The following is a 57,671-nucleotide window of genomic DNA, read 5'->3' as shown; positions in this document are numbered from 1 at the left end:
ACACGATGTCCACCCAGTCGAGCTGCTCGGCGGACAGCCGCACGTCCGCGTCGGGCGCGAGGCCCGCGGAGTCGGTTTCGATGCCCGGCCACGCGGCGAACACCGCTTCGGCCGTCGGGCTGCGCAGCCGGTTGCGGCTCCAGATGAACAGAGCACGTGTCATGTCGCTTCGCGGCCGCCCGGGGGCCGGCTTAACCCTGCGGAATCGTGCCCGGCCGCACGTACGCGAGCATGTGCGGCACGTAATCGGCCTTGCCGAGTTCGACGCCGTGATGGCGCAGGATCGCGTACGCGGCGATCGCGTGAAAGTAGAACTGCGGCAGCGCCCAGTCGCGCGCGTACTGTTCGCCCGTCATGTCGAACGCGATCCCGTTCGGCATCTCGAGCGAGATCGGCAGCGCAGCGCCGCCATCGAGCGCATCCGGTGCGAGTTCCCCGAGAAAGGCGAGCGTGCCGGCGATGATCGCCTGCGCATCGGCCGGCGAGCCGGGTTGCGCATCGGCGTTCCAGCCCGCCTCGCGCAGTGCGAGCAATGCCGCCGGCAGCGGTTCGCCGCGCAGCCGGTGCACCGGCTCCATCGCCTGGAAACACGAGAAGCGCACCTGCGCGGCGAGCGGATACATGTCGGGCGCGAGCCTCAGCGTCATCGCCGCGTCGGGTTCGTCGCCGGCGGCCTGCCGGTGGGCGACGGCCTTGTCGAGCCACGCGGACTGGGCGCGCAGCATCTGGGTGTAGGTCGGAACGAGAAGTTGGGTCGGTGACACGCGTGCGCTCCTGTGCTGGGGTTCGGGCCACACGATAGCAGCGTCGGCGCGAACCTGCATCCTGACCGGGCGCAGACGCGTGACGTCACGGCTTGCCGTGCCGCGCGAGGAACCGGTCGAGCTGCGACGCGAACGTCTTGCCGTCGCGCGCGCTGAACGGCGCCGGCCCGCCCGTGTCGATGCCCGCGCTGCGCAACTGGTCCATCATCGCGCGCGTCGACAGGCGTTCCTCGATGTTCTCGCGGCTGAACCAGTTGCCGCGCGGGTCGAGCGCATGCGCGCCCTTGTCGAGCACGGCGGCGGCCAGCGGGATGTCGGCGGTGATCACGAGGTCGCCGGGTTCCGCCAGCTCGACGATGCGCGCGTCGGCCACGTCGAAGCCGGCCGGCACCTGCACGGCCTTGATGAACGGCGACGGCGGCGTACGCAGAAACTGGTTCGCGACCAGCGTCACGCGGATTTCGGCACGACGCGCGGCGCGAAACAGCATGTCCTTGATGACGGCCGGACACGCGTCGGCATCGACCAGTACTTGCATGGCGGGAGGTTCCAGTGGGCGGAAGCAGAAGCGGCGATCATAGCGCACCGCCGGCCGGCCATCAGCCGGCGAGATCCGTGCGAAGCGCGTCGGCCGTCACCCACTGCGCGCCCCACGCCGCGGCGAGCCGCGCACCCTGCCCGATTCGCACGGCCGCATCGTCGAAGTCGACGAACACGACGTGATCGGCCGCCGCGGGTTTGGCCGGCATCTCGCGCGTGCGCCCGTCGGACAGCACCCACAGCCAGCGCGTTTTGCCGGGCTCGCGCCGCGCGTCGCGGGCGAGCAGCTGCGCGGCGGTCGCGATGCCGTCCGCGAGCGGCGTGCCGCCGCCGCCGTCGACCGGTTCGAGCCAGCGCGCGTTCCACCAGCGCGGCACGGCCGGGCCGAAGCGCCGCGCGGCGCCGTTGCCGCCGAAGCAGACCAGCGCGGTTTCGACACGTGCGCGCGCAGCCTGATCGAAATACGCGACGATCAGCCCCTTCGCGAGCGCGAGCCGCTCGTGCGACAACATCGACGCCGAACAGTCGAGCACGAAGCAATGCAGCGCGTGCGGCGTGCCCGCGCGCTTCCCGTAGCGCAGATGCTCGCGATGCAGCGGGCCGCCGCGTTTCGCGGCAAGCGTCGCCGGCCACGCGACGGCCGTGCCGGCGCGCACCGTGCCCGGCACGCGCGCGGCGGCGCCTGACTGCCATCGAGGACCGCGAATCGCGTTCGCGGCGGCGCCGGCTCGATGGCTCAGCGTTTTTTTAGCGGCAGCGGCACCACGCTTTTCACGTCGCGCAACCCGACCGGCTCGGGCGGCAGGTAGCCCCAGTCGCCCTGCGATGCGGACGCGTCGGCCTCCGTGTCGTCGGTGTCGCCCTGTTGTTTGTCAGGCTGCCGCGGGTTATCCGACCGCAAACGATCGTCGCGCTCATCACCTTGCCGCGACGATTGCTGCGACGGCGGCGGCCCCGCATGGCGCCGATGCCGCAGCACGGCGTCGGCCACGCGCGCCACATGCGACACCGTCACCGCGTCGGCCTGCTCCAGCGCGGCCAGCGCACGCGCGGCGCGCAGCATCACGAGATCGGCGCGCAATCCGTCGACGGCCGCGTCGATGCACAGCATGCTGACGCGCGCATGGACCGCATCGTCGAAATCCAACGCCGGCAGCCGTGCACGCGCCGCATGAATCCGGTCCGAAAGTTCGCGTTGGGCCGCCGCGTGACGCGCGCGAAACGCGTCCGGATCGAGATCGAACGCAAGGCGCGCCTTCACGATCCGCTCGCGCTGCGCGGCGTCGAAGCAGTTCTCCAGCTCGACCATCAGCCCGAAGCGGTCGAGCAGTTGCGGGCGCAACTCGCCCTCCTCGGGATTCATCGTGCCGACCAGCACGAAGCGCGCGTCGTGCGCGTGCGACACGCCATCGCGCTCGACGATATTCACGCCGCTCGCGGCGACGTCGAGCAGCGTATCGACGAGTCCGTCGGCGAGCAGGTTCACTTCGTCGACATACAGCACGCCGAGATGCGCGCGAGCCAGCAGGCCGGGCCGGAAGCGCACGCCGTTTTCGGCGAGCGCGTGCGCGAGATCGAGCGTGCCCGTCACCTGCTCGTCGCTCGCCGACAGCGGCAGCGTGACGAACTGCCCTTGCGGCAACAGCTCCGCGAGGCCGCGCGCGGCCGTCGATTTCGCGGTGCCGCGCGGCCCGCTGACGAGCACGCCGCCGAGCGACGGGTCGATCGCGGCAAGCAGCAGCGCCTGCTGCAACGCGTCCTGCGCGACGAGCGCCGCAAACGGAAAAACCGCGCGGGCGCGGTGTGTCGTCGGATCGGTCATCGCCGTCCTCCTTCCTGGCGTTGTTCGCTGGCGAGCCAGATCGCCTCGATCCGCTCGCGATAGGGGCCCGGCTGCTGCCACAGCCCGCGCTGCATCGCTTCGACGAAGCGCTCGCAGATGCCGTGCAGCGCCTTCGGGTTGTGCCGTTCGACGAACGCGCGGGTGGCGTCGTCGAACAGGTACGCGTCGGCGACGAGCGCGTACTGGTGATCGGACAGCACGCGTGCGGTCGCGTCATAGCCGTACAGGTAATCGACGGTCGCGGCGAGTTCGGCCGCGCCCTTGTAGCCGTGACGCTTCACGCCGTCGAGCCATTTCGGGTTGACGACGCGCGAGCGGATCACGCGCGCGATTTCCTCGCGCAGCGTGCGCATCTTCGGCGCGACCGGGTTCGCATGATCGCCGTGATAGACGCTCGGCTGCTGCCCGGACAGGTGCCGCACCGCCGCCGTCATTCCGCCCTGGAACTGGTAGTAATCGTTCGAATCGAGGATGTCGTGCTCTCGGCTGTCCTGGTTCTGCACGACGACGTCGATCGTCGCGAGCCGCGCGCCGAACACGTCGGGCGCCGCGTCGCCCGCGCTGTTCTGCGCGTATGCATGGCCGCCCCATTGGCGGTAGGCATCCGCGAGATCGGCGTCGGTCTGCCAGCGGCGCTGGTCGATCAGGTCCTGCAGGCCCGCGCCGTAGCTGCCCGGCCGCGCACCGAACACGCGCCAGCCGGCGCGGCGCCGTGCTTCGTCGGGCGCCACGCCCTGCGCGATCCATTTCGCACGTTCGCGCTCGATGCGCGCGCGGATCGGGTTCAGTTCCTCGGGCTCGTCGAGCGCGGCAACCGCCTGCACGGCCGCGTCGAACAGGTGCATCAGGTTCGGGAACGCATCGCGGAAGAAACCCGACACGCGCAGCGTCACGTCGATGCGCGGCCGGTCGAAGATCTCGATCGGCAAAATCTCGAAGTCGGTCACGCGATGGCTGCCGTGCGCCCATTTCGGCCGCACGCCGATCAGCGCGAACGCCTGCGCGATGTCGTCGCCGCCGGTGCGCATCGTGGCCGTCCCCCAGACCGACAGCCCGATCGCGCGCGGATAGTCGCCGTGATCCTGCAGATGGCGTTCGATCAGTTGCTGCGCGGATTTCAATCCGAGCGACCACGCGGCCTGCGTCGGCACCGCGCGCGTATCGACCGAGTAGAAATTGCGGCCCGTGGGCAGTACGTCGGGACGGCCGCGCGACGGCGAACCGCTCGGCCCCGGCGGCACGAAGCGGCCGTCGAGCCCGCGCAGCAACTGCCGCATTTCCTCGCTGCCGCACGCGTCGAGCGCGGGCAACAGCGTCGAACGCACGCGTTCGAGCACCGCGAGCGTATGCGGCCATTCGCCGGCCGGCGGAATGTCGAGGCCGGGATCCTCCGAAGCGGCTCCGCACACGACGTCGAGCCAATGCTGCGCCAGCCGTTCGAGCCGCTCGCGCGTATCGCCGGCATGACGCCACGGCGACGCGTCGAGCGTTTGCAGCACGGCCGGACGCGGCCCGGTCCACGGTGCGGCCCAGTCGGCCGAAAGCGGGTCGAAATCGTCGCCAAGCGCGAGATCGCGCGCGAGCGCGCCGATCAGGCCGGCCCGTTCGCCCTTGCCGTCTCCAATCGGGAAGCGTGCGAGCGCGAGCAGCGTGTCGCGCCGCTGGCGCTCGACCGGCGACGCGCCGAACACGTGCAGCCCGTCGCGAATCTGCGCTTCCTTCAACTCGCACAGCCACGCATCGACGCGCGTGAGCAGCGCATCCTCGTCTCCCGCATCGCGCGGCGGCGACACGCTCAGCTCGTCGTGCAGGCGATGCTCGGCGATCGTCGCGAGGATCGTCCTGCGCAGCAGCTTCGCGCGTCGCGCGTCGACCATCAGCGCCTCGTAGTATTCGTCGACCTGCCGTTCGAGATCCTGCAGCGGACCGTAGTTTTCCGCGCGCGTGAGCGGCGGCATCAGGTGATCGACGATCACCGCCTGCGCGCGCCGCTTCGCCTGGCTGCCCTCGCCCGGATCGTTGACGATGAACGGATACAGGTGCGGCAGCGGCCCGAGCGTCAGGTCGGGCCAGCACGCGTCGGACAGCGCGACGCTCTTGCCCGGCAGCCATTCGAGGTTGCCGTGCTTGCCAAGATGGATGACCGCGTCGACGCGATACGCATCGCGCAGCCAGAAATAGAACGCGAGATACGCGTGCGGCGGCACGAGGTCGGCATCGTGGTAGCTCGCGTAGTCGTTCTCGTCGCGCGAGCGCGACGGCTGGATGCCGACGAACACGTTGCCCGCGCGCCAGCCGGCGATCGTGAAGCGCTGTTGCCGCAGCGTCGGGTCCGCTTCGGGCGGCCCCCAGCGTTCGTTCAGCGCGTCGCGCACGGCCGCCGGCAGCCGCGCGAAACGCGCGACGTAATCGGCCAGCGCGTAACTCTGAAACGCGGGCCGCAGCGTGCGCACGGCGGGATCGTTGGTCACGCCTTCGGTGAGTTGCGCGATCAGTGCGTCGCCGTCGGGCGGCAGGTCGGCTACCGTATAGCCCGCATCGCGCAGCGCCGCAAGCACGCGCAGCGCGGATGCGGGCGTGTCGAGCCCGACGCCGTTGCCGATCCGCCCTTCGCTTTGCGGATAGTTCGCGAGAATCAGCGCGATGCGCTTGTCGGCGTTATCCAGCGTGCGCAGCCGGCACCAGCCGCGCGCGAGCGCCGCGACGAACGCGATCCGCTCCGCATCCGGCTGGTAGCGCACGACGTCGACTTCGGTGTGCGCGCAACGATACGCGAGCCCCTTGAAGCTCACCGCGCGCGTGACGATGCGCCCGTCGACTTCGGGCAGCGCGACATGCATCGCGATGTCGCGGGCGTGCAGCCCCTGGTTGTCGGCCACCCACGCGTCGCGATTGCCGCCGGACAGGATCACCTGCAGCACCGGCGCGTCGCCGGCCAGCACGTCGGGCTCGGGGCTGTCGATCGCGCCGGCCGCGAACGCGGTGGTGTTCAGCACGAGCGCGACACCATGCGCATCGCACAGTTGCGTGATGACCTCGCGGCTCACCGCGTCCTTCAACGACGTCACCGCGATCGGCAGCGGATTCAGCCCTTCGTCTGTCAATGCATCGGCCAGCGCATCGAACACGGCCGTGTTCGCGGCCTGCCAGTGCGCGCGATAGAACAGGATCGCGACGACCGGCGCGCCGGGCGTCCAGCGCGGCCGCCAGTCGTCGACGCTCGCACGGTCGCGCGCCGGGTGATACAGCGCGGCGGCCGGCAGCGGGCGCGGCGGTTCGGGCGCTTCACCGAATCCGAGGGTGTGAAACGCGATGCTGCGCAGCAGCGCGTCGGCGTTGTGCACACCGCCTTCGCGCAGGTAGCGCCACCACAGCCGGCACAGCTCGGCCTCGACCGTGCTCTTCGCGACGAGATTCGGGTCCTCCTGCAGGTCGCCCGAAAACATCGCGAGCTGCTGCCCGCGCTTCGACGCGAGCGACACGGCCTGTTCGATCCCGTACGGCCAGTACGCTTCGCCGCCGAGATGATCGATCACGACCGTCTTCGCGTGGCGCAGCACGTCGTCGACGTAGAAATCGACCGACGCCGGCTGCCGCAGGAACGTGACGTTCGCGAGCCGCACGCTCGGGAATCCTTCGGGCAAGTGCGGCACGACGCTCGCGAGCAGCGACAGCGTCGTGTCGGCCGAACTCAGGATCACGATGTCGGCCGGCTGCTGGTCGATCCGGACGACGCCCTGCGTATCGTCGACGAAGCCGCCCGGCGTGGTGCGCAACAGATGCATCGTGCGTTACGCCTGTTGCGGCTCGGCCGCGCACGCGGCGTCGAACGCACGTTGCAGCACGGCCGCGTCGAGATCCTCGCCGATCAGCACGAAGCGGCTCGCGCGCGTTTCGCCGTCCTGCCAGCGGCGGTCGAAATAGCTGTCGAAACGGCGGCCGACGCCCTGGATCACGAGCCGCATCGGCGCGCCGGGCAGCGCGGCGAAGCCTTTCGCGCGGTAGATCGTGTGCGTTTCGACCACCCGCTGCAACGCGGCGATCGTCGCTTCGCGCGTGCCGGCGTCGCCGGACACGACCACCGAGTCGAAGTCGTCGTGATGGTGATCGTGATCGCCGTCGTCGGCCGAGCCGTGATGATCGTGGCGCAGGTGGATCGTTTCCTCCGATGCCGATTCGAGGCCGAGCAGCATCGCGAGATCGAGCTCACCGCGCGTCGCGCGCACGATCTTCACCTGCGGCGGGATTTCTTCGCGGATCGCGGTTTCGATCTGCGCGAACTCGGCGTCGTCGACGAGGTCGGCCTTGTTCACGATCACGAGATCGGCGGACGACAGTTGATCAGCAAACAGTTCGTGCAGCGGCGATTCGTGGTCGAGGTTCGGATCGGCGCGACGCTGCGCGTCGACGGCCTGCGGGTTTTCCGCGAACTGGCCGCTCGCGGCGGCCGGCCCGTCGACGACGGTCACGACCGCGTCGACCGTGAAGCTGTTGCGGATCGTCGGCCAGTTGAACGCCTGCACGAGCGGCTTGGGCAGCGCAAGACCCGACGTCTCGATCAGCACGTGGTCGATATCCGCGCGGCGCTCGACGAGCGCCTCCATCACCGGATAGAACTCTTCCTGCACGGTGCAGCACAGGCAGCCGTTCGCGAGTTCGTACAGCTGGCCCGATGCTTCGCCCTGCGCGCCGTCGGCATCGTCGCAGCCGATGCCGCAGCCCTTGAGGATTTCGCCGTCGATGCCGAGCTCGCCGAATTCGTTGACGATCACCGCGATGCGGCGGCCTTCGGCGTGCTGCAGGATGTGGCGCATCAGCGTCGTCTTGCCGCTGCCGAGAAAGCCCGTGACGATCGTGACGGGCAGCTTGCGTAGGGTCATGGTAGGTCCGGTGTCGAAGAGGGAATCAGGACGGGATCGTCGCGTCGGTGGCGGCGTGGTAATTCATCGGGCGACGCGCAGGAAGATCGCCGCGTGATCCGCGCGGACAGCCGCGCGACAGGCGGAACAACGAATCGGGCATGGTGCTTCCTTGCGAACGGTCGACATCGTGAATGCCAACACGGCTGCCGCCGGCCTCGCCCGCGCCGCCTGCCGTTCGCCGCGCCGGCCGCGCACGTGCGGCGGCAGATGGGCGGAGCAAGCGTCGAACACCGGGCGTCGGGCCGGCTGCGGCCGTGGACGATGCGCCGCCTCCCCGCGGCGCTGAACCCCAACGTTTAGGCCGGTATCCGGGCTGACGAACACGCCGCTTCGCCTTCCCGGATGCGTCGCATCCAGTGGCGGTCGTCCGCATGCGCATGGCATGCGGCGAAGCGGCGCTGCGTGGCGCTTGCGCGCGACGCGTTCGCTTACCGTTGCGGGGGCAGCACAGGTTGGCTCGACTGCGGTGCAGGCAGGCTCCCTGTTTCCCGTTTAACTGCGCGTGCCGGAGCGGCGCGCGCGAGCACCAAAACGCGTGCGAGTGTAGGCGGCGGGGCCGGGAGCGTCAAGGCAAAACGGGCCGCCGCCGGGCGTTCGCCGCGGCCGCGCGCCCACGCGGGAGGCCGCATCCTGCCCCCCGCAGCGGGTTCGCGCGGGTCGGTCGCTGTGCTATCGTATGCGCCGCGTTCGGTGCTCGCATGCGCGTTCCGCGCCTGCAGTTAAACGGGAAACAGGAGGCGGACATCCGCCCGGCCTGTGCTGTCCCCGCAACGGTACGCCGCCCGCGCAACGCGCTTTCCCGCGCGTGCGCCCAGGCCGCCCGCGATGCCACTGCCCTTCGATCGGGCGGGAAGGCTGCGGCCTGGCAAGCGGCCAGCCCGGATACCGGCCGACGCAAGGGGCGAGCGCGATGCTCGCCGAACGCCCGATCCGCGGGGAACGGATGGGGTGCGCATTCCACCGCGTTCGCGCGGGTTTCGCCCGATCCGACATGCAATGCCTGCCCGCCGGCCGCCGATGTGCCGCCCGCCTTCCCTGTTCCACTGTTTCGACACGGTGTGCGCCGTGCCGCGCGCGATGAGCCGCGCGTGGCTGATCGGCGCCGGCCCCGGCGACGCCGACCTGCTGACGCTCAGGGCCGTGCGCGCGATCGGCGCGGCCGACGTGCTGCTCGTCGACGATCTCGTGAACCCCGACGTGCTGCGTCACGCGCGCGCCGATGCGCTGATCGAGCACGTCGGCAAGCGTGGCGGCCATGCGTCGACGCCGCAGGAGGCGATCGTCGCCACGATGCTTGCGCACCTGCGCGCGGGCCGCAGCGTCGCCCGGCTCAAGGGCGGCGATCCGTTCGTGTTCGGCCGCGGCGGCGAGGAGCTGATCGCACTCGGTGCGGCAGGTTTTCCGGCGGAAGTCGTCAACGGCATTACCGCGGGCATCGCCGCGCCGGCCGCGCTCGGCATCCCGGTCACGCACCGCGGCGACGCGCAAGGCGTGATCTTCGTCACGGGCCACGGCGCGGGGGCCGACGAGCCCGACTGGCGCGCACTCGCGGCCACCCGCATGACGATCGTGATCTACATGGGCGTCCGCCGGCTCGACGCGATTGCCGCGGCGCTGCGCGACGGCGGCCTGCCCGGCGACACGCCGTGCGCGGCGATCGAGAACGCGACGCGCCCCGAACAGCGCCACGTGCTCGCGACGCTCGATACGCTCGTCGATCGCATCTCGGAAACCGGTATCGGTTCGCCGGCGATCGTCGTGATCGGCCGCGTCGCGGCGCTCGCCGACGATCCGGCGGTGCGTGCGGCGCTCGGCGGCCGCGCATGATGCGCATCGCGCTCGGTGTCGGTTTTCGCGCGGGCGTCACGGCCGCGCAACTCGATGCCGCGATCCGCGCCGCGCTCGCGCGCTATCCGGCCGCCGAACCGGCGCTCGTCGCGACGCTCGCCGACAAGGCGCGCGCCCGTGCGCTGCGCACGCTGTGCGCGCGCCGTGGCTGGCCGCTCGTCGCGTTCGACGCGGCGCAACTCGCGAGCCATCCGGAACTGGCCGCGAGCGGCCCGTCGGACGCCGCGCTGGCCCGCTTCGGCATCGCGGGCGTGGCCGAGCCGTGCGCGCAGCTCGCCGCGCCGCACGGCCGGCTGCTCGGCCCCAAATCCATTCTGGGCGGCGTGACGGTCGCGCTCGCCGGCCCGCTCTGAACTCATTGTTTCGCTTTCGAGAGGACGATTTCCGATGAAGACCGATTCCGAATCCCATCAGCGGATGGCCGAACGCCGCCGCGCCGGCCACGAGAAAAAGCAGGCCGCCGCCACGCATGAGAAAGGCCTGCTGATCGTCCACACCGGCAACGGCAAGGGCAAGAGCACGGCCGCGTTCGGGATGGCCGTACGCGTGCTCGGCCACGGGATGCGGCTCGGCGTCGTGCAGTTCATCAAGGGCGCGCTGCATACATCCGAGCGCGACTTCCTCGGCGCGGTCGCGGAGTGCGATTTCGTGACGATGGGCGACGGCTATACGTGGAACACGCAGAACCGCGACGCCGATATCGCGACTGCGCGCAAGGGCTGGGACGAAGCGCGCCGGATGATCGAAAGCGGCGACTACCGGATGGTGATCCTCGACGAGCTGAACACCGTGCTGAAGTACGAATACCTGCCGCTCGACGAAGTACTCGCGACGCTCACGGCCCGACCGGAGTCGGTGCACGTCGTCGTCACCGGGCGGCACGCGCCCGATGCGCTGATCGATGCGGCCGATCTCGTCACCGAAATGCGGCTCGTCAAGCATCCGTACAAGGAACAAGGCGTGAAGGCGCAGCGCGGCGTGGAGTTCTGAGCATGCCGGCCTGCCCCGCGCTGTTCGTCAGCGCGCCCGCGTCCGGACAGGGCAAGACGTCGGTGACGGCCGGCCTCGCGCGGCTGCACCGCCGGCTCGGCCGCCGCGTGCGCGTGTTCAAGACCGGGCCCGATTTTCTCGATCCGATGCTGCTCGAACGCGCGAGCGGCGCACCCGTGCATGCGCTCGACCTCGGGATGGTCGGCGAGGCCGGTTGCCGCGCGCTGCTCGCCGACGCCGCACGCGACGCCGATCTGATCCTGATCGAAGGCGTGATGGGACTGTTCGACGGCACGCCGAGCAGCGCCGATCTCGCGGTCGCGTTCGGCGTGCCGGTCGTCGCGGTGATTTCGGCGAAGGCGATGGCGCAGACGTTCGCGGCGGTCGCCTTCGGGCTCGCGCGGTTCCGGCCCGAAGTGCCGTTTCACGGCGTGCTGGCGAACCGCGTCGGGTCGGCACGGCACGCGGAGTTGCTGCAACAGGCATTGCCCGACGACCTGCGCTGGCTCGGGCACGTGCCGGCCGATGCGGGCATCGCGCTGCCGGAGCGGCATCTCGGGCTGCACCAGCCGGCCGATATCGACGATCTCGATGCGCGGCTCGATCGCGCGGCCGACGTGCTCGCGCAAACCGCCGTCGCCAAGTTGCCGCCTGCCGTCTCGTTCGCCGAACCGGACGTTGCCGCGCCGCTGCCGCACGCGCTGGCCGGCAAGCGGATCGCGGTGGCGCGCGATGCGGCGTTTTCGTTCATCTACCCGGCCAATCTCGCGTTGCTGGATACGCTCGGTGCCGAGCTGCGGTTCTTCTCGCCGCTCGCCGACGAACCCGTGCCCGACGATTGCGACGCGCTGTTTTTGCCGGGCGGCTATCCGGAACTGCATGCGGCGACGCTTGCCGGAAATGCCGTGACGGCTCGGACGATTCGCGCGCATGCGGCAGCCGGCCGGCCGATCGTCGCGGAATGCGGCGGGATGGTGTATTTGTGCGAGTCGCTGACCGACGTGGATGGCTCGACGGCGCCGATGCTCGGCCTGCTGCCGGGGCATGCGACGATGCAGCGCCGGTTCGCGGCACTGGGCATGCAGGAGCTCGATACGCGCACCGGGCCGATGCGTGGCCATACGTTTCATTATTCGCGGCTGGATACGCCGTTGACGCCGGTCGCGGCCGCGGCCCGGCCCGATGGCGAGGCCGGCAGCGGCGAAGCCGTTTATCGCGCGGGCGCGATCGTCGCGACGTACATGCACATGTACTGGCCGTCGAATCCGGATGCGGTCGTGGCGCTGTTCGGTGGGGAAGTGTTCTGAACGGTCGATCTCATGCCTGCATGAGGTGGCACAAAGCCTGTCGGAATTGAGTGCTGCCGTGTAGCAACTACAGCATTCGACGTGCGCGGCTACAGATTTCGTTCGATGTCATCCGCTGATACAGGACACGGATGACGTCGATGGTTTCATCCGTTTCGCGGTAAAACACAACGTGAGCGCCGGCGGGGTAGATAGTCGGCCCAGTGCCGCATGTCTCGCATCCTCCATCACACCAGAAACGCCTCGGCCAACTTCACCCAGTACGACGCACCGGTCGGCAGCACGGCATCGTTGAAGTCATAGCCGGGGTTGTGCACCATGCAGCCACCTTCTCCGTCGCCGTTGCCGACGATCAGGTAGCACCCCGGCCGCTTCTCGAGCAGGAACGCGAAATCCTCGCTACCGGTAAGCGGCACCATCCCGTCGATCAGATTGGCTTCGCCGACCCATTCGCGTGCGACGCCGCGCGCGAACGCCGTCATCTCCGCATCGTTCACGAGCACCGGATAGCGGCGCTGGTAATCGATCGTCGCCGTCGCGCCGAACACGGCCGCCTGCGCATGCACGACCTCGTTGATGCGCGTTTCGAGCAGGTCGCGTACGTCGGGCTTCAGCGCACGCACCGACAGACGCATCTGCGCGCGATCGGGAATCACGTTCGGCGCATCGCCCGCGTGGATCGCGCCGACCGTGATGATCGCCATGTCGAGCGGCGACACGTTGCGCGATACGATCGTCTGCAACGCCAGCACGATCTGCGCGCACACGACGACGGGATCGATCGCCCGGTGCGGCACCGCACCGTGGCCGCCGCGGCCCTGCACGTCGATGACGACGGTATCCGACGACGCCATGAACGGCCCGGGCAGGAAGCCGAACTTGCCGGTCGGGAAGCCCGGCATGTTGTGCATCGCGAAGATCGCGTCACACGGAAATTGGTCGAACAGCCCTTCGTCGAGCATTTTCTTCGCGCCGCCGAGCCCTTCCTCGGCCGGCTGGAAAATCAGGTTCAGCGTGCCTGAGAAGCGGCGCGCGCGCGCGAGATGCTTCGCGGCCGCGAGCAGCATCGCCGTGTGGCCGTCGTGGCCGCACGCGTGCATCTTGCCGAGGATCGTGCTCTGGTACGGCAGGCCCGTCGCTTCGTGGATCGGCAGCGCGTCCATGTCGGCGCGCAGGCCGAGGCGCTGCTTGCCCTCGCCCACTGTCAGCTGCGCGACGACGCCGGTGCCGCCGAGCCCGCGATGCACGGTGTAGCCCCACGACTGCAACTGCTCGGCGACGAGGTCGCTCGTCGCGAATTCCTCGAAACCGAGTTCGGGATGGGCATGGATGCGGTGCCGGATCTCGATCATTTCGTCGGCGAGGCCTGCGGGGATCACGCTGTGCGTCACGGTGTCGTCTCCTGAAGTGCGGTGGAAAATATGCAGGCAACGATAGTTGATTCGACGGCAACCGGGCAGATGGATAGTCGTGGCGGTAGCAACCAGAAGTTGCCATATGTGACGTGACTCGCGACAACGAGGGCCGGCCATCTGGACGATTGCCGCGAACGCCATGGACACGCAAACCTGCGTATTCCACGTCGATTTTTCGCGCGCGAGGAAAGCGAACGTTGCCCTTTCGCGTAAAATACTTTTTATATCAATGACTTGGCCGAGCATGTTCACTTTTTAGCGCGTGTACATTTTTTGTATACGCAGATAAAAAAGCGAACAAGCAATCCTCGTTGATGCTCAAGTACGCCACTCTCCGATGTCGGGGCTGTACATGCTCAATGAAGCTGGTGCTCAGACTAGCCAGTCTTCCAGCGACAACCCCGCGACACGATCGAATTCACGCCCATTGTTCGTCACGAGCACCGCGCCGGCCGCGATCGCATGTCCGGCGATCGACGCATCGTTCGCGCCGATCGGCGTGCCGCGCACGGCAAGATCCGCGCGAATCGCGGCGGTGGCGTCGACCGCCGCCGAATCCCACGACAGCACGCCGTCGAGTCGCGAAACAAAGGCCGCGACGAGCTCCGCATGCTTCGGCGACGCTTTCCTGCCCACCGCGCCAAAGCGCATCTCGGCGTAGGTAATGGCCGACACGACGATCCGGTGCTGTGCGTTGACGCACGACTGCAACCGCGACAGCACCACGGGCGGCCGCTCGCGCATGATGAACGAACAGATGTTCGTATCGAGCATGTAGAGCGTAGTCACCGGTTGGACCCCGCCGGTGCATCGGCATCGCCGGACAGGTCGAAGCGACCGGACTCGATGACGGCCGGGCGTTCGGCCAGGAAATCGGCATCGGCCAGCGGTTCGTTCGCAAACGACAGCCACGTGGGACGTACCGGTCGCAACAGCAGCGTGTCGCCCTCGCGGCGGATCTCGAGTTCGGTGACACCCTCGAACTCCATGTCCTTCGGGATGCGGATTGCCTGGTTACGGGCGTTCTTGAAAATGGAAACGGTGCGCATGAGCCACTCCACGGGAGTACGATGCGCCCATTCTAGACATATGCTGGCATATGTCAATTTGGCGGGGGGCGAATTCGCCGTTGCGTCCCACGTTGTCGAGGATGTCTGATTCATGCTGCCGGCCTGTCGTCGATGAGAGAGGTACCCATTCTTCATGACGCAGGCCGCACGGTCCATATGCCGGACGGCCGATGCGTACGCATCGCAAGACCGCGCACGCCGTCGCACCGACGCCGCGCGCCCGCCCCGTCACGGCAACCGGAAAGTGTCAAAGAACGTATCGCGCTCGATCACCGTGAGCGCCGCGCGCTTGTGCGGGAAATCGAATTCCTTCAGCGTGTAGAACCCGAGCCGATGCATGTACGCGATATGCCGCACGTGATCGACGCGCGGCTCGCCGACGAGCCGCCGGGTACGCGGTTCGTCGACGAACATGTAGTGCAGCACCCCGCTCCACCACGCATGCAGCTTGCCGGCGCTCTGGAATCGCGAGTCGCCGATCAGCAGGTGCAGCCCGCGATCATAGTCGTGCGCGTCGTAGAACGGCGCGAGGCGGTCCTCCTTCGCCCAGTAGAACTCGAAATAGCCGAACGGCGTGTCGTCGAAATAGCCGATCATCGGGTGCATGTGCGGATCGGCCAGCCGTTCGGCGAGATACGCCGCATGCTCGTCGCGCGTGCCGCGCTGGTCCCAGAAATGTGCGACGCGGTCGAGGTTCATCCAGTGGCTGAACAGGTCCGCGTGTGCGTCGATATCGACGGTGCGCAGGCTGAACGTCATCCCGACCTGCGGCATGGTGCGTGAATAGATCTCGCCGGCCGGCGACGGCGGCCGCACCGGATGCCGGTGGCCGTTCGTGATCGCGTAGCGCAGCGGCATCCCGCCCGACGCGGGCGCCTTCAGCCACGGCCGCGGATTCTGCCAGAACGTCGTGCGCGACACGGTGAGCCGCAACGTGTCGCCCGCGACCTGCGCGCCGTCGATCACGCCTTCGCGCACCGCACGCGCGACGTACGAAGCCACGGCCGCCGCATCGGCGCCGCCGAGCGGCACCGAGACCGTCGCCGCATCGTGCCGCGTGTCGGTGTTGAACAGCGCCACCAGCGTCGGGAGCAGCGCGTCGGGTGCGTCGTCGGGCCGCCATGCGTCGAGCGCATGCTCGACGACGGCTGCCGCCTGCCCGTGCGCGGCGCCGTCGAGCGCCGCGGCCACTTCACCTTCGACGGCGTCGGCGGCGCCGGCCGGTTTCGTCAGCGTGTCTTGCATCACAATGCTCCCGCGTCGTGGCGATCGGCGAGCACATGCAGCCCGCGCTCGAGCGCCGGAAACAGGCTGCGCTGGAAGTTGTTCCAGCGCAGTTCGAGAATCGTGTCGTCCGGCGCGATCGGCGTGTCCAGCACGTCGCAGATCACCTCGCCGGAATCGATGCCGTTGTCGACGTAGTGGAACGACGCACCCGTCATCGTCACGGGTTCGATGGACGACGTCGCGCCGGTGGCCCAGTCGACCCGTTCGCCGCGCGCGCCGTGCAGCGCGTCGAGCGTCGCCCACGCGCCGCGCCGCTGGTACGGCGAATCGTCGGCGGTGATGCCCGGGTGGATGTTCGCGATGCGCCGGTGAAAGCGCGCGCCCGGCCGCACGAGTTCGTCGAGGATCACGAGCAGCCCGTCGAGGACGACGATATCGGCATCGAGTTCAAGCAGGCGCTCGAGCAGGCGGCGCTCGAACGCCTGTTTGCCGGCCACGCGCTCACGCGCGTCGCGCGGCAGCCGCCGGTACGTCGACGGGATCGAACAGAACAGCTCGTCGACCGGCCGGCCGTGCACCGTCAGGCCTTCCGGCAGGATCCACGGGCGGCCCGGCGTGCGCGCGAAACCGTAATCGGCCACTTTCGCGCGGTCGGCCGGCGAGCCTTCGTCATCGTCGACGATCACGCCCTGGAGCGTGTAGCGCTCTCCGAGCGGCGAATCGTTCAGGCGCTCGACGAGGAATTCGAGGGGCGCCTTCATGTAGCGCGTGCTGCCCCGATAAGCGACCGGCTGGCCGGCGCGATCGGCCGCGCCGTTGCGCAGCGACTGGATGTAGACGAGATTTTTCTTCGGCATGGATGCGTCGTGGAAAAAAGCGGACGAAGGCGCCGCGACCGGGCCGCGCCGGCCCTGAAGGCCAGGCCGGCCGGCGAGCCGCGGCGCGCGACGTCACCAGTTGTATTTCGCGGTGGCGATCACCGTGCGGTCGGTCCCGAAAATGCAGACGTTCATCGACTGGCAACCGCTGATGTAATGGCGGTTGAACAGGTTCGTCCCGTTTACCGCGAAGCGCCAGTTGCGCGTGTCGTAATGCAGGCCCGCGTCGAACAGCGTGACGCTCGATACCGTCAGCGAGTTGTCGGCCGCACCGGCCGCCGCGCTCTGGTAGCGAATGCCGCCGCCGAGGCCGAAGCCGGCGAGCGGCCCGGTGTACCAGGTCCAGTCGGTCCACAGCGACGCCATCTGGCGCGGACGCGGAATGTCGACCGGCCAGTTGTTCAGCGAGACGTCGTTGGCCTGCACGTTCTTCACGTCCTGATAGACGTACGACGCGATCACCGACAGGTTTCGCGTGACCTTGCCGGTCGCGCTCAACTCGATCCCGCGCGAACGCACTTCGCCCGTCTGCACCGACTTCGTGCCGGTCGGGTCCTGGCTCGGCAGCGCCGACGTGAGCACGTTGGTCTGGTTGATCTGGTAGATCGCCGCGTTCAGCATCAGGTTCTTGCCGGGCGGCTGCCAGCGCAGGCCGGCTTCGATCTGCTTGCCGCGCGTCGGCTGCGGCAGTCCGCCGCCGACCAGGTTCACGCCGATCAGCGGATTGAACGACGTCGCGTAGCTGACGTACGGCGACAGCCCGTAGTCGCCCTGGTACGTGAGGCCGACGCGGCCGGTGAATGCCGTCACGTCGGCCTTCGTCGACGTGCCGGCCGCGCGGTCGTCCTGCCGCATGTCGACCCAGTCCTCGCGGCCGCCGAGCGTCAGCGTCCAGCGGTTCCACTTGATCTGGTCCTGCGCGTACAGGCCGAACGTGTTCAGCGTCGTGTACGTATTGGTGCGGAACGTCGCGTCGGGCGTGAACACCGCCGTCGTGACCGGCTGGTACACCGGGTTGTAGATGTTCAGCTGCGGCGCGGCGGCGAGCCATTCGCTGTCGGTCGCGGTCTGCCGGTTGTACTGGAAGCCGAGCAGCAGCGTGTGCTGCAGCGGGCCCGTCGCAAAGCGGCCCTCGAGGTTGTTGTCGATGTCGAAGCGGCTGTAGTTCATCTGGAACACGCCGGCCCAGCGGTTGATGTCGGTCAGGCTGCCATCCGCGAAACCCGCGCCGAACACCGAACCGTTGTCGAGCGACAGGTGCATCAGCCGCGTGTTCTGGCGGAACGTCCAGGCTGGCGTCAGGTTGCGCTCGAACTGGTAGCCGACCGACCATTGCTTCTTGCGGTAGTAGTTGAAATTCGGGTCGCCGCCGTAGACGTCCTTGCTCAGCTGGCCGTTCGGGTTCGGCAGCACCGTGCCCTGCGCGGGCAGGAAGTTCGACGAGATGTCGCCCCAGTCCTGCAGGTAGGTCGCGGACAGCGTCAGCGACGTATCCGCGTCCGGGCGCCAGCGGAACGACGGCGCGAGCGCGACGCGCTGGTCGTTGTTCGGGCCCGTCAGCGCGTTGCCGTCGCGCGCGACGCCGACGAACCGGTACGCATACTTGCCGTCCGGATCGAGCTTGTCGCCGACGTCAATCATGAACTGCTTGCGCGCATAGTTGCCGATCTGCACGCCGGCTTCGCGCACGCGCTCGCCGTCGGCCAGCTTGGTGTGCACGTCGATGATCGCACCGGGGTCGCCTGCGCCGTACAGCACCGAGGTCGGCCCGCGCAGCACGCTGATGCTGTCGATCATGTACGGATCGACGCGCCAGCTCGCGAGGTTGATCGTGTTCGGCACCTGCAGCCCGTTCACGTAGGCGGTCGGCGTGAAGCCGCGCAGCGCGGCGTACCAGTCGGAGCGGTTGTCCGACCCGTACGACGAGAAGCCCGGCACGTAGCGCAGCGCCGCGTTCACGTCGGTGGCGCCGGTCATCTCGATCTGCTGCGCGGTGACGACGTTGATCGTCTGCGGGATCTCGTTGAGCGGCGTGTCGGTCTTGGTGCCGGTCGTGCTGCGCTTCGCGACGAGTCCGACCGTGCCGTCGCCGGCCGCGGCCGCGTTGACGGTGATCGCCGGCAGCGTGCCGTTTTGCGCGCCGGTCGACGTACGCGTCGTCGCGCCGGTTTGCGCACTGCTGGCCGACGCCGCGGCGCCTGCGTTCACGGCCGGCGCCGTCTGCGCGTAGGCGTGCCCTGCCGCCGCCGTGCCGAACGCCACGCTTGCCGCGGCTGCGATCGCACGCAAACGCGTGCCTGTTGCCCACTCCATCTTCTTCTGCTCCACTTTTTTCATGCGGTCTCCGACCGCGCCTTTGTCAAAGAGCGAAAGCCATCCGGCCCGCGCTCACCCCGTTGTTCGGTCGTTTTTCGTGCGTGTCCCGGGCCGCGCCTTCGTCGTGCGCGGGCGCGATCCCGTCTTCGAGCGACGCGCAGATCTCGTCGGCGCGGCGCGCCAGCACCGACAGCAGCGTGTCGGACAGGCCGTGGCTGTCTTCGCAGCAGCCTTGCAGATAGATGCGCGGCGCGAAGTGCTCGGGCGTCGCGAGCAGGTAGTCGCGCGTGACGTCGCCGCGCGTGAGCGCATCGCCCAGGTGCGGCGCGAGCCCTTCGAGCAGCGCCGAATGCGTGTCGCGGCGGTAGCCGGTCGCGAGCACGAGCGCGTCGAAGCGCTCGACGCGCGTGGCGCCGCTCATCCGGTCGCGCAGCGTCAGCTCGATGCGGCCGTCGGCGGCGCGCACCGCGGCCTCGATCGCGCTGTTCGCGAGCAGCGCATGACGCGGCGTGCCGTCGATGCGCTGCAGATACAGCATTTCGTAGATCTGCTCGATCAGCGGCCGGTCGACCACCGCGTAGTTCGTGTCGCGATAGCGCTCGAGCAGCGCGCGGCGCGCGTCGTGCGGCTGCGCATAGACGACGTCGGTGAATTCGGGGCTGAAGATTTCATTGACGAACGGGCTGTCGTCGGCCGGTTTCAGCGCGCCTGCGCGCATCACGAGGCTCGCGTCGACGTGCGGGAAGCGGCGCGCGAGGTCGATGAACACCTCCGCCGCGCTCTGCCCCGCACCGATCACCGCGACGCGGCGGCGCTCGCCGTCGGGCGACGCGACGAGCCGGTCGATATCGGCCAGATACGTCGACGAATGGATGACGCGGTCGCGGCCGAGCGCGGCGAACGCATCGGGAATCGCCGGCGTGCCGCCGACGCCCACCGACAGCGCGCGCGTGACGCGCTGGCGCTCGTGACCGGCCGCGTCGCGCGACAGCACGCGCAGCGCGTCGATCTTCGCGCCGTCGCCGCGCACGGGCTCGATCCCCAGCACGGTCTCGCTGTAATGGACGCGATCGTCGAACGCGTCGGCCACCCAGCTCAGGTAGTCATGGAATTCGACGCGGGTCGGATAGAAGTTCTTCAGGTTGATGAATTCGTTCAGCCGGCCGCGTTCGAACAGGTAGTTGATGAACGTGTAGCGGCTTTTCGGATCGCGCATCGTCACGAGATCCTTCAGAAACGAAATCTGCATCCGGCAGTCGTCGAGCAGCATCCCGCGATGCCAGCCGAACTCCGGCTGGCGCTCGATGAAGCAATGGGCGAACGTGTGCGCACCGCCGCGCTCCGCGAGGCGCACGGCCAGCGCCAGATTCGACGGCCCGAAGCCGACGCCGATCAGGTCGAATACGGTTTCTCTCTGCATGTCTCAGCTCCCTTGTCGATGAATCCGGCCCGTCAGACGTGACGGCCGGAGAAGAACGTCTCGCGCAGCGTGCGCATCCACAACGGCTGCGCGTCGGCCAGCGCGAGGCGGCGCTGCCGCGCGAAGCCATGCCGCGCGAGATGGTCGGCAACCCGCGCGTGGCCGGCCGGCACGGCACAGCCGACCGCTTCGGTACGCAGGTCGTCGAGAAACAGGTAATGCACGACGGACGGCAGCCAGCCGGCCACGCGGTGCGAGCCGCGCCAGCGCGGCTCGCCGACCAGCATCCGCAGCCCGCGGTCGTAGTCGCGCGCCGCGACGTGCGGCGCGAGTGCGTCCTCTTTCAGCCAGAACGCCTCGAAATACGCGAATGGCTCGCCGTCGAAACAGCCGACGAGCGGCGTCACGTGCGGATCGGTTTCCTGCGGGCCGTCCGTGCCGCGTTGCGCGGGCTGTGCGCCCGGCCAGCCGTCGCGCACGCGCGGCTCGTCGAACCAGCGCGCGAGCCGCTCGGTATCCTCCGCCGGCCGCCAGCCGCGCAGCGTGAAGCGCACGCCGAGCGCCGGCAGGTCGCGCGCATAGACTTCGCCGCGCGGTGCGGGCGGCCGGCGCGGATGACGCCGGCCGTCGGTGATCGTCGGCAGCGTCGCGCACGGCAGAAGCGGGCCGACGCGCCACAGATCGGCCTGTTGCGCCCAGCCGTCGCGCATGCAGCGGCCGCCGTCGGCCAGCACGCCGCTCGCGCGCAACGCGTCGAGCGCGACCGCCGGCCAGGCGGCCGGGTCGAGCCGGATCGCCGCGTGGCGCGCGCTGTCCGAAAACGCCGCGGCCAGTGCGGCCAGCAGCGCCCGCCGCTGATCGGCCGGCGCCGCGCGATGGTTGTAGGCGACGAGGCGCAGCGCACCGTCGTCGCCGAGCTGCGCGCGCAGCAATTGCGCGCCGATCCCGTCGCCCTGCGCGACGCGGATCTCCGCGCCGTCGCGCGCGGCGAACAGACCGTCCGCGAACGCGAGCCGGTAGGTATCGAGCATCGTGAATCCGTCCGGGCGCACTTCAGCCAGCATGGCGCGCCTCCTGCCCCGTTTCCGCGCGCGCATCGAGCCGCGCGCCGAGCGCCGCGAGCGTCGGCGCCGCGAACACGTCGGCGACCGTCAGCGCATGGCCGGCACGGCCGGCCGCGTCGACGAAGCGCACGACGTCGAACGACGTCGCGCCGGCCTCGAACAAGTCCGCATCGGGCTCGGGAGCGGCCGTCGCGAACGTGTCCGACCACAGTGCGGCGAGCGCGGCGGCCGCCTGCGACGGCATGGCGTGGGGCCGTGCTGCGGCGCTGGCGCGTGCGCCGGACGCGGCGTGCGTGGCTGCGCGCGCATCGGCGGCGCCGAGCGCCGCCTCCGATGCACCGGCGAAACACGCGACTTCGTCGTGGTACAGGTCAACGAGCGTCTCGACGAAATCGCGCGCGAGCAGTTCGTCCGCATACGAGAACGCGGCGCTCACGCGGCCGTCCGGATGCTCGACGACGTCCAGCTCGAGCGTGAACACGACGCGATGGCGTATGTCGTCGAATCCGGCCAGCGACAGGCCGGCCCAGTCGCGCGCGGCGGCGCCGGTCGGGCGCAGGTAGTTGAACATCACCTGGAACAGCGGATTGGCCTGCGCGGCGCGCGGCGCACGCAGCGCGGCCACGACGTCGGCGAACGGCACGTCGGCATGCGCATACGCGGCGAGCGCGGTGTCGCGCACTTGCGCCAGCACGTCCGCGCGGCGCGCGGCCGGATCGATCCGCGTGCGCACGACGACCGAGTTGATGAACAGGCCCAGCGCGGCGCGGGCCGCGTCGCCCGTGAGCTCGCGCGTCGACGCGAGCACGCCGACCGGCTGGTCGGCCACGCCCGTCGCGCGGAACAGCGCGGTGTTGAGCGCCGCGTGCAACAGCATCGGCAGCGTCGCGTGCGAAGCCGATGCGGCGTCGCGCGCGGCGCGAATCAGTTGCGCATCGAACTCGAACGCGATGCGGGCCGCGCGCCATTGCGGCACGGCCGGCGCGTCGGCGCGCAGCGGCAATACGCGCGACGGCAGATCGGCGAGCGCATCGCGCCAGTACGCGACGCGCGCCGGATGGCACGGTGCGGGCAGCACGAGCGGTTGGGCGGCCGGTTCGACGGCTGCGTCGGCCGACACTGCGCTGCGTTGCACGCGGGAAACATAGCGGGCACGCACCGCGTCGAGCCACAGCTCGATCGATTCGCCATCGGACACGATGTGGTGAATCGTCACCGACAGCACGTGGTCGTCCGCACCGAGCCGCAACACGCGGGCGCGCCACAGCGGCGCGTCGGCCGCGAGGTCGAACGGTGCGAGCGCATCCGCGTCGGTTAGCGCGGCCGCGCGGGCCAGTGCATCGGCTTGCGCCGACAAGTCGATCACCGGCAGGTCGACGGCAACGTCGGCGTCGATCCGCTGGCCCGGCAGCGCGCCGTCGCGAACGACGAGCCGCGCACGCAGCGCGGGATGCACGGCTGCCGCCTCCGCGAACGCGGCGCGCAGCGCATCGACGTCGAGCGGGCCGCGCACGCGCAGCGCAACCGGAATGTTGTACGCGGCGTTGTCCGGCTGCGCGCGCCACAGAAACCACAGGCCGAGCTGCGCGGGCGACAGCGGCCACACGCCGTGCGCGTCCGGTTTGGCCACGGCGACGCCCGGCGCCGTGGCGCCGGTATGCGCGACGCGCGGCGCATCGGCCACCTGCCGCGCGTACTGCGCGAGCACGGGCGCCTCGAACAGCGCGCGCACCGGCACGTCGCGGCCGAGCCGTTCGGCCACGCGCGTCGCGACGCGCACCGCCGCGAGCGAATGGCCGCCGAGATCGAAGAAGTGATCGCCGCGGCCGACGCGTTCCAGGTTCAGCACGTCGCACCAGATCGCCGCGAGCGCGGCTTCGTCGCCGTCGCGCGGCGCCTCGTACGCACGTTCGACCCGCACCGGCGCCGGCAGCCGCGCACGGTCGACCTTGCTGTTCGCGTTGCGCGGCAGCGCGTCGAGCACGATCAGTTGCGCGGGCACCATGTAGTCGGGCAGCGTGCGGCGCAGGTGCGCGTCGAGCGTCGCGGCTTCGACCGGCTGCGCGGCCGCCCGCGCGTCGGCGGTCAGTTCGACGTACGCGACGAGCTGCGCGAGCGCGCCTTGCCCGTGCACGACCGCGCAGGCTTCGCGCACCGCGTCGTGCGCGGCGAGCTGTGCTTCGATTTCACCGAGTTCGATGCGCAGGCCGCGCAGTTTCACCTGATGATCGACGCGGCCGATGAAATCGAACACGCCGTCCGCACGGCGCCGCACGAGGTCGCCGGTGCGGTACAGACGCGCGCCCGGCGCGCCGTATGGATCGGGCACGAAACGCTCGGCCGTCAGCGCCGGGCGGTCGAGGTAGCCGCGCGCGATGCCGATCCCCTCGCCGCCCAGGTACAGTTCGCCGATCACGCCGACCGGCAACGGATGCAGCCGGGCGTCGAGCACGTGCGCGGTGCGCGCGCCGACCAGCGTGCCGATCGGCAGATACGCGGCGTCGCCGAGCTTCGCGAGATCGTCGCCGGGACGGAACATCCACAGCGTCGGCGTGATGACCGTTTCGGTCGGGCCGTAGCCGTTGACCACGCGCACGTTCGGCAGCGCGCGGCGCAGCATCGCGAACGCCTCGCGCGACGTCGCCTCGCCGCCGACGGTCAGCGAACGCAGCGTCGGCGGCGCGCCATGCGCGAGCGCCCATTCGGCAAGCTGGGCGGCGCAGCCGGGCGGCACGTAGGTCATCGTTACGCCGTCGCGGATCATCATCGCGCAGGTCTGCGCGGGCGGCCACAGCACGTCGGCCGTCACCGACACGGCGGCGCCCGACATGTATTGCGAAAACCAGCCTTCGTGCGCGCCGTCGAAATTGACCGACTGGAACAGCAGGAACACGTCGTGCTCGCCCGCGCCGTAGCGCTCGGCGATCGCCGCGCAATGCAGCGCGAACGACGCGTGGTCGACGATCACGCCCTTCGGCTTGCCGGTCGAGCCCGACGTGTAGATCGCATACGCCGCGTGGCCGGGCAGCACGTCCGGCAGCGCGACGTGCGCGGCTTCGTCGAGCGCGTCGATTTCGTCCGCGCGCCAGATGCGCAGTTCAGGCAATTCGGGCAGCGACGCGGCGCTCGCGGCGTCGGTCAGCACGTGCGCGATGGCCGCATCGCCGACGATCTGCGCGAGCCGTTCGCGCGGATGCGCCGGATCGAGCGGCACAAACGCGGCGCCCGACTTCAGCACCGCGATCAGCGCGACGAGCAGGTCGACCGAGCGCTGCAGCGCCACGCCCACGCGCATCTCGGGCCGCACGCCGGCCGCCACCAGGTGGCGCGCCAAACGTGCGGCACGGACGTCGACCTCGCCGCGCGTCAATGCGCGATCGATATCGGCGACACCGCGTGCGTCGGGCCGCGCGTGGGCATGCGCGGCGATGCGCGCATGCACCGGGACGAACGGCTCGGCGTCGGTCGCGCCGGCCGGCGCGTTCCACGCGAAGAGTTGCGCGCGTTCGTCGGCGGGCAGCCAGTCGAGATCGCCGACCGGGAGATCCGGGCGCGCGAGCGCATCGGTCAGCAGCGTGACGAAGCGCGCGGCCAGCCGTGCGATCGCATCCGCGTCGAACAGGTCGAGCGCGTAGATGAAGGCCGCGTCGAACGTACCGTCCGGCGTCGCTTCGACGGACAGCGTCAGATCGAATTTCGCGGACGGCGTACCGGACGGCAGCAGCGCGGCCGACGCCGCGCCGAGCGGCGGCAGCGCGCGGCGTTCGCCATACGCGGCCATCACCTGGAACAGCGGATGGTGGCTCGCGCTGCGCGGCACGCCGAGCGCGTCGACCACCTGCTCGAACGGCACGTCCTGGTGCATCTGCGCGTCGACGAGCGCACGCTGCGTACGCGCGACCAGCGACGAGAAATCGCCGTTCGCGGGCACGTCGACGTCGATCGCGAGCGTGTTGACGAAGAAGCCGATCAGGCCGGCGACTTCCGCGCGCTCCCGGTTCGCGGCCGGCACGCCGACGCAGATCCGTGCGTCGCCGGTCGCACGCGCCAGCAACGCATCGAGCGCGGCGAGCAGCACCGCGAACGGCGTCGCGCCGGACGCGGCCGCGAACGCGCGCAGCTGCGCGCCGGTGCGCGCGTCGAGCGAAAACACATGGCGCGCGCCGCGCGCACTGCGACGGGCCGGCCGCGCGGTCGCGCCCGGCAGCGTCAGCACGCCGCGCTGCGGATCGAGCCGCTCGCGCCAGAACGCGAGCTGACGGTCGCGCTCGCCGGCATCGAGCCAGCGGCGCTGCCACAGCGCGTAGTCGGCGTACTGGATCGGCAACGGCGCGAGCGGCACCGGTTCCCCGGACGCATATGCGCGATAGAACGCCGCAAGCTCGGACAGCATCACGCCCGACGACCAGCCGTCCGACACGATGTGATGCACGGTCAGGGCGAGCCAGTGATGCGTCGCGTCGAAGCGCACCAGATGCGCGCGCACGAGCGGCGCCGTGCCGAGATCGAACGGTTCGGCTTCGTCGGCCGTCGCGACGGCTTCGGCGCGTGCCGCGCGCTGCGCGTCCGGCAGCGCTTCGAGATCGGTTTCGCGCCACGGGCAGCGCAGCGGCGCGTGGATCGTCTGCGCGACGCCGTCCTGTGCTTCGTCGAAGGTCGTGCGCAGCGCCTCATGGCGTGCAATCAATGCATCGCATGCGAGACGCAGTGCGTGCACGTCGAGCGGCCCCGTCAGCGCGAGGCGCTCGGTGATGTGATACGCGTCCGGCGCATCGATCAGCCGCGCGTGCAGCCACAGCCGCGTCTGCGCGAACGACGCCGGCACGCGGTCGCTGCGCGGCGTGCGCGGCGGAATCGGCAGCACACGGAAGTCGATGCCGGCCGCGCCGAGCTTGTCGATGAAGACCGCGCGCTGCGCGTCGGGCAGTTGCGCGAAACGCGTCGCGAGCGCGAGCCAGTCGGGTTGAACCTTCGTCATCCGTCGTCCTTATTGGGTTTCCAGTTCGCCGAGCAGCGCGTCGATCGCGCTCGCCGCATCGGTCGCGCCGCGTGCCGCGCAGGCCGCGTCGATCGCCTCCGCGCAGCGCGCGAGCGTGCGCGTGTCGAACAGCGTGCGCAGCGGCAGCGCGAGCCCCCAGTGCAGGTTGGCCTGCGCGTGGGCCTGCGTCGCGAGCAGCGAGTGGCCGCCGAGCAGGAAGAAATCGCCGTCGCGGCCGATCGCGTCCACATGCAGCACGCGCTGCCAGATGTCGGCGAGCGCGCGCTCGGTATCGGTCGCGAGTTCGACGGCGTCGGTCGCTTCGCGCACCGGCGCGGGCAGCGCATGGCGGTCGCACTTGCCGTTCGGCGTGACCGGCAATGCATCGAGCTCGATCAGCTGCGACGGCACCATGTACGCCGGCAGTTGCGCACGCAGCGTGTCGAGCAGCGCCGCGCGGTCGAGCGGGCCCGCGTCGCCGCGCGCGACATAGCCGATCAGTTGCTCGTCGCGCACGATCACGACCGCATCGTTGACGCCTGGCGCCGCGCGCAGCAGCGCCTCGATCTCGCCCGGCTCGATCCGCTGGCCGCGCAGCTTCACCTGCGTGTCGACGCGGCCGAGATAGTCGAGCGCGCCGTCCGCGCGCCGGCGCGCGAGGTCGCCGGTACGGTACATCCGCGCGCCCGGCACGAAAGGATCGGGCACGAAGCGCTCGGCCGTCAGCGCCGGACGGCCGAGATAGCCGCGTGCAAGGCCCGCACCCGCGAGATACAGCTCACCCGTCGCGCCGGCCGGCACCGGCTGCCACGCGGCATCGAGCACGTGCAGTTGCAGGTTCGCGATCGGATGGCCGATCGGCACCGCGACCGCCTGCGCGTCGTCGGGGCCGCAGGTCCAGTGCGACACGTCGATCGCGGCCTCGGTCGGCCCGTACAGGTTCACGAGCGTCGCGTTCGGCAACAGGCGCGCCATCTTCGCGACGAGCTCCGGCGCCAGCGCCTCCCCGCTCGCGACGATCAGCCGCACGCTGTCGCATTGCGCGGCGGCCGAGAAATCGTCGAGATGCGCGGCGAACGCGGCCAGCATCGACGGCACGAAATGCAGCACCGTCACGCCGTGCGCGTGGATCGCGGCGGCCAGACGCGCCGGATCGCGATGGTCGCCCGGCGCGGCGATCGCGAGCTTCGCGCCGATCGCGAGCGGCCACACGAATTCCCACACCGACACGTCGAAGCCGAACGGCGTCTTGTGCAGCACGACGTCGTCGCGCGTCAGCCGGTACGCGTGCTGCATCCACGCGATCCGGTTCGCGAGCGCGCCGTGCGTGTTGCCGGCGCCCTTCGGCTTGCCGGTCGAGCCGGACGTGTAGATCAGGTACGCGAGCTGCGCGTCGTCGATCGCGACGGCTTCGCGGTCGATTTCGCCCGCTTCGCCGGCCAGCAGATCCGCGACCGTCAGCAATTGCGTGTCGGCGCCCTCGCCCAGCGCGGCCTCGACCTGCTCGCGCAGATGCGCCTGCGTGATCGCGACGGCCGGCCGCGCGTCGCGCAGCAGATATGCAATGCGCTCGGCCGGATAGTCGGGATCGACCGGCAGGTACGCGGCGCCGGCTTTCAGCACGCCGACGAGCGCCATCACCATGTCGAACGAGCGCTCGACGCACAGCGCGACCGGTGTGTCGGGCCGCACGCCGCGCCGGCGCAGCGCGGCGGCGATGCGCGACGTAGCGGCATCGAGTTCGCGATAGGTCGCGCGCTGCACGCGGCCGTGAGCGTCCGCGTATTCGAGTGCGGTCGCGTCGGGCGTGGCCCTCGCGGCGTCAGCGAATTGCAGGTGCAGCGGCTGCCGTTGTTCCGCCGGCCAGATACGCGCGGTGTCCTGCGCGCGCGCCAGCGCGTCGCGGGTCGCGTCGTCGGCGATCGACAGCGTGCCGAGCCGCGCGTCCGGCGTACGGGCCAGCGCATCGAGCGCGCAAGCAAACGCGCGATGCCAGGTCTCGACCTGATGCGCGTCGACGCGTGCGGTGTCGTAACCGTAGTCGATCGTCAGTTCGGCGCCGCTTTCGATCACGAGCGTCAGCGCGAAATCGGTCGCTTCGATGCTGCGTACGCCGCTCAACGCCAGCGCGCGCGGATCGGCGTCGCGCACCGACTCGTCCACCGGATAGTTCTCGAACACCACCAGCGTGTCGAACAGTGCGCCGCCCGACCCGCGCGCCCAGCGCTGGATGTCGGCGAGCGGCGTGTGCGCATGTTCGGCCGCCGCCGCGTTTTCGCGTTGCAGCGCTTGCAGCCAGTCGGCCGCGCGTTGCTGCGGCGCCGGCGCGGTGATGACCGGCAGCGTGTTGATGAAGAGGCCGAGCACCGAGTCGACGTCCGCGAGCGCATCGGGCCGGCCGGCGACGGTCGCGCCGAACGCCACGGCCGGCTGGTGCGTCATCCGCTGCAGCGCGAGCGCCCATGCGCCCTGCACCAGCGTGTTGACGGTCAGCTTCAGTGTGCGGGCGGTCTGCGCGACGCGCGCCGTCGTGTCGGCGTCGAGCGTCGCGCGCCACGCGGCCATCTCGGCATCCGCGCGGTCGGCCGTGCGCTCGGCGATCAGCGTCGGTGCGTCGAGCCGCGCCAGGCGGTCGGTCCAGAAGCGCTCGTCGGCGTCGCGGTCGCGCGTGCCGAGCCATGCGATGAAATCGCGATAACGCAGCGCCGGGCGGCTCGCGAACGGCGACACGGCGTCCGGGTCGCGGTAGTCGCGCAGCACGTCGGCGAGCAGGCGCGCGGTGCTCCAGCCGTCGAGCAGCACGTGGTGGCGCGTCCAGACGACCCGCCACGCATCGTCCGTCACGCGGATCAGCGTGAGCCGCATCAGCGGCGGCTCGCGCCAGTCGAAGCCGCGCGTGCGGTCGGCCGCGAGCCACGCGTCGAAATCGGCGTCGAGCGTGTCGCCGCGCGTGCGCCAGTCGAGCTGCTCGACCGGCATGCGTGCGTGGCGATGCACGCATTGCAGCGGCGCGGCTTCGTCCGGCATCACGCTCGTGCGCAGGATGTCGTGACGCGCGATGGACGCGTCGAACGCGGCCGCGAGCCGGTCGGCGTCCAGTGCGGTCGCGGTCGCGACGAGCTGGTTCACGTAGCTCGCGTGGCCGGGCGCGAACAGCGCATGGAACAGGATGCCCTGCTGCATCGGCGACAGCGGATACACGTCGTCGATCGCGCGCCAGTCGAGCGGCGCCCGTTCGATCGCGGCCTGCGTGAGGCCGGCGGCCTGTGCGAGCGGGAAATCGCCCGGCGTCGCGCCGGCGCCGCGATGCGCGACGCGCGACGCGCATGCGTCGACGAGTTCGCGCAGCGCGGCCGCGAAGCGTTCGGCGAACGCGTCGATCGTCGCGCGTTCGAATTGCGGCGCACCGTAGACCCAGTGAACCTTCAGCGTACGCGCGCCATCGCCGTCCGTGTCGAGGTACGCATGGATCGCGAGCGTATTGCCGAGCGGCCCGCTCGGATCGCGCTCGACGCCGGTGCCGCCGAAACGCGGGACGAGCGTCGCATCGCGCGGCGCATCGAACTGGCCGAGATAGTTGAAGGTGACGCGCGGGCGCGGTACGGCGGCCAGCACCGCACGCGTGGCCGCATCGCCGTAGTGCGCGAGCACGCCGAAGCCGAGCCCCTTGTGCGGCACCGCGCGCAGCGTGTCCTTGACCGCGCACAGCGTGTCTCGGGCCGTCGCTTCGACCGGCAGCGTCACCGGGTAATGGCTCGTCAGCCAGCCGATCGTGCGGCTGGCATCCGCGTCGTCGAACAGTGCTTCGCGGCCGTGTCCTTCCAGTTCGACCCGGCACGATGCGGCGCCGCGCGCGCCGGCCAGCGCCAGCGCGAGCGCCGCGCCGAGCAACTCGATCGTCTGCGTGCGATAGGCCGCGTGCGCGTCGGTCAGCGCGGCGCGGGTCAATGACGCGTCGATCGTCTGTACGACGACGGCCGCATCGGCGTTCGTCGCCGCTGCGTCGGGGTGATCGGGCGCGACGTCGTCGCCCTGCGCCATGCCGGCCCAGTAGGCGGCTTCGCCCGCGAACGGCGACGCCGGCTCCGTTGCCGCACGGGCGAGCCGCGCGGCCCAGGCCGCCGCGCGCAGGCCCGGCTGCGACAGGCGGACCGGCGTGCGCTCGCACGCCGCGCGGTAGGCGGTGTCGAGGTCGTCGAGCAGGATGCGCCACGACACACCGTCGACGATCGCATGGTGAATCGCCAGATAGAGCCGCGTCGAACCGTCCGGCAGTCGTGCCGCGCACGCGCAGGCGAGCGGCCCGTTGCCGAGGTCGAGACGGCGTTGCAGCGCATCGAAGCGCGCCAGCGCGTCGGCTTCGTCGCGTGCGGCGACTTCGACGAACGGCAGCGCGTCGTACGGCTTCGCCGCATCGCTCGCCTGCCACGTGCCGTCCGCGCCGCGCGCGAAGCGCTGGCGGAATGCATCGTGATGCGTGAGCAACGCGTCGAATGCGCGTGCGAATGCGTCCGCGTCGAACGCGCCGCGTACATCGAACGATACCGACTGGTTCCAGTGGCCGCGCTGCGGGATATCGAGTGCGAAGAAGCGTTGTTGCGCGGGCGTCAGGATCGGCGCGGCAGTCGATGTTACGTTTGTCGTTCCGATCGTGCTCGCAGGCTGCCGCGCGGCGACGGCCATATCGTCCGTTTTCGCGATGCGCGCGAGTTCGGCGACCGTCGGCCCGTCGAACAGCTGCTTCGGCGTGAAGCGCACGCCGCGCTTGCGCGCCCGGGCGATCACCTGCAGCACGAGGATCGAATCGCCGCCGAGTTCGAAGAAATTGTCGTCGCGGCCCACCTTCGGCGCCTTCAGCACGGCCTGCCAGACGTCGGCGAGCACCGTTTCGACCTCGCCTTGCGGCGCGTCGCCGGACGCGGCCGCGACCGGCACGGCGGCCCGTTCGCGCATTGCCGCGCGATCGATCTTGCCGTTCGCCGTCACCGGCAGGCGCGCGAGCGCGACGAACTGCGCGGGCACCATGTAGTCGGGCAGCGTCGCGGCCAGCGCGGCGCGCACCGCGGCTTCGTCGAACGCCGCGCCGTCGCGCATCACGACGAACGTCGCGAGCCGCAGGCGGCCATCGTGCTCGATCGCGAGCGTTTCGGCCTGCGCGATCGGGCCGGCCGCGCGCACGGCCGCACTCACCTCGCCCGGCTCGACGCGGTAGCCGCGAATCTTCACCTGGTCGTCGATACGGCCGAGGAATGCGAGACGGCCGTCCGTGCGCAACCGCACGCGGTCGCCCGTCCGATACAGCCGCGCGCCGGGCGTGAACGGATCGGGCACGAAGCGCTCCGCCGTTTGCGCGGGCCGGCCGAGGTAGCCGCGCGCGACGCCCGGGCCGCCGAGATACAGCTCGCCGGTCGCGCCGGCCGGCACGCACGCGCCGAACGCGTCGAGCACCAGCGCGCGCGCATTCGGCAGCGGCAGGCCGAGCGGCACGCCGCTCGCCGGATTGCGTGCGTCGGCGGCAATCGACGCGGTGTCGCATGCGATCGCGCCGACCGTCGCTTCGGTCGGCCCGTAATGGTTGATCACGCGGCAGGCCGGCGCGAGCGCGGCCAGCCGTGCGACGAGCGCCCACGTGAGCGTTTCGCCGCCCGTCACGAGCGCGTGGCGCGGCAGCACGTCGGCCGGCACGCGCGCGTCGAGCAGCGCCTGCAGGTGGCTCGGCACGATCTTCAGCACGCCGACGTCGCGGCGGCGCATTTCGTCGGCGAACAGGTCCGGATCGAACGCGCACGCGGCGGGCAGCAGGTGCAGCGTGCGGCCCGCGCACAACGCGCCGAACAGCGTCGTGTGGCCGAGATCGGCCGCGACGGTCGAGACCATCGCGAACGACGCGTCCGGCGCGAACGCGAGTTCGTCGAGCATCCCGTGCACGTAGTCGGCCAGCGCGCCGTGCGAGACGACGACGCCCTTCGGCGTGCCGGTCGAGCCCGACGTATAGATCAGGTACGCACCCTGTTCCGGATGCGGCGCGACGCGCACGCCCGCCGCATGGGCGAGCGTCGCGTCCTGCGCGAGTGCGTCGACGTCGAGCGGCTGCGTGTCGATGCCGGCCGGCCACGCGGCCGGCTCCGCGACGAGCGCCCAGCGCGCGCCGCAGTCGGCCGCCGCCGCGACGAGACGCGCGGCCGGTTGCGCGGGGTCGAGCAGCACGGCCAGCGCGCCGGCTTTCAGCGCGCCGAGCAGGCCGACGACGAAACGCGCCGAACGCTCGATGCAGACGACGACCGGCGCTTCGGCGGCCACCCCGCGTTGCGCCAGCGCCCGCGCGATGCGGTTCGATGCATCGTCGAGTTCGGCGAACGTCAGCGATGCCGATGCGTCCGCAAGCGCGACCCGATGCGGATACGCAGCCGCCTGCCGTGCGAATGCGGCGACGATGTCGGCATGTTCGATGCGCAGCGCACGGCCGTTGCGCGGCTGGCGCGACGCAGCCGATGCGTCGCACGGCAGCGCGGCCGTCGTCGCGTGCGGGTCATGTGCGGCGGACGCGACGAGCGCTGCATAGCTGTCGAGCCAGGCACGCGCGGTATCGGCATCGATGCAGTCGGTCGCATAGGCCGCGACGAGTTCGATCCCGTTCGCGTCGTCGGTGAAATCCAGCGCGAAATCGAAGCGCGCGGCAAGATCGGGCCCCGGCGTCGCGACCGCCGTGGCGCCCGGCAGCACGCTGTCGTGCCGTGCGTCGAACTGCTGCGCGAACTTCACGCGCAGCCATTCGTCGCCACGCTTGACGGGCGGTTTCACCGCGTCGACGACGCGCTCGAACGGCACGTCCTGGTGCGCGACCGCGTCGAGCGCCGCGGCACGCGCCGCATCGACGAGCGCACGGAACGGCAGCGTCGGCGCCACACGCACGCGCAGCGCGACCGTATTCAGGAAAAGACCCAGCAACGCACGCGTTTCGGGGCGCTGACGATGCGCGACCGGCACCGCGACGACGACGTCCGTTTCGCCGGTCAGCCGCGACAGCCATGCGTCGAGCGCGGCCAGCAGCACCGTGAAGACGGTTGCCTGCGCGTCGCGTGCGAGTTGCCGCACGTCGGCCGCGACCGCATCGGGCAGGCGCACCGACACGCGCGCGCCGTGCAGCGTGCGTGCGGCACCCGGCTGGCGATCGACCGGCAGCGCGAGCGGGCCCGGCACGTCGCGCAACGCGCCGCGCCAGTAGTCGAGCTGACGCTCGCCCTCGCCGCCGGCCAGCATGTCGCGCTGCCAGTCCGCGTAGTCGGCGTACTGGATCGGCAATGCGGGCAGCGACGGTTCGCGGCCTTCGGCATACGCGCGGTACGCAGCCGACAGTTCGTCGAATGCGCAACGCGAGCTCCAGCCATCGGTGATCGCGTGATGCGCGGTCAGCAGCAGGCGGTGACGGTCGTCGGCGAGCGCGACCAGCGTCGCGCGCAGTAGCGGGCCGCGCGCGAGATCGAACGGTTCGGCCGCGTCGCGCTCGGCGAGACGCGCGGCTTGCGCGTCGCGGGCAGCCGGCGGCTGGTCGCGCAGGTCGACCGACGCGATCGACACCGGCAGATGCCCGTGAATCCGCTGCATCACGACGCCATCGTCGTTGTCGACGAGCGTCGTGCGCCATGCTTCATGTCGGCCGATCACGTGATCGAGCGCGCGCTGCAGCGCGTCGCGGTCGAGTACGCCGTCGATCGTCCAGTGCGCGGCGATGTGATACGCGGCGCTTGCATCGCGCGTTTGCGCGAGCACCCAGAAGCGCTGCTGCGCGAGCGATGCCGCACGATCGACGTACGGCGCACCCGACGCGGCCGCGTCGGCCGGCGCGCGGCGCGCGGCAATCGCGGCAAGCGGTTCGCCGGTCTCGCGTTCCGCGCGGTCGACGGTTTCGGCCAGTTCGGCGAGCGCCGGATCGGCGAACAGCGTGTCGAGCCGCAAATTCACGCGCACGGCGGCACGGATCGCGGCCTGCAACTGCATCGCGGCGAGCGAATCGGCGCCCAGCGCGAAGAAACGATCGTCGCGCGACGGCGTGACGTCGAGGCCCAGCAGCGTCTGCCAGAGGTCCGCGATCCGTTGTTCGGTCGGCGTGCGCGGCGCATCGCCGACAGCTTGCGTCGTGTCGCGCGCGGCGGCAATCCGCTCGCGCAGCGCGGCGCGGTCGAGCTTGCCGTTCAGCGTATAAGGCAACGCATCGCAACGCACGAACCGGTGCGGCTGCCACGCGGCCGGCAATTGCGCGGCCACGTGCGCCTTCAATGCGGCATCGTCGGCCGCCGCGCGCAGCGCGACGCACGCGATCAGCCGCGTCGGCCCGTTGGCGGTGTCGGCCAGCACGGCCGCATCGGCCACGGCCGGGTGCGAGCGCAGGCACGCGGCGATTTCCGCCGGCTCCACGCGCACGCCGCGCACCTGGACCTGATCGTCGAGGCGGCCCAAATAATCGTATGCGCCGTCGTCGCGCAGGCGCGCAAGGTCGCCGGTGCGATAGACGCGCGCGCCGGGTTCGCCGTCCGCATCGGGAATGAAACGCTCGGCCGTGAGCGCCGGGCGACCGTGATAACCGCGTGCGACGCACACACCACCGAGCAGCAACTCGCCCACCCCATCGGCGGCGGCGCCGTCGACGCGCGCGACCCGCGGGCCGATCACGCGGCCGATCGGCAGCGACGCATACGCGTCGTCGGCTGCCAGCACCGGCGTCTCGCCCGGCTCGACCGGCCACAGCATCGGCGAGATCACGGCTTCGGTCGGCCCGTAACCGTTGATCAGGCGCACCGCCGGGAACGTGCGGCGCACGAATTCGAACGCCTGCTGCGGCAGCGCTTCGCCGCCGAACGCGAGCACGCGCAAGGCCGGCGGCACGCCGTCGCGCGCGGCGACCGCCGCGAATTCGCGCAGGTACGCAGGCGGAAACGCGGCGACGTTGACCGCTTCGCGCACCATCAGCGCGTGCGCGGCGTCCGGCGCGAACGGTTGCGGCGGCGCCACGACGATGCCGGCGCCGACCGCGAGCGGCGCGAGCCAGCATTCGTGCGCGGCGTCGAAGTTGACCGACGCGAAATGCAGCAGGTGGTCGCCGGCCTCGATCGGCAGCGCGGCCGCGAGCGCGTCGCAATGCGCGGCGAGCGGCCCGTGCTCGACGACCACCGCCTTCGGCGTGCCGGTCGAGCCCGACGTATAGATCATGTAAGCGGCCGAACGCGGATGCACGGTCACGATGTCGTCATCGAACGCGCGGTCCTGCGCGACGTCCGGTGCTTGCGCCGTCGCGTCGAACGCGTGTTCGAACGGCGTGCCGAGCGCCGCGCGGCCGGCGGCGTCGACGATGCCGTGCCGCAGTTGCGCGTCCTGCACGATCCAGTCGAGGCGCGCGGCCGGATGGCGCGGATCGAGCGGTACGAACACGCCGCCGGCTTTGAGCACGGCCAGCAGCGCGACGAACAGGTCGCCCGAACGCTCGACGCACACGCCCACCCGCACTTCGGCGCCGACGCCGGCCGCGCGCAGTCGCCGGGCAAGTTGCGATGCGCGTGCGTCGAGCGCGCCGCGCGACAGGCGCAGGTCGTTCTGGAAAGGCACCGCGATGGCGGGCGCGTCGGGCGCGATGCGCGCCAGTTCGCGGATTCGGTGATGCAGCGCAGTCGGGAAACTCGTCATGTGCGTGAAGTCCTTCGGTCCGGCCGCTTCGGCCAAGTCTCGGGGCCGCTTGGGGCGGCTTCACTGGTTTGACGAACGACGCGGCCGATTTTTTACCGCCTTGTGCGCAAAATGCGTGCGACCGCTTTTTTTGGCGATGTCGCTAAATATTTGCGCGGCCCGTTCGTCTATCAGGAAGGAAAGCGGGAACGGGGCTCGCCCCGCCGGCCGCTTTCCCGTCAGATTTGCCGTTTTTCGCGTTATTGCCTGCCTTCCCTTTACCGACGTTGCCGATGACAGCCGCCCACGAGCCTTCTTCCCCGCCGTCCCTCGACGCTTCCCCCGGCCGCCCCGCGGCGCGCCTGATCCTTGCGCTGCTGCGCGAAAGCCGCGTGTCGCTCACGCTGGCGCTCACCGCGTGCGTGCTGAACGGCGTCGCGAGCGTGCTGCTCGTCGCGACGTTGAACCGCGCGCTGTCGCAACCGGGCGCCGCCGACGCGTCGCTCGCGTGGCGCTTCGCGCTGTGCGCGGTGATCGCGCTCGTCACGCGGATCGTGTCGGGCACGTTGTTCGCCCGCCTGTCGCAGGACACGATGGCGCGATTGCGCGTGCATCTGGCGCGGCGCGTCGGCGCGGCCGAACTGCGCGACATCGAGCGGATCGGCGCGGCGCCCGTGCAATCGGTGCTGACCGATGACGCGACCAACGTGTCGATGCTGTTCTTCGCGCTGCCGAACCTCGTCATGCACGGCTCGATCGTGTTCGGCTGCCTCGGCTATCTGGCGTGGCTGTCCTGGCCCGTGTGCCTGCTGGCGCTGGCCGCGATCATCGCCGGCTCGCTCGGTTATCACACCGGCGACCGCCGCGCGATCGCGGCGCTCGAAGCCGCCGGCCAGGCGCAGGACCGCCTGTTCGGCTATCTGGGCTCGCTGTTCTCCGGCGCGAAGGAGCTGAAGCTGCACGACGCGCGCGCCCGCCAGTTCGTCGACGGCCAGCTCGGCGCCGCGATCGGCGAAGTGCGCGACCACCGCCGCCGCGCGTTCAGCGCGTATGCGGTCGGCGTCGGCTGGATCATCTTCCTGTTCTACGTGTTCCTCGGCGTCGCGTCGTTCTGGCCGCAGCTCGGCGTGCATGCCGACCCGGCCGCGGCCGCCGGCTACGTCGTCGTGTTCCTGTTCATGCTCGTGCCGCTCGACGGCCTGTTGAACAACCTGCCGACCGTCAACGCGGCGCGCGTGTCGCTCACGCGGATCGAAGGCGTGATGGCCGAATTCGGCGCGCTGCGCACGGTGCCGCCCGCGGCCGATGCGCCCGACGTGCCGCCGGCCGGCGCGGTCACGCTGCGCGGCGTCACGCACGCGTATTTCCACGAGCGCGACGAACGGATGTTCAGCATCGGGCCGATCGATTTGACGATCAAGCCGGGCGAGCTCGTGTTCATCGTCGGCGGCAACGGCAGCGGCAAGACGACGCTCGCGAAGGTGCTGACGGGGCTGTACGAGCCGGAGCAAGGCACGATCGAGGTCGACGGCCGCACGATCGGCTGGCGCGAGCGCGCGGCCTACCGGCAGCGCTTCAGCGCGGTGTTCAACGATTTCCACCTGTTCGATGCGCTGCTCGGCATCGTCGACCCCGACGATCCGTCGCGTGCGCAGGCCGATGCGCGGGCGAACGCGCTCGTCGCGAAACTCGCGCTCGACCACAAGGTGAAGGTGATCGACGGCGCGTTCTCGACGCGCGCGCTGTCGACCGGGCAGCGCAAGCGGCTCGCGCTCGTCGTCGCGTACCTGGAAGATCGCCCGTTCTACCTGTTCGACGAATGGGCGGCCGACCAGGATCCGTCGTTCAAGGCCGTGTTCTACGAGCAACTGCTGCCCGAGCTGCGCGCGCGCGGCAAGGCCGTGATCGTGATCACGCACGACGACCGCTACTTCGATCTCGCCGACCGTCTGCTGAAACTCGACAACGGGCGCATCGTCAGCGACACGCAACCGGCGCGCCTGCGTGCGCAGGATGGCGTCGATGCGCTGAGCGCGTAACACGACACCGGCAGTCGATCGAAAAAAATCGCCGGCACGCTGCAATGGCAGTGTGTCGGCGACGGTCGTTTCAGCGGGGAATTCGACTGACGTGTGGCGAAAAGGAAAGACTGAAACCGCGCGTCGTCAAGCTGATCGCGACGCCCTGCCCGTCAACGCGGCATCGTCCGCCGCTCAACGCACGGCCGGCAGCTTCAGCATCGTGTCGGTCATCACGTCGGCCAGCTTCAGCGCCGACATCGGCCCGCCGAACCCCCAGATGTTGCGCTCGATCAGCGCGATCCGGTGTGCCTTCAGCGCGGGCACGAAACGCCACACCGGCGAATCGAGTTTCGCCGACAACGGCACGTCCATCCCCGACGCGGTCACGAACAGCACGGCCAGGTCGCGCTGGCGCAGCAGATCGGCCGACGTCACGTACAGCGTGCCCTCCCGCGTCGGCTTCTTCGGCCACGGATCGAGCCCGAGCGCCCGCGCGAGGCCCGCCGACGTGCTGTTGCCCGTATAGGCCCAGTACCGGTCGGGCAAGCCGAGATCCTGCAGCAGCGCGACGCGCTCGCCGTGGCGGCCCGCGGCCGCGAGCCGCGCCGCATCGCGCGCGATGCCGGCGTCGAGTTGCGCTTCGACAGCCTGCGCGCGCGCGTCGCGCCCCGTGACCGCACCGATCGTCCGGAAGATCTGCCGCATCCAGTCGAGCTGCGTGACGGGCACGCCGCCTTCGGACACGTTCGGACTGAACTGGAACAGGATCGTCGGCGCGATCCGGTCGAGCGCGTCGAAGATCGGCGCATGCCGGAACCCGACGCCGATGATCAGGTCCGGCTTGACCGCCGCGATCGCCTCGAGCCCCGGCTCCTGCCGCGAGCCGATGTCGGTCACGTGCGCGAGCTGTTCGCTCCGGTAGCCGAGCCAGCCCGGGTAGAACGCGGTATCGGCCATCCCGACCGGCACGATGTCGAGCGCGATCACGCTTTCCGCGAACATGAAGTCGAGCGCGACCACGCGCTGCGGCCGCACGGGCATCCTCGCGCTGGCCTGCGACACGACGGGATTGCCGGCCAGCGACACGGCGCCCTGCGTACCGCCCGTGCTCCCGGCCGCGGAAACCGCGGCCGCCGATGCGGAAAACGCGCCGCAGCATGCGGCGCCGAGCGCCGCCGCGAGCGTGCCAAGCACATGCCGGCGGCCGGCGTGCATCACCGGATCGCGTCCTGCTCGGCCAGCGCCGCGTCGTCCATCGTCAATAGCAGGGGGCAGCTTCCACACAGTTGCGTTTCTCCAGGAATTTCGTAGCGCAGGCAGCACACGCGGCGCGCGCGAAACGGCGTCGGCAGCAGCGGCGAGCGCGGCACGGCATCGCGCACGGGCATGCGCAATGGATTCGGCTCGCCATGCACGCAGGTCGAGCCGAACAGCCAGTCCGCATCGCGGACGGGATCGGCCGCGCACGGCAGCGAACGATACGTGTCGAGCAGATAGTCGAGCAGGTTGCCCGCGTTGCTCCACAGCACGCGCGGCGTGACGCGGCCCATCGCCGCGAGCAGGTCGATCACCGCGCCGAGATGCGCGATGAGGCCCGCATAGCGCGGCGCGGGATCGTCGCACGGCGCGCCGAGCGCATCGCTCGCGAAATACAGCGCGGCCGGCATCCCGTCGTCGAGCGCGACGAACGTGCGCTCGGGCGTCATGTCGAGCGGCCGCCCGAGCGTCAGCGCGGCGACGACGCCGGCCGGCGCCGCGCGGCCGAAATAGTATTTGCTCCATTGCGACATCAGCGCACGTGCATGCTGCGCCGGATCGCCGCCGTAATGGTCGACCATCGCGGCGAGCACGGCGTCGCGGTGCGCGGGCAATTCGGCGACGGGCACGACGATGCGGCCCGGCGCGCGCACATCGTCGGGCATGCCGAGCCAGACGACGTCGAGGTGCTCGGCGAACGGTTCCGGCGCGAACGCCGAAAAGCGCGTGGCGCGCGCGCCGTCGAGCGCCGGCGTCATCGCCCCGCGCGCCGGGCGCGGCGCCCCTCGAAAATCAGCAGCCCGAGCAGGTACGGCGCGCCGATCAGCGCGGTCAGCACGCCGGCCGGCACTTCGCGCGGCGCGACGACGGTACGCGCCGCGAGATCCGCGACGCCGAGAATCAGTGCACCGCACGCCGCCGCGAGCCACAGCCGCGTGCGATGCCGGCGCGCGCCGAGCATCGTCGCGACGTGTGGCGCCATCAGCCCGATGAAGCCGACCGGCCCGACCGCCGCGACGGCCGCGCACGCGGCGAGCGTCGCGATCGTCAGCGCGAGCGGCCGCAGCGCGGCCACCGGCAGGCCGAGCGCGGCCGCCTGATCGTCGCCGAGCGCGAGCATGTCGAGCGGTTTCGCGAGCCACGCGAACACCGGCACCGCGAGCACGCACCACGGCAGCAGCATCGACACCTCGCCCCAGCTGCGGCCGTACGTGCCGCCGACGAGCCATACGACGAAGCGTGCGGGCTGCACGCTTTCCTGCGTGATCAGCCATTGCGCGAGCGTGGTCCACAACGCGCCGATCACGATGCCAGTCAGCGCGACCGCGAGCGGCGCGTAGCGATGCCGGTGATTCAGTGCGAGCGTGATCGCGAGCGACAGCCCGCCGCCGATCAGCGCGGCGGCGGCAAGCGTCACGTGGCCCATCAGCGGCCACGTCGACAACGCGAACAGCGTGACGAGCCCCGCGCCCTGCGTGACGCCGAGCACTTCGGGGCCCGCGAGCGGATTGCGCACGACGCTCTGCATCGCGACGCCGCTGACCGCAAGCAACGCGCCGGCGAGCAGCGCGCACAGCAGACGCGGCATGCGCAGGTCGATCAGCATCCGCGCGAGCGCATCGTGACCGGACAGCGCGGCCGACCAGCGCGCGGGCGCGAGCCATTCGGGGCCGGCCGACACGCCGACGAAGAGCACCAGCACGCCCGCCACGACGAACAGCACGGTGCGCAACGGCCAGCCGAGCCGTTCGAGCCAGCCGACGAGCCGCGTCGAGCCGCCGCCCGCCGCGCGTTCGGCATCCGCGTGCAGCACGCCCGACCACGCGGCGCCGCGCCGGATCATCGCGAGCATCAGCGGCGTGCCGACCAGCGCGATCGCGACGCCGGTCGACAGCGTCGCGTCGAGGCCCGATGCGAGCACCGCGCTGTCGGTGACGAGCACGAGCGCGCCGCCGGCGAGCGCCGACAGCGGCACCAGCACGCCGAGCCGCGCCGCACGCGCGCCGCGCACCTGGCGCAGCAGGTTCGGCGCGACGAGGCCGACGTACGACAGCGGGCCCGCGATGCTGACGGCCACGCTCGTGAACGCGACCGCGACGATCGTCGCGGCGAGCCGCGTCGCATCGACGCGCACGCCGGCCGCGGCCGCCGCATCGTCGCCGAGCGTGAGCGGATTCAGCGGCCGGATCACGAACGGCAGCGCGACCAGCGGCACGACGAGCCAGCGCGCGGCGAGCGCGAGGCCCGTCGCGCCCGGCTGGTACAGGCTGCCGTTGGTCCACAGTGCGGCGCCCGCGATGTTCTGCTCGAAGAACGCGAGCACGAGCGTCGACAGCGCCGCGAACAGCAGCATGCACACGCTGCCCGCGAGCACGAGCCGCAACGGCGTCGCGCGCCAGCCGCCCGCCGCGACGATCGCGCACGCGGCGGCCGCGAGCCCGCACACGAACAGCAGCGGCACCGACGCGACGCCCGCCAGCGCCGGCACCAGCATCGCCGCGAGCAGCCCGAGCTGGGCACCGCCCGTCACGCCGAGCAGGTCGGGCGACGCGAGCGGATTACGCGTGAGCGACTGGAACAGCGCGCCGGCGATGCCGAGGCAGCCGCCCGCGACGAGCGCGGCCGCGACGCGCGGCAGATTGAGGTCGAACAGGAATACGTGCGCGAGCGCCGCGGCATCGCTGCCGGGCGCCGCGTCCCACCACACGCGCAGGTCCGGGGCAATCCGCAGCGCGGCGAGCAGCGCGATCAGCGCGACGAGGCCGAACGCGATCGCGCCGGCCCGCCCTTTCGTCGCGCCCCTGCCCGTCGCCGCGAGGCGCTTGCGCATCGCGAACGTCGTCATACGGCGAGATCCCGGTCGAAGACGCCGGCCGCCTGCGGCGCGCCGTCCGTCGACGGCCCGTAGGCCGGCACGCACATCGGCGCGCCCGTCTGCGGATGCGCGAGCTTCAGCATCTCGACGCCGAACGCCGCGCGCAGCCGCGCCGGCTCGAGCATCGCGTCGGGCGTGCCCTGCGCGACGAGGCGGCCCGCGCGCATCAGCACGATCTCGTCGCTGTACGCGGCCGCCTGGTTCAGGTCATGCAGCACCCAGACGATCGTCAGCCCGCGCGTACGGTTCAGCGCACGCAGCGCATCGAGGATGTCGAGCTGGTGATGAATGTCGAGATACGTCGTGGGTTCGTCGAGCAGCACGATCGGCGCCTGCTGGGCGAGCGCCATCGCGATCCACGCGCGCTGGCGTTCGCCGCCCGACAGCGCGCCGACGTCGCGCTCCGCGTCGCCCGCGAGGCCGCTCGTGTCGAGCGCCTCGTCGATCGCCGCATGATCGGCGCGCGACAGGCCGCTCAGGAAGCCGCCGTACGCATAGCGCCCGTACGCGACGAGCTCGCGCACCGTGAGGCCCGACGGAATCTGGTTGAACTGCGCGAGCATCGTCAGCTCGCGCGCGAGCGCGCGACGGCGAAACGACGCGAGCGGCTTGCCGTTCACGTCGACGTGGCCGGCACGCGCGGGCTGCAGGCCTGCGAGCGTGCGCAGCAGCGTGCTCTTGCCGCAGCCGTTCGGTCCGCACAGCGCGGTTACGCGGCCGGCCGCGATCGACAGGTCCAGCCCGTCGATCACGACATGGTCGCGATATCCCACCGACAGCCCGCGCGCGGCAAGCGCGGCGGTACGACGCGTCATCAATCCTCCGTTCGGTCGCGCGGGACCGTATAACTCTGCGCCATCGCGACGACGACCTTGCGCGGCCCCTCGAACGGGTCGCGCGCATGCGCGGTCAGCATGTTGTCGAGCATCAGCACGTCGCCGGTGCGCCACGGGAACACGATGCGCTGCTGGTCGAGCACGCCTCGGATCTGCGCGAGCGCGTCGGCCTCGAGCGGTTCGCCGTCGCCGTAGTACACGTTGCGCGGCACGTTCTCGAGCCCGACCGCGTCGACGAGCGCTTCCTGCATGTCGTCGTCGAGCGCCGACAGGTGAAACAGGTTCGCCTGGTTGAACCACACGCGCTCGCCCGTGCGCGGATGGCGTGCGACCGCCTGGCAACGCTCGCGCGTGCGCAGCAGAAGCTCGCCGTCGTCGTCGGTGCGCCACGCGCACTCGATGCCGCGCGCCGCGCACATCCGCTCGACCTCGGCCGGCTCGTCGGTGCCGAACGACTGCTGCCACGGCAGATCGAGCCCCTGCCCGAAATTGCGCACGTACAGCAGCTCGCGCTTCTCGAAGCGGGCGACGAGCGCCGGGTCGAGCGCGCGGTAGACGGCGCGGCTGTCCGCGATCGGCGTCGCCCCGCCCTTCGGCGCGGCGAGCGCGCAGTGGAACCAGATCCGCAGCGGCCATTCGCGCGTGTACGACTGCTCGTTGTGCAGCGGAATCGCGCGGTGCGGCGGGTATTCGGTCGACGTGTAGACCGCGCCCTCGACCTGGCTGCGCGGCGTCGACGCATATTCATAGCCGATCAGCGGATCGCCGAACGATGCCGCGAATTGCTGGAACGTATCGATCGACGGCACGCGAAAGCCCGTGAACAGCACGCCGCCCGCCCGTTCGAGCGTGTCGGCCGCGATCTCGCGCGCGAGCGGCGCGACGTCGTCGATCGACATCCCGTCGTTGCCGCGCGGCGACACGACGGTGGGCAGTCCCGGCTCGATACGCAGGTCGTCGAGCGTCGGCAACGAAAGCAGGGTCATGCAACGTCCTCTTCAGGTGGCGCGCCGCACATGCGGCGCAACGGGTCACGACGCGCGCGTCGTGCGCTCGCCGTCCATCGCGCGGCGCAGGCTCGCGGGGCGCATGTCGGTCCAGACGGTTTCGATGTGCGCGAGACAGTCGGCCTTCGGGCCGCTCACGCCCACTTCGCGCCAGCCGGCGGGCACGGGCCGGAAGGTCGGCCAGATCGAATACTGTTCTTCGTCGTTGATGACGACCGTATAGACGAGATCGTCGGTGTCGGCGGAAGGCGTCGGGGCTTGCGTCATGATCGGAAATCGCTGGGCGGTTGAAGGAGGCGAAGCGGCGAATTCGGCCGCTCCTGTCTGATAGACGGTTGGCCGGCGCGTTTTTTTACCGCCGCCGTGCGCGGCCGCCCAGGAACACCGGGCAGGCGACGCCGCGATGGCATGCGTCGAGGCATTCCGCGCAGTGGCGCTCCGCGTCGCGCACCATGAAATGCACGAGCGTCTGCGACACGTTCAGCGCGCGCGCCGCGGTCTGCAGCGTCTCCTCGCGCAGCCGCACCATCTCGAATGCCGCACGGCTGCGCGCCGGCAGGTCGTCGAGCGCCGCCCACACGCGCCGCAGCGTATCGCGCGTCATCAGCGCGGCTTCCGGCGTCGGCTCGGGCGACGGCACGTCGAAACCGTCGTCCTCTTCCGTGTGATAGACGTTTTCGAGGCTTTGCCGGCGGCACGCGTCGATCGATGCGTTGCGCACCATCCGCGTCACGTACGCGACCGGCTGGCGCACCGCGTCCTGATTCGGGAATTCGACGAGCTTCACGAACACGTCGTGCACGACGTCCTCCGCGCGGCTCGCGCAGCCGACGAAGCCGCGCGCGACGTTGACGAGCATCGCGCGATGCGAGATCAGCACGTCGAGCAGCGCACCCTGCGCACGGGGCTCGGACGCCCGGCGCGCACGCGGCGCGGCGCGCGGCGGCAGGTCCGGATAACTGCCGAGGAACGGGTTTGCCGCTGCCGCCGCCGGTCGGTCGAGCACTTCCGCCATCGCCATCGATCTGCTCCGTCAAATTCCGAGATAAGGGAATTTAACGTAAACGCAAATCATTCTCAATCCGATTACGAGATGACCCTTCCGGTTGTCGGGATTTGTCTGAACAATTGCCGGAATGCCTGCTCTGGCGGACGGGACGAACGCGACGGGTCTGCGGAGAACGGCAGGCTTTCCAGGCCAAAGGCGGCGGCACGGCGGCCGACACGGCCGAGGTTCATGATGACGGCCCCGCCCCGCATTGGCGCACGGCACGGCGCCGCGATCCACACGGCTTGCGTTACGTCGACGAGCCGTTTCGGCGATCCGACGGAACGCACGCGGCCGCGCCTACCGCCGTCAGTAGATGAACAACCGGATCGTCGCCGTCGCGTCGAATCGGCCGATCTTCGGCGGGCCGAACGACTTCAGCACCGCGTCCATCAGCACGCTCTGGTTCATCACGTTGGACGCGAACTGGGCCAGCGTGAACTGCTGGTTGAACGGAATGGCCTTGCCCTGGCTGTCCTCGATGCCAATCCCGAAATTGCTGTCCTTCGCCGGCACCAGCAAACCGTTCTGGACCGGAAAACTCGTTTCGAAATACCCGTCCACCCGCACCGCGACGTTGCATTTCTTGGTCAACGACAACGAGAACCGCTTGCGCGGCACCGCCGGCATGAAGCCGTTGCCCGCCGCCTGCACCTGCCCGAAATCGACGATGCCCGGTTCGGGCGTCACGAGTACGTCGACGAAGCACGGCGTCGGCTTGAGATTGCGCAGGCCGCTCAGGCGGTACTGAAAGCTCGTGCCGAACGCATTCAGCCCGAATTCGCCGTCGAACTGGAACACCGTATAGATATCGCTCGGCGGCTGGATCCAGTTGCCCTTCTTGCGCACGACGACCTGATAGTCGATGCTGATGTTCGTGCGCTGGCAACGCCCGCGGTCGAAGTCGTACCGGGTGCACGGCGGCACCGCATACCCGGTAAACACCCCGCCGCCGCGATTGCTCGTCTTGTCGAAATAATCGACGCCCTTGTAGCGGATGCCGATCTCGAGCCCCCATGCGGCAGGGTCCGTACGATTCGGATTCGCGTAGAAGTAAATGTTGTCGACGACCTTCAGGCTGCCGGCGTCCCCGAGGTCCTTGTAGCAATACCCCGACGTCGTGCGCACCGGCGACACCCAGATCACGTAGCCGTCCGGCGCGTCGGTCGGATACGACGCCACGCCGCCGATCGGCTCGGTCAACGACGTCGCGCCGCTGTTCGTCAGGCAGCGCAGCGCCCACGCCGGCTGCACGGCCGCGATCAGCAGCACGAGTACGACCCAGCGCAGCCATGCCGCCGGCGCCGCCCGATGACGCATGCCCGCGCTCATTTCTTCACGCTCTTGCACGCACCCGCGTCGCACGCATACTCGACCGCCACCTGGCCGCCGTAATCGTCGATGTGCGTGACGAACAGCGTCGCCGGCGTCGCGGCCTTGAACGGCACGTCGGCCGTGCTCATCGGGCTCACCATCACCGGCTCGATCGGCACCGGCGTCTTCTGCGCACCCGCGCTCACGTCGACCACCGTCACGTGATACGGCGTCGGGTTGTCGAACACGAGCTTGTGTGCGGCCGCATCCACCCGCAGCGTCATCGGCAGTGTCCAGTCCTCGTCGCGCGGGGGCTGCACGGCCTTCGGCCGGTAGAACAGCTTCATCTGCGTATGCAGCGCGATCTGCAGCGTGTTCGGCGTATCGGTCTTCGGCGGCACTTCGCGGATGTTCAGGTAGAACACCGTTTCACGATCGGCCGGCAACTCGGTGCCCGGCAGCTTCGCGATCCGCAGCACGTTGCGCTCGTTCGCCTCGATGCGTTGCAGCGGCGGCACGACCATCAGCGGCGACGTGGTCTTGTTGCCCTTCGCGTCCTCGAGCCACGACTGCACGAGATACGGATACGTCGCGCTCTTGTTGGTGATCGTCACGATCGCGGCCTGTTCGCCTTCGTTGAAGATCACGCGCGTGCGATCGGGCACGATCGCCGCATGCGCGGTGCCTGCCAGCATCGCGCCGACGGTCGCGAACACGCACAGCGCGCGCCGCGGGAAAGAAAGGGAGAAAGCGTTCGTCATCGCTGGATCCATGAAAATCATCGTTCGACCGGCGCGGCCGCCGCATGCGACTCGCCCGGTGTCCGGCACGTCACCGGAATCGGCGTGCCTTCGAGTTGGAGCTGGTTCGGCAGTGCGTCGATCGTGCACAGCGTGCGTTCGCCCGCCCGCACCGCCAGCGCGGATTTCGGCTGAACCTGGGTCAGGAACGCCGCGCCGCCCTCGCCGACGATGCCGAGTTCCTTGCCGTTCGCCGCGTCCTGCACCGACGCGCCGAACGGCAGCGCCTTGCCGGCCGCGTCGGTCAGCGTCAGGTACAGGTTGCTGCCGCGCGCGGCGGCGAACTTCACGAAACCGATCGCGCCGTCGGTCAGCACCATGCGCTGGATCGGGTTCGTCACCTGCACTTCGAGCGGCAGCTTCTCGACGTTGACGGTCGCGTCGTACACGTTGTACGGCGAGATGCCGTCGAGCACCGCGTAGCCGCGCGAATCGGTATGCGTGAGCGTGCCGGACAGCGGCACGTCGGGCACGCCGTCGGTCGACACCAGCAGCCGCGTATCGCCCGCATTGCCGTTCGCGTGCGCGGACACGCCGTACTGCGTCGCGACGAACGAGCCGTCGACTTCGAGCGACGCGGCCGCATACGCATTGGCGAGCGTCGATGCCTGCGCGGTGAGCTGGTACGCCGACGTGCGCTGCCGGAAGCTCGCGTTGGCCGACGCGCGGCCGTCGGTCGCGCCCGCATTGACCTGGTAGGTGCGGCCGGCCGGATCGTCGTAGATATAGCCCGCGTTCACGCTGGTGCTGCCGTTGCCCGTCGTCAGGTTCGACGTGACGGTGTGGCGGCCGCCGATCGGCAGCGTCGCGGTGACCGAGAACTGGTTGCCGCTCGCGCCGGCGCTCTGCGTGCGGAATGCCGACACGCTGACGTTCAGGTTGCGCAGCGCGCCGATCGAGAACGCGCGCGTGAGCGTCAGGCCGACCCGCTGCTCGGACGCGCGCGCCCAGTAGGTCGTCTGGTCGTACGAGAAATAGGTCGACGTGTCGCCGAAGCGCTTCGACAGCGTCGCCGAATAGCGCTGCTTGCTGTTGGCGAGGCCGTACGCGGTCGGGTCGCCGGAGAACTGCGCGAAGCTGGTGTACTCGCGCTCGGAGAAGCGGTAGCCGAAGAAGCGCACGTCCGCGTCGAGCCCGTCGAAGTGCTTCGAATAATTGATGCGATACGAGTTGCCGTTGCGTGTCGCGCCGCTCCACCACAGGCGCGCCCGCGCATGCGTGACGTCGGCCGACACCGCGCCGAAGGCGCCGAAATCGCGGCCCACGCCGAACGCGATCGACGTATAACCCGACGCGGCGATGAAGCCGCCATAGGCGGTGACGTCGAACGGCAAACCGTACGCGATTTCGCCGAAGCCGAAGAACGGCGTGATGCCGGCGCCGCCGAACAGGCGCGGCTTGCCGACCGCGGCCTTGTAGCGCAACTGGCCGGTGCGCGCGAGGAACGGCACGGCGGCCGTCGTCACCTGGAAGCGCTGCACGCTGCCGTCCTCTTCCTCGACCGCGACGTCGAGCGTGCCCTGCACGCTCGTGTTGATGTTCTGCAGCGCGAACGCGCCCGGCGACACGCGCGTCACGTACAGCACGCGGCCGGCCTGCGACACGGTCACGGTCGCGTTGGTGCGCGCGACGCCCGAGATCAGCGGCGCATAGCCGCGCAGCGACGGCGGCAGCATGCGGTCGTCGCTGCGGATCGACGCGCCCGTCAGCGCGAACGTGTCGAAAATGTCGGAGGTCAGATAGTCGTCACCGAACGTCACCGTCGACTGGATCGACGGCAACGCGCGAAACGCATAAAGCCGGCTGAAGCGGAACGTACGGTCCGCGTACGCGGTGTTGCCGACGTTCGATTGCGCCTGGTAGTCGCCGCGAAAACGCCACGCGCCCCAGTTCGCGCCGACCGTCCCGTACGCCTGGATCGCATTCGTCTGCCCGCCGCCCGTACCGAAGTTGCGGTTCGTGTTCGCGATCACCCGATAGTCGAGCATCGCGCCGGGAATCCCTTCGGACCAGTGCTCCGGCGGCAGGTAGGTCGAATCGGTGAATTCGAGCGCGGCCTGCGGAATCGTGATCTTGAGCCGCCCGTCGCTTTTCAGGTAACGCACGGTCGCCCCTTCGATCGCGGCGAGGTCGACGCAACTGCCGCCCCGGAAGCGCGGCAGATCCTTGACCAGCGAAGGTTTCAGGCCGAACCGCGCGACGAGCGCCGGCCGCAGGCACGGCTTGCCCGCGCCCGTCGCATCGACCGCCACGAATTCGATCGGCTGCAATCCGAGGTACAGGTCGTTGACCTGCACGTCGAGCATGTACTCGCCGGGCAGCGTGAAGTCCGCCTGCGAGAACTGCGACAGGTCGACGTTGCTCGTTCCGTCGATGTCGAGGAACGACGAATTGAATTCCGTCGCCTGGCTCTGGCTGCCGACGACCAGCACGGAGACGCAAAGGAAGGAATGTCTGATTCGCACGCGGTGCTACCGGGAGTCCGAGGAGAAGGAAAACGGGAGGAAGGACGAAGGAGGAAGGGATGCACGCATCCCTCCTCCGGCACGGATGCTTACTGGTAGCGGACCGTGAAGTTCGCGACGCCGTCGGCGGTACCCGGCGTCACGCCGGCTGCCGTCGCTTCGTACATCGCCGCGAAGCGTGCGATGTTCGTGCCGTTCTGCAGCAGCGTCGGCGCCTTTTGCTCGGCGCCGTTGTCGAGGTATTCGCCCGACGCGGCCTGCAGGCGGATGCCGACGTTGGTTGCCGAACCGATCGTGGCGAGCAGCTTCGGCTGGCCCGCGCTCGACGTGCCCGTGAACGTGAAGTACGCGTTCTTCGCGACGCTGGTGTCGCAATCGGTCAGCTTGATGTCGAAGTTGGTCGGGGTGGACTTGTCGCCGGCTTGCTTGAACACGTTGGTCGGCACCTTGCCGAGGTTCACGGTCTGGTTGACCGAGCCCGAGTCGATGCCGCATGCGCCCGCGACGATCTCGCCCGTGAAGTTGATCGTGCCGGTGCCCGCTGCGAAGGCCGAGGAGGACAGGGCTGCGAGTGCGACAGCGCTCAGGATGGATTTTTTCATGAGGTTTCCCGTAAGGAGTACAAATGGAATGGACGACGTGGCGGACACAAACGGCAGCGCATGGTGGCTCCCGTCCGACACGAGGCGGCATTATCGAGATAACAGCGAAAGATTTCTGTAAATCATTGTCAAATACATCTGACAATGTTCGATTTACCCCTCTAAACCCCCATTCCTTCCTTTCAATTTTCAACCCCGGATTTTTTATCCGCAGTCCTTTTTGATTTTCCGGAACCAATTGAAGATTAAGGGAATTTCTTGCCGAAAATCATCGCAGACGCACGCTTCCTTGCTGGCATTGGCTTGCGTGCGACCACCACTCAACGGACAAAATATTGTCCAGCACCGCCATCGTTGCCCAATTACAACGCCAATATCGAATCATTTTCAACTGACAGGAAATTAACAACGGCATTTCATCAACATGAATTTATCGCGCAAACGATTGCGCAAGAATACAAACGTTTTACCGCGACACTTTGCCGCCGCCATTAATTCCAATATATTGATTAATCCGTTCGTCAATTACCTATCTTGAATCGCATACATGCGCGGCCGCTGAAACGCGGCTGGCATGCCGGATTGGACGAGATGAAACAGGAAGGAACGCGGCACACGTTTGCGCCGGAGAGCGACGCGATTGGTCGCCGGGTGCGGGGAGCGCGCAAGCAGCCTGCGCCCGGCCGGGAGATGAAAAGGATGCGTGGAACAGCGCCAGGAAGCGCCGATGCGGCGCGCGCGAAACGGCGGGCATCACACCCTGTCGAAACGACGGCCGCACGTCGAATCGTACGGCCGCCGTCATGCCACCCGGCACGCTGCGGCGTCAGGCGACGCGTCGCACGTCACGAGAAAACCGCGGCCTCCGCCGTTGCGGGCGCCCAGCCGCCGCCGAGCGCGCGATACAGCGCGATCGCGTTCGCGAGCCTGAGCTGCCTGAGCCGGATCAGCTCCTGCCCCGACTCGTACGTGCTGCGCTGCGCGTCGAGCAGTTCGAGATAGGTCGCGACGCCGCCCGCATAGCGGCGCTCCGCGAGCTTCAGCCGCGCACCGTCCGCCGCATACACGTCCTGCTGCGCGGCAAGCTGCCGGTCGATCCAGTCGCGCGCGGCGAACGCATCGGCCACTTCGCGAAACGCGGTCTGCACCGCCTTCTCGTATTCGGCGACCGCGATGTCCTTGCGCGCGTGCGCCACGTCGAGATTCGCGCGATTGCGGCCGCCCGCGAAGATCGGCAGCGTGATGCGCGGCGCGAACGTCCACACGCTCGTGCCGGCCGCGAACAGGCTCGAGAACGCATCGCTCACCGAGCCGTAGTCGGTCGTCAGCGCGATGCGCGGGAAAAACGCCGCGCGCGCCGCGCCGATGTTCGCGTTCGCGGCCTTCAGCCGCGCCTCGGCCTGCCGGATGTCCGGCCGCCGTTCGAGCAGCTCGCTCGGCGCGCCCGGCGCCACGGGCGCGATCGACAGCGTGTCGAGCGCGGTCGCGTCATCGGGCACGTTGCGCGCGAAATCGCCGGCCAGCAATTGCAGCGCCCGTACGGCCTGCGCATGCTCGCGCTGCAGCGCGGCCTGCGACGCGCGCGCGGACGCCACCAGCATTTCGGCCGAACGCAGCTCGATCGCGTCGCTCGTGCCGGCGGCATAGCGACGTTGCGTGAGCGCGGCCATCCGCTCGCGGGCTTCGAGCGTGCGCTGAGCAAGAGACAGTTGCGCGTGCAACGATCGTTCGGAAACGTACGCGCCCGCCACTTCGGCGATCACGCCGATACGGACCGTGCGCTGCGCGTCGGCCGTCGCGAAATACTCGGCGAGTGCCGCGTCAGACAGGTTGCGCACCCGGCCGAACAGGTCGAGCTCGTAAGCGCTGACGCCGACACCCGCGCGATACAGCCCGCTGATCGCGCTTTCGCGCACGACGGGGTCGTACTGGCGCGCGCGTTCATAGCCGAGATTCGCGTCGACCGACGGCATCCGGTCCGCGCGCTGCACACCGTACAGCGCGCGCGCTTCCTCGAGCCGGCCGGCCGCGATCCGCAGGTCGCGGTTGTGCGCGAGCGCCGCGTCGATCCACGCCTGCAGCGCCGGATCGGTGAAATACGCATGCCAGTCGTCGAGCAGCGCGGCATCCGGTGCCGCACTCGCCTGGATCACCGGCGCCGTACTGCCGTCGACCGGCGCATAGGTCGTCGGCACGGGCGCCGCCGGGCGCTCGTAACGCGGCGCGAGCGAGCACCCGGCGAGCGCGAGCGCGGCGGCCAGCGCGACCGGAACCCGTCGCGCGGCGCGTGCATTCAGCGCGAACATCATGGTTGCGAACCCTCCATCGTCGTCGGCTGCGCGCCGCCGCGCCGGCGCGGGCCGACGTCGAACAGGCGGCCGACGATCACGAAAAACAGCGGGACGAGGAACACCGCGAGCACGGTCGCCGTGATCACGCCGCCGAGCACGCCGGTGCCGATCGCCGTCTGCGCGCCGGACGCGGCGCCCGACGCGAACGCGAGCGGCAGCACGCCGACGCCGAACGCGAGCGACGTCATCACGATCGGCCGCAGCCGCAGGCGCGCGGCCTCGAGCGCCGCATCGACGAGCGACATGCGCTGCGCGACGAGATCCTTCGCGACTTCGACGATCAGGATCGCGTTCTTCGCGGACAGCCCGATCGTCGCGATCAGCCCCACCTTGAAATAGATGTCGTTCGGCATCGTCCGCAGCGTCACGCCGAGCACCGCACCGATCACGCCGAGCGGGACGACCAGCATCACCGCGAACGGAATCGACCAGCTCTCGTACAACGCCGCGAGCGCGAGGAACACGACGAGCACCGACAGCGCGAACAGCATCGGCGCCTGCGCACCCGACAGCCGCTCCTCGAACGACTGCCCCGACCACGCGTAGCCGATGCCGGCCGGCAGCTTCGCGGCGATCCGCTCGATCGCGGTCATCGCGTCGCCGCTGCTGTGGCCGGCCGCGGCCGAGCCGTTGATCGTGAACGACGGATAGCCGTTGTAGCGCGTGAGCTGCGGCGGCCCGAGCGTCCAGTGCAGCGTCGTGAACGCCGCGAGCGGCACCATCTCGCCGCGCGCGTTGCGCACGCGCAGCTTCTTCACATCGTCCGGATCGAGCCGGTGCCGCCCATCGGCCTGCACCATCACGCGCCGCACCTGCGTGCCGTGCATGAAGTCGCCGATATAGTCGGAGCCGAACATCACCGCGAGCGTCGTGTTGATTTCGTCCATCGATACGCCGAGCGCGGACGCCTTCGCACGATCGATGTCGAGCTTCAGTTGCGGCGCGTCCTGCGTGCCCGCGAACATCAGGTCGGTGAGCGCACGATCCTTGCCGCCCGCCGCGAGCAGTTGCTCGCGCGCGGCGCTGAACGTCGCGTAGTCGAGCCCGCCGCGGTTCTGCAGCCGGAAGTCGAAGCCGCTCGACGAACCGAGATCGGGCAGCGCCGGCGAATTCATCGCGAACACCGTCGTGTTCGGCGTGCCCGCGAAGCGTTCGTTGATGCGCGCGACGATCGACTGCACGTGATCGCGCTGGGCCTTGCGTTCCTTCCAGTTCTTCAGCGTGACGAAGATCATCCCGCCGTTCGGCCCTTCGCCGTACAGGTTGAAGCCGCCGAGCGCGTACGTATAGGCGGTCGGCTCGTCGCGGCGGATGGCCGACTCGACCGCGCGCACGCTCTGCATCGTTTCCGCGAGCGGCGTGCCTTGCGGGCGGATCACCATCACCATGAAGTTGCCCTGGTCCTCGTCCGGCAGGAATGCGGTCGGCAATTGCGTGAGCATCAGCACCGCGGCCGCGGTCAGCGCGCCGTACACGACGAGCCAGCGCAGCGGTTTCCGCAGCATCGCGCCGACCCGCGTCGCATAGCGCTGCGTCGCGCGCGCGACGAAGCGGTTGAACCCGCCGAAGAAGCCGCGCTTCTCGTGATGGTCGCCGGCCACCGGCTTGAGCAGCGTCGCGCACAGCGCGGGCGTCAGCGACAGCGCGAGGAAGGCCGAGAAGCCGATCGACACAGCGAGCGACAGCGCGAACTGCCGGTAGATGTTGCCCACCGCGCCGCCGAAGAACGCCATCGGCACGAACACCGACGTCAGCACCACGGTGATCCCGACGATCGCGCCGCTGATCTGCTGCATCGCCTTGACGGTCGCGTCGTACGGCGCGAGCCCCTCCTCGACCATCAACCGCTCGACGTTCTCGACGACGACGATCGCGTCGTCGACGAGGATGCCGATCGCGAGCACCATCCCGAACATCGTCAGCACGTTGATCGAGAAGCCGGCCGCGTACATCACGCCGAACGTGCCCGCGAGCGCGACCGGCACGACCAGCGTCGGAATCAGCGTCGCGCGCAAGTTCTGCATGAACAGGAACATCACGAGGAACACCAGCACACCGGCCTCGACCAGCGTCGTGACGACCTTGTTCATCGATACCCGCACGAACGACGACGTCTCGTACGGGATCTGGTATTTCACGCCCGGCGGGAAGTATCGGGACAGCTCGTCCATCGTCGCGCGCACGCGCTTCTCGGTGGACACCGCGTTCGACCCCGGCGCGAGCTTGATGCCCATGCCGGTCGCGACCTTGCCGTTCACGTACGACGGATAGTTGTAGTCGTTGCCGCCGAATTCGACGCGCGCGACGTCGCGCAGGAACAGCGCGGCGCCGTCGGCCCGCGCGCGCAGCGCGATCGCGCCGAAATCGGCCGGCGTCTTCAGCGGCGCGTCCGCGAATACGGTCGCCGCGATCGGCGCGCTGTCCGGCACCGCGCTGCGGCCGATGTCGCCGATCGTCACGCGCGCGTTGTGCGCGCGCACGGCCGACGCGATGTCCGACGCGGTGAGGCCGTGCCCGGCCAGCTTCACCGGGTCGGGCCAGATCCGCATCGCATATTCCGCGCCCCAGAACTGCACCTTGCCGACACCCTCGACGCGACGCAGCGCCTGCACCACGTTCGCCGACGCGTATTCGCCGAGCTGCACGTCGGTCATGCGGCCGTCGTCGGACGTGAGCGACACGACGAGCTGGATATTGTCGGCGGCCTTCTCGACCTGGATGCCGTCGCGGCGCACGGGCTCGGGCAGGCGCGCGTCGACCGTCTTCAGCCGGTTCTGCACTTCGACGGCCGCGAGATCGGCGTTCACGCCCTGCTTGAACGTCAGGTACAGCGACGCCGCGCCGGCGCTGCTCGTCGCGGACGTATACAGCAGCCCGGGCGCGCCGTTCATCTCGCGCTCGATCAGTGCGGTCACCGATTCCTCGACGACCTGCGCGGACGCGCCCGGGTACGTCGCATAGATGCTGACGACGGGCGGCGCGATGTCCGGGTACTGCGCAACGGGCAGCGCGCGGATCGCGAACAGGCCGCCCAGCATGATGAAGATGGCGATCACCCACGCGAAGACGGGGCGATCGATGAAGAAACGTGCCATGTTGGTTTGAACCGGTCAGGTTTGACGGGCGGCCGCCTGCGAAGCGGCCGCGGCCGGCGCCGCCTTCGACGGCGGCGCCTTTTCGACGGGCTGGACGGCCGTATCGGGCGCGAACTGCGCGACGTCGTCGACGATCACGCGCTCGCCGCCCGCGAGGCCGCGCGTGATGCGCCAGTCATGGCCGCTCATCTGGTCGGCCGTGACCTCCACGTCCTTGACCTTGCCGTTCGCGCCGACGACGCGCACCGACGTACGGTCGGCCGTGCGCAGCAGCGCGTCGCGCGGCACGAGGATCGCCCGCCGGTCGACCGCCGTGTCGAGCGCGATCCGCACATACGCGCCCGGCAGCAGCTCGCGCTCCGGATTCGGGAACAGCGCGCGCATCGCGACGGTGTCGGTGGTCGGATCAACCGCGAGATCGCTGAACAGCAGCTTGCCCTTCAGCGGATACGCGGTGCCGTCGGCGCGCAGCAGCGTCACCGCGACATCGTGCTGCGCGATGCCCGCCGCGCGCCCGCTCTTCACCGCGCGGCGCAGCGCGTCGACGTCGGCGGCCGGCTGCGAGAAATTCACGTAGATCGGATCGAGCTGCTCGACGGTCGTGAGCGGCGTCGCCTGGTCCTGACCGACGAGCGCGCCCTCGGTCACGAGCGCGCGCCGTGCGCGGCCCGCGATCGGCGCGGTGACGGTCGCGTAGTCGAGCTGCAGTTGCGCGCGCGCGAGTTCGGCCTTCGCCGACGCGACCTCGGCCTTCGCCTGCGTATCGGCCGCGACCGCCTCGGTGTGGTCGCGCTCGCTCACCGCGCGATCGCGCACGAGATCGTCGTAACGGCGGCGCTTGTCGGTCGCCGCGAGCGCGGCGGCCTGCGCCTTCGCGAGCGCGCCCTGCGCGGCGTCGCGCGCGGCCTTCAGCGGCGCGGGATCGATGCGGAACAGCACCGCGCCCTGCTTCACTTCCTGGCCTTCCTCGTAGGTACGCGCGGTGACGATGCCCGCGACCCGTGCGCGGACTTCCGCCTGCCGGTACGCGTCGAGCCGGCCCGGCAGTTCGACGGTCATCGGCACGGCCGTCGGGCGCACCGTCACGACGGTGGCCTGCTTGGCGGTCTCCGGCGCCGTGTCCTTGTCGCCCTTTCCGCATCCGGCCACGGCCAGCAGCGCCGCGAGCGCGAACGGCGCCAGCCGCATGCGGCGCCACAGGGTGCGTTTGTTATTCATGTTCTGACCTCGGATCGTTCGCCGCCGATACAATGCGGCGGCTCAGGGTGGCCGATTATAATCAGTCACGACTGATTAAATACATGCGCTTTCAATCCGGCTGACGCACTGTCTCAATAAAACGACAGCGAACTGTAAGGAATTTCACGACATGGCCCGCAAGACCCGGGAAGAATCGCTCGCCATTAAGCACCGGATCCTCGACGCCGCCGAGCTTGTGCTGCTCGAAAGAGGCGTCGCGCAAACCGCGATGGCGGACCTCGCCGAAGCAGCCGGGATGTCGCGGGGCGCCGTCTACGGCCACTACCGCAACAAGATGGAAGTGTGTCTGGCGATGTGCGACCGCGCGTTCGCGCGCACGTCCGAAGGCTTCGACGCGGGCGACGGCCTGCCGCCCCTCGCTACATTGCGGCGCGCCGCGTCGCACTACCTGCAGGAATGCGGGGAGCCGGGCCCGATGCAGCGCGTACTCGTGATCCTCTATACGAAGTGCGAGCAGAGCGAGGAAAACGGCGCGCTGCAGCGGCGCCGCATGCTGCTCGA

38 protein-coding genes and 2 riboswitches (1 of these 40 running past the window's edge) are annotated in these 57,671 nt (G+C 69.9%); of the genes, 7 read left to right on the top strand and 31 right to left on the bottom strand.

The genetic code is table 11. From position 1 onward, the window contains the following. The 7 genes from A9Z05_RS26475 to cobW all read right to left on the bottom strand — a co-directional run. Nucleotides 1-163 carry the 5' end (the start) of a low molecular weight protein tyrosine phosphatase family protein gene (locus A9Z05_RS26475; protein WP_069620709.1) on the bottom strand. Its footprint begins 164 nt before the window's first position, so the window shows 163 of its 327 coding nt (coding positions 1-163); its start codon is at nt 161-163; its stop codon lies off the left edge, out of view. A 28-nt stretch (nt 164-191) separates the two neighbouring features. Continuing rightward, nucleotides 192-824, bottom strand: coding sequence for a DUF1993 family protein (locus tag A9Z05_RS26470; protein ID WP_069620708.1), 633 nt, complete (start codon nt 822-824; stop codon nt 192-194). Between the two features lie 25 nt (nt 825-849). Continuing rightward, the gene (locus tag A9Z05_RS26465; protein WP_069620707.1) at nt 850-1,302 is read right to left on the bottom strand and encodes a YaiI/YqxD family protein; all 453 of its coding nucleotides are present in this window, start codon (nt 1,300-1,302) and stop codon (nt 850-852) included. Nucleotides 1,303-1,363: 61 nt separating this feature from the next. Continuing rightward, entirely contained in the window at nt 1,364-1,972 is a 609-nt protein-coding gene (locus A9Z05_RS26460) for a VWA domain-containing protein (protein ID WP_069620706.1), read from the bottom strand. A 68-nt stretch (nt 1,973-2,040) separates the two neighbouring features. Then, nucleotides 2,041-3,126, bottom strand: coding sequence for an ATP-binding protein (locus A9Z05_RS26455; RefSeq protein WP_069620705.1), 1,086 nt, complete (start codon nt 3,124-3,126; stop codon nt 2,041-2,043). Beyond that, a complete protein-coding gene (gene cobN / locus A9Z05_RS26450; protein ID WP_069620704.1) occupies nt 3,123-6,932 on the bottom strand; it encodes a cobaltochelatase subunit CobN in 3,810 nt (1,269 codons plus the stop codon). Before cobN ends, A9Z05_RS26455 begins: the two co-directional genes overlap by 4 nt. 6 nt (nt 6,933-6,938) lie before the next feature. Beyond that, nucleotides 6,939-8,027, bottom strand: a complete 1,089-nt coding sequence (cobW, locus tag A9Z05_RS26445) for a cobalamin biosynthesis protein CobW (protein ID WP_069620703.1) — start codon at nt 8,025-8,027, stop codon at nt 6,939-6,941. Between the two features lie 323 nt (nt 8,028-8,350). Beyond that, a riboswitch (cobalamin riboswitch) is annotated at nt 8,351-8,615 on the bottom strand. 125 nt (nt 8,616-8,740) lie between these two features. Further along, a riboswitch (cobalamin riboswitch) is annotated at nt 8,741-8,978 on the top strand. A 108-nt stretch (nt 8,979-9,086) separates the two neighbouring features. On the opposite strand from cobW, the gene cobA reads away from it, so the two are divergent. Genes cobA through A9Z05_RS26425 form a run of 4 tightly spaced genes read left to right on the top strand, consistent with a single transcriptional unit; the run spans nt 9,087 to nt 12,214 of the window. After that, on the top strand, nt 9,087-9,896 hold the full coding sequence (gene cobA / locus A9Z05_RS26440; protein ID WP_176730252.1) for a uroporphyrinogen-III C-methyltransferase: 810 nt from the start codon (nt 9,087-9,089) through the stop codon (nt 9,894-9,896). Next, a complete protein-coding gene (locus A9Z05_RS26435) occupies nt 9,893-10,270 on the top strand; it encodes a cobalamin biosynthesis protein (RefSeq protein ID WP_069620702.1) in 378 nt (125 codons plus the stop codon). The genes cobA and A9Z05_RS26435 overlap by 4 nt, the downstream gene beginning before the upstream one ends. Before the next feature lie 34 nt (nt 10,271-10,304). Beyond that, nucleotides 10,305-10,907, top strand: a complete 603-nt coding sequence (cobO, locus tag A9Z05_RS26430) for a cob(I)yrinic acid a,c-diamide adenosyltransferase (protein WP_069620701.1) — start codon at nt 10,305-10,307, stop codon at nt 10,905-10,907. Nucleotides 10,908-10,909: 2 nt separating this feature from the next. Beyond that, nucleotides 10,910-12,214 carry a cobyrinate a,c-diamide synthase gene (locus A9Z05_RS26425; protein WP_069620700.1) on the top strand — a complete coding sequence of 435 codons (1,305 nt, stop codon included), beginning with the start codon at nt 10,910-10,912 and terminating at the stop codon, nt 12,212-12,214. A 227-nt stretch (nt 12,215-12,441) separates the two neighbouring features. Here A9Z05_RS26425 and A9Z05_RS26420 read toward each other — a convergent pair whose 3' ends face one another. The 10 genes from A9Z05_RS26420 to A9Z05_RS26375 all read right to left on the bottom strand — a co-directional run bounded on the left by A9Z05_RS26420 (nt 12,442) and on the right by A9Z05_RS26375 (nt 36,260). Continuing rightward, on the bottom strand, nt 12,442-13,605 hold the full coding sequence (locus A9Z05_RS26420; RefSeq protein ID WP_069620699.1) for a M20 aminoacylase family protein: 1,164 nt from the start codon (nt 13,603-13,605) through the stop codon (nt 12,442-12,444). A 396-nt stretch (nt 13,606-14,001) separates the two neighbouring features. After that, complete coding sequence (locus A9Z05_RS26415) at nt 14,002-14,418, bottom strand: type II toxin-antitoxin system VapC family toxin (protein ID WP_069620698.1); 417 nt, start codon at nt 14,416-14,418, stop codon at nt 14,002-14,004. Further along, nucleotides 14,415-14,678 (bottom strand): type II toxin-antitoxin system VapB family antitoxin, encoded by a 264-nt coding sequence (gene vapB / locus A9Z05_RS26410; RefSeq protein WP_069620697.1) that lies wholly within the window; start codon nt 14,676-14,678, stop codon nt 14,415-14,417. Before vapB ends, A9Z05_RS26415 begins: the two co-directional genes overlap by 4 nt. 249 nt (nt 14,679-14,927) lie before the next feature. Then, a complete protein-coding gene (locus tag A9Z05_RS26405) occupies nt 14,928-15,944 on the bottom strand; it encodes a GNAT family N-acetyltransferase (protein ID WP_069620696.1) in 1,017 nt (338 codons plus the stop codon). Continuing rightward, entirely contained in the window at nt 15,944-16,783 is an 840-nt protein-coding gene (locus tag A9Z05_RS26400) for a N(5)-hydroxyornithine transformylase PvdF (RefSeq protein ID WP_069620695.1), read from the bottom strand. Before A9Z05_RS26400 ends, A9Z05_RS26405 begins: the two co-directional genes overlap by 1 nt. A gap of 93 nt (nt 16,784-16,876) precedes the next feature. Then, nucleotides 16,877-19,141 (bottom strand): TonB-dependent siderophore receptor, encoded by a 2,265-nt coding sequence (locus A9Z05_RS26395; protein WP_069620694.1) that lies wholly within the window; start codon nt 19,139-19,141, stop codon nt 16,877-16,879. Nucleotides 19,142-19,163: 22 nt separating this feature from the next. After that, nucleotides 19,164-20,540, bottom strand: a complete 1,377-nt coding sequence (locus tag A9Z05_RS26390; RefSeq protein WP_069620693.1) for a lysine N(6)-hydroxylase/L-ornithine N(5)-oxygenase family protein — start codon at nt 20,538-20,540, stop codon at nt 19,164-19,166. Nucleotides 20,541-20,572: 32 nt separating this feature from the next. Continuing rightward, nucleotides 20,573-21,604 (bottom strand): GNAT family N-acetyltransferase, encoded by a 1,032-nt coding sequence (locus tag A9Z05_RS26385; RefSeq protein WP_069620692.1) that lies wholly within the window; start codon nt 21,602-21,604, stop codon nt 20,573-20,575. After that, on the bottom strand, nt 21,594-26,582 hold the full coding sequence (locus tag A9Z05_RS26380) for a non-ribosomal peptide synthetase (protein WP_069620691.1): 4,989 nt from the start codon (nt 26,580-26,582) through the stop codon (nt 21,594-21,596). Before A9Z05_RS26380 ends, A9Z05_RS26385 begins: the two co-directional genes overlap by 11 nt. A gap of 9 nt (nt 26,583-26,591) precedes the next feature. Beyond that, entirely contained in the window at nt 26,592-36,260 is a 9,669-nt protein-coding gene (locus A9Z05_RS26375; RefSeq protein ID WP_069620753.1) for a non-ribosomal peptide synthetase, read from the bottom strand. 272 nt (nt 36,261-36,532) lie between these two features. Between A9Z05_RS26375 and A9Z05_RS26370 the strand changes: the two genes are divergently transcribed. Further along, the gene (locus tag A9Z05_RS26370; RefSeq protein ID WP_069620690.1) at nt 36,533-38,278 is read left to right on the top strand and encodes a cyclic peptide export ABC transporter; all 1,746 of its coding nucleotides are present in this window, start codon (nt 36,533-36,535) and stop codon (nt 38,276-38,278) included. 174 nt (nt 38,279-38,452) lie between these two features. Here A9Z05_RS26370 and A9Z05_RS26365 read toward each other — a convergent pair whose 3' ends face one another. The 11 genes from A9Z05_RS26365 to A9Z05_RS26315 form a co-directional block, all read right to left on the bottom strand. Next, entirely contained in the window at nt 38,453-39,478 is a 1,026-nt protein-coding gene (locus A9Z05_RS26365) for an ABC transporter substrate-binding protein (protein ID WP_141723490.1), read from the bottom strand. Further along, nucleotides 39,475-40,275 carry a siderophore-iron reductase FhuF gene (fhuF, locus tag A9Z05_RS26360; protein WP_069620688.1) on the bottom strand — a complete coding sequence of 267 codons (801 nt, stop codon included), beginning with the start codon at nt 40,273-40,275 and terminating at the stop codon, nt 39,475-39,477. Before fhuF ends, A9Z05_RS26365 begins: the two co-directional genes overlap by 4 nt. Next, nucleotides 40,272-42,362, bottom strand: coding sequence for a Fe(3+)-hydroxamate ABC transporter permease FhuB (gene fhuB, locus A9Z05_RS26355; RefSeq protein ID WP_069620687.1), 2,091 nt, complete (start codon nt 42,360-42,362; stop codon nt 40,272-40,274). Before fhuB ends, fhuF begins: the two co-directional genes overlap by 4 nt. Then, on the bottom strand, nt 42,359-43,207 hold the full coding sequence (locus A9Z05_RS26350) for an ABC transporter ATP-binding protein (protein ID WP_069620686.1): 849 nt from the start codon (nt 43,205-43,207) through the stop codon (nt 42,359-42,361). The genes fhuB and A9Z05_RS26350 overlap by 4 nt, the downstream gene beginning before the upstream one ends. Next, a complete protein-coding gene (locus A9Z05_RS26345) occupies nt 43,207-44,214 on the bottom strand; it encodes a TauD/TfdA family dioxygenase (RefSeq protein WP_069620685.1) in 1,008 nt (335 codons plus the stop codon). The genes A9Z05_RS26350 and A9Z05_RS26345 overlap by 1 nt, the downstream gene beginning before the upstream one ends. 45 nt (nt 44,215-44,259) lie before the next feature. Beyond that, complete coding sequence (locus A9Z05_RS26340) at nt 44,260-44,502, bottom strand: MbtH family NRPS accessory protein (RefSeq protein ID WP_069620684.1); 243 nt, start codon at nt 44,500-44,502, stop codon at nt 44,260-44,262. Between the two features lie 85 nt (nt 44,503-44,587). Next, nucleotides 44,588-45,256: an RNA polymerase factor sigma-70 gene (locus A9Z05_RS26335; RefSeq protein ID WP_034201800.1), complete on the bottom strand. Its 669-nt coding sequence runs from the start codon at nt 45,254-45,256 to the stop codon at nt 44,588-44,590. Between the two features lie 336 nt (nt 45,257-45,592). Further along, nucleotides 45,593-46,615, bottom strand: coding sequence for a fimbrial protein (locus A9Z05_RS26330; protein ID WP_069620683.1), 1,023 nt, complete (start codon nt 46,613-46,615; stop codon nt 45,593-45,595). Further along, the gene (locus A9Z05_RS26325; RefSeq protein ID WP_069620682.1) at nt 46,612-47,358 is read right to left on the bottom strand and encodes a molecular chaperone; all 747 of its coding nucleotides are present in this window, start codon (nt 47,356-47,358) and stop codon (nt 46,612-46,614) included. Before A9Z05_RS26325 ends, A9Z05_RS26330 begins: the two co-directional genes overlap by 4 nt. 17 nt (nt 47,359-47,375) lie before the next feature. Continuing rightward, nucleotides 47,376-49,829, bottom strand: a complete 2,454-nt coding sequence (locus A9Z05_RS26320; protein WP_069620681.1) for a fimbria/pilus outer membrane usher protein — start codon at nt 49,827-49,829, stop codon at nt 47,376-47,378. Nucleotides 49,830-49,951: 122 nt separating this feature from the next. Continuing rightward, a complete protein-coding gene (locus A9Z05_RS26315; protein WP_069620680.1) occupies nt 49,952-50,464 on the bottom strand; it encodes a fimbrial protein in 513 nt (170 codons plus the stop codon). 258 nt (nt 50,465-50,722) lie between these two features. Between A9Z05_RS26315 and A9Z05_RS36475 the strand changes: the two genes are divergently transcribed. Continuing rightward, entirely contained in the window at nt 50,723-50,959 is a 237-nt protein-coding gene (locus A9Z05_RS36475; protein ID WP_141723489.1) for a hypothetical protein, read from the top strand. A 350-nt stretch (nt 50,960-51,309) separates the two neighbouring features. Here A9Z05_RS36475 and A9Z05_RS26310 read toward each other — a convergent pair whose 3' ends face one another. Genes A9Z05_RS26310 through A9Z05_RS26300 form a run of 3 tightly spaced genes read right to left on the bottom strand, consistent with a single transcriptional unit; the run spans nt 51,310 to nt 57,128 of the window. Next, nucleotides 51,310-52,770, bottom strand: a complete 1,461-nt coding sequence (locus A9Z05_RS26310) for an efflux transporter outer membrane subunit (protein WP_069620752.1) — start codon at nt 52,768-52,770, stop codon at nt 51,310-51,312. Continuing rightward, nucleotides 52,770-55,910, bottom strand: coding sequence for a multidrug efflux RND transporter permease subunit (locus A9Z05_RS26305; protein ID WP_069620679.1), 3,141 nt, complete (start codon nt 55,908-55,910; stop codon nt 52,770-52,772). Before A9Z05_RS26305 ends, A9Z05_RS26310 begins: the two co-directional genes overlap by 1 nt. 15 nt (nt 55,911-55,925) lie before the next feature. Continuing rightward, nucleotides 55,926-57,128 carry a MexX/AxyX family multidrug efflux RND transporter periplasmic adaptor subunit gene (locus A9Z05_RS26300; RefSeq protein ID WP_069620678.1) on the bottom strand — a complete coding sequence of 401 codons (1,203 nt, stop codon included), beginning with the start codon at nt 57,126-57,128 and terminating at the stop codon, nt 55,926-55,928. Between the two features lie 151 nt (nt 57,129-57,279). On the opposite strand from A9Z05_RS26300, the gene A9Z05_RS38020 reads away from it, so the two are divergent. After that, on the top strand, nt 57,280-57,671 hold a 392-nt coding region (locus A9Z05_RS38020; RefSeq protein WP_371090920.1), incomplete at its 3' end, for a TetR family transcriptional regulator.

The organism is Burkholderia sp. A2 (genome assembly GCF_001729305.1).
Classification (GTDB): Bacteria; Pseudomonadota; Gammaproteobacteria; order Burkholderiales; family Burkholderiaceae; genus Burkholderia; species Burkholderia sola.
This window is presented reverse-complemented; position numbering and strand designations above follow the sequence as displayed.

Bases quoted from the DNA above. Each gene is read 5' to 3' on its own strand.
- cobW (WP_069620703.1), bottom strand. From the start codon at position 8,027: ATGACCCTACGCAAGCTGCCCGTCACGATCGTCACGGGCTTTCTCGGC.
- A9Z05_RS26470 (WP_069620708.1), bottom strand. From the start codon at position 824: ATGCAGGTTCGCGCCGACGCTGCTATCGTGTGGCCCGAACCCCAGCAC.
- A9Z05_RS26330 (WP_069620683.1), bottom strand. From the start codon at position 46,615: ATGAGCGCGGGCATGCGTCATCGGGCGGCGCCGGCGGCATGGCTGCGC.
- A9Z05_RS26350 (WP_069620686.1), bottom strand. From the start codon at position 43,207: ATGACGCGTCGTACCGCCGCGCTTGCCGCGCGCGGGCTGTCGGTGGGA.
- A9Z05_RS26405 (WP_069620696.1), bottom strand. From the start codon at position 15,944: ATGCAAGACACGCTGACGAAACCGGCCGGCGCCGCCGACGCCGTCGAA.
- A9Z05_RS26345 (WP_069620685.1), bottom strand. From the start codon at position 44,214: ATGACCCTGCTTTCGTTGCCGACGCTCGACGACCTGCGTATCGAGCCG.
- A9Z05_RS26390 (WP_069620693.1), bottom strand. From the start codon at position 20,540: ATGCAGAGAGAAACCGTATTCGACCTGATCGGCGTCGGCTTCGGGCCG.
- A9Z05_RS26455 (WP_069620705.1), bottom strand. From the start codon at position 3,126: ATGACCGATCCGACGACACACCGCGCCCGCGCGGTTTTTCCGTTTGCG.
- A9Z05_RS26380 (WP_069620691.1), bottom strand. From the start codon at position 26,582: ATGACGAAGGTTCAACCCGACTGGCTCGCGCTCGCGACGCGTTTCGCG.
- cobO (WP_069620701.1), top strand. From the start codon at position 10,305: ATGAAGACCGATTCCGAATCCCATCAGCGGATGGCCGAACGCCGCCGC.
- fhuF (WP_069620688.1), bottom strand. From the start codon at position 40,275: ATGACGCCGGCGCTCGACGGCGCGCGCGCCACGCGCTTTTCGGCGTTC.
- A9Z05_RS26310 (WP_069620752.1), bottom strand. From the start codon at position 52,770: ATGTTCGCGCTGAATGCACGCGCCGCGCGACGGGTTCCGGTCGCGCTG.
- vapB (WP_069620697.1), bottom strand. From the start codon at position 14,678: ATGCGCACCGTTTCCATTTTCAAGAACGCCCGTAACCAGGCAATCCGC.
- cobA (WP_176730252.1), top strand. From the start codon at position 9,087: ATGTGCCGCCCGCCTTCCCTGTTCCACTGTTTCGACACGGTGTGCGCC.
- A9Z05_RS26435 (WP_069620702.1), top strand. From the start codon at position 9,893: ATGATGCGCATCGCGCTCGGTGTCGGTTTTCGCGCGGGCGTCACGGCC.
- A9Z05_RS26325 (WP_069620682.1), bottom strand. From the start codon at position 47,358: ATGACGAACGCTTTCTCCCTTTCTTTCCCGCGGCGCGCGCTGTGCGTG.
- A9Z05_RS26425 (WP_069620700.1), top strand. From the start codon at position 10,910: ATGCCGGCCTGCCCCGCGCTGTTCGTCAGCGCGCCCGCGTCCGGACAG.
- A9Z05_RS26305 (WP_069620679.1), bottom strand. From the start codon at position 55,910: ATGGCACGTTTCTTCATCGATCGCCCCGTCTTCGCGTGGGTGATCGCC.
- A9Z05_RS26315 (WP_069620680.1), bottom strand. From the start codon at position 50,464: ATGAAAAAATCCATCCTGAGCGCTGTCGCACTCGCAGCCCTGTCCTCC.
- A9Z05_RS26375 (WP_069620753.1), bottom strand. From the start codon at position 36,260: ATGACGAGTTTCCCGACTGCGCTGCATCACCGAATCCGCGAACTGGCG.
- A9Z05_RS26370 (WP_069620690.1), top strand. From the start codon at position 36,533: ATGACAGCCGCCCACGAGCCTTCTTCCCCGCCGTCCCTCGACGCTTCC.
- A9Z05_RS26395 (WP_069620694.1), bottom strand. From the start codon at position 19,141: ATGAAAAAAGTGGAGCAGAAGAAGATGGAGTGGGCAACAGGCACGCGT.
- fhuB (WP_069620687.1), bottom strand. From the start codon at position 42,362: ATGACGACGTTCGCGATGCGCAAGCGCCTCGCGGCGACGGGCAGGGGC.
- A9Z05_RS26335 (WP_034201800.1), bottom strand. From the start codon at position 45,256: ATGGCGATGGCGGAAGTGCTCGACCGACCGGCGGCGGCAGCGGCAAAC.
- cobN (WP_069620704.1), bottom strand. From the start codon at position 6,932: ATGCATCTGTTGCGCACCACGCCGGGCGGCTTCGTCGACGATACGCAG.
- A9Z05_RS26385 (WP_069620692.1), bottom strand. From the start codon at position 21,604: ATGCTGGCTGAAGTGCGCCCGGACGGATTCACGATGCTCGATACCTAC.
- A9Z05_RS26340 (WP_069620684.1), bottom strand. From the start codon at position 44,502: ATGACGCAAGCCCCGACGCCTTCCGCCGACACCGACGATCTCGTCTAT.
- A9Z05_RS26465 (WP_069620707.1), bottom strand. From the start codon at position 1,302: ATGCAAGTACTGGTCGATGCCGACGCGTGTCCGGCCGTCATCAAGGAC.
- A9Z05_RS26300 (WP_069620678.1), bottom strand. From the start codon at position 57,128: ATGAATAACAAACGCACCCTGTGGCGCCGCATGCGGCTGGCGCCGTTC.
- A9Z05_RS26400 (WP_069620695.1), bottom strand. From the start codon at position 16,783: ATGCCGAAGAAAAATCTCGTCTACATCCAGTCGCTGCGCAACGGCGCG.